Origin of the sequence: Pedobacter frigoris (assembly GCF_032678645.1) — a bacterium.
Taxonomy (GTDB): domain Bacteria; phylum Bacteroidota; class Bacteroidia; order Sphingobacteriales; family Sphingobacteriaceae; genus Pedobacter; species Pedobacter frigoris_A.
In genome coordinates, this window is sequence record NZ_JAVTSP010000007.1 from 173,014 (window position 1) to 230,684 (window position 57,671).

Below are 57,671 nucleotides of genomic sequence, written 5' to 3' on the forward strand. Positions count from 1 at the left end.
AGCTTACGGTACGGTAAAGAAGTCTACACTAACAGATGCCATTACGACGATCGATAGCAAGAAATTAGAAAACCGGCCTTTGAGAACTATGGCTGATGGTTTGATCGGGTTGGCCCCGGGGCTTAATATCCGAATTCCAAGTGGTGCTCCAGAATCTGTTCCAAGTTTGAATATCCGTGGATTTACAGGCTTTGGGACTTCAGGCTCGCCATTGGTACTTGTTGATGGTGTGGAAAGGCCAATTCAGGATGTGAATCCCAATGATGTGGAGACAATCTCACTATTGAAAGATGGAGCTGCTTCTGTAATTTACGGATCCAGAGCACCTTATGGCGTTTTATTGATTACTACTAAAAGTGGTAAAGCAGGTACGTTGGCTGTAAATTACACCTCTAATTACAGGTATGCAAGCATTGCCAGATTACCGCAACAAAACCATTCTTATGATTGGGCCGGTTATATCAACCAGTTGTTGATGTCAAATCCTGACGGTACAGGAACAGCGGTATTTACCGATCTGACAATTCAGCGCATGCGGGCCTGGTCTGCAGGTGATTTTGATAATCCTGTATTCGCAGGAATAGACAGGAAATATGTACTCAATGGTCAGTTTCCTGATCCAACTTCAAGCTATGGCTATAATTTCTTTGGAAGTTTTGCTGATGAAAATTACATCAAAGCTTATTTCAGGGATAATGTACCGAGCAACCAGCAAAACATAAGTTTTTCCGGTGGGTCAGAGAATATAAAGTATTATGGAAGTTTAGGCTACAGTCATGTTAACGGAGGCTTAAAAGGGTTTGATAACTACGACAAACGCTATAATGCGCTTAGCAAAGTAGATATTAAGGCCACAGACTGGTTGTCATTCAATGCCAGCATGAATTATGTGAAGCAAGGTTTCCAGGGAACTAATTACAGAGGATCAGGCATCGACTACAATACACTCTTTAGTGTGGTAGGGAGAGAATATTTTAACGTTCCTGTAAGAAATCCCGACAATCCTGATTATTACACTTCCGTGGTAAGTGTGGGAACTGCACAAGGAGCAGGAGGTTTGAGAACAGTTTCCGGTAATGACCTGACCTTTACCGGAGGTTTTAAACTTAATCCGATAAAGGGATTAGATGTAGAAGGAAGTTACAGTTGGAGAGCAGTTAATAATCAGGATGAAACTACTCAGAAATTAATTCTGGCTTATTTCCCAAATGGAACAACAAAAGTTGGCGAACGTACAGCGAACAGTAGTTCAGTAGGTAAAACATACGATGCACTCGAATATCAGTTTTATAAGCTATCTGCCGGATATACGAAGTCAATTGCTGATAAGCATAATTTTTATGCCCAGATAGGCGTTCAGGGAGAAGAAAATCTTTTCCGCAACTTATCAGGAAGTGGGCAGGATATATTTTCTCCAAATACCGTTACTACGATTTCCACTACTGCAGGAAACTACAGAGCAGGAGACAGGGTATATGACTGGGCAACCCTGGGCTTTTACGGGGTATTCACATATGACTACGATCAAAAATACATGGTTAAGTTCGCCGCAAGAAGAGATGCAAGTTCAAGATTTGCAGAAGGTGCACGATGGGGATTTTTTCCATCGGTATCGGCAGGATGGAACGTGGCGAGGGAGAATTTCTGGCCTGTAAAAGACCTGGTTTCAACGTTTAAACTTACAGGCTCTTACTCAAAATCCGGCGATCTTGCTTCGGCAGGCAGTACGAATTACTACACATCATATCCAACACTCGCATCGGGAACAAGTGCGCAGACCATTCTGGGTGGAGTATTTACTACTTTTGTGAATCCTCCCGGACTGGTGAGCAGTACACTTACCTGGGCAAAACCTACGATGCTCAATTTGGGACTGGAATTAGATGCACTTAAAAACCGACTTAACTTCAAGTTCGAATGGTATCAAAGAACCGTCTATGATCAGGCTGGACCGCCGGAGCCGGTTGCGCAGGCATTGGGTACAGCTGCGCCAAGTACCAATAATTCAGTTTCCGAGACACGCGGATGGGAATTATCTTTAAGCTGGAATGACAGATTTAACTTTGCAGGTAAGCCAGTTCAGTATGGGGCATCATTCAATATGGCCGATTACGTTGGTTACGTAGTATCTTATAAAGACAATGGAACAGGAACGCGGGACAATCAATGGACGCCTGGACAGGTTTTTGGAGCAAACTATATGTACGAAGGTAATGGTACAATCCAAAATACAGGAGATCTATATAATAGAGTGCTGACCGGCAGTTACAACTACCCTGGATACTTTAGTTATAAAGATCTGAATGGTGATGGAATCATTAATAGCGGTGGCGGTGGTGGTTGGTATTCATTGGGAGATACCAAACTTAATGGTTATAACTACCCAAGAAAAACGTATTCAATCACGCCAAACATCTCCTGGAACGGCATTCACCTGAGTACTATTTTCGATGGAGTAATGCAGTGGACGGTATTCAGTAATAGCCCTTATACATTCGGGACTGATGGTTCACAATGGTTTGCACCATTTTATAAACAAACTACTGATCTTGGATACTGGAACACCAATAACAGGGATGCATTCTTCCCTGCCGTAAATCAGGGAAGAACCGCCAATGACAAATATGCGCTCAATCTGTCTCATCTGCGGGTACGCAGTGTTACTTTAGGTTATGATTTGCCAAAGCAATGGCTAAGTAAAGTAAAACTGCAAAAGGTTCATGTTTACCTAAGCGGAGAAAATATGGGCTTTGTATATTCAAAGTCTTATTTGAAATATGATCCGGAATTACTCAATGTAAGTGGCAATGGATACCCTCCGATGAAATTTTATTCACTGGGCTTGAACATCGGTCTTTAATTACAATTTAACCTGAAAATCAAGATGAAAACAATTTTTAATAAGATATGGAGAAAGGGAATGTATGTTTTCCTGCTCACAACGATATTCATTACATCCTGCAAGAAACTGGATAAACAGCCGCTGGATGCGTTGACTTCCTCGACATTTTTCAATACCGCTGCAGATTTGCGAACCTATGTGAACAGTATGTACAATAACAGGCTTCCTGTTTATCAGTATACAGCAGGTACAGGTAATAGTAATGCACTGCTGGATAACGGATCTGATTTCATGATCTTTTCGGCAGATATTACTGGTGGTTTAAACCAGGTAGGTGCTACGGGTACTGCCGGGACGGAAAATGGCACCTGGAGTACAGGATATACACGTATCAGACAGGATAACTATTTTCTGAAATATGCTCTTGAAAAAGCAGAAAAAACACCCAATGCGGATCATTATATCGGTGAGGGATATTTTTTCAGGGCCATGGATTATTTTGCGTTACTGAATAGTTTTGGAGATGTGCCGATTATCCTTGAGCCATTGACGGAAGCGGATGTAGAAAAAATGTATGTTCCCCGTTCGTCGAGAAATGAAGTAGCCAAACAGATCCTTAAAGATTTGGACCTTGCCATCCAAAAGCTATACTGGAAAGGAACGGGTGAGGCTGTTGCAGGAAGAGTAAACAAAGAGGCAGCGATTGTGCTGAAAGCCCGTGTGGCCTTGTTTGAGGGCACCTGGGAATATTACCACAGTAGAAGAAGCACACAGTTCGCGGTGGCAGGTAAAGATGGAAGAGAATTCCTGGAAATGATAGAGCCTGCAATGAACGAACTGATCAGCCGTCAGGGTACAAGAATATTCAAAACAGGTGATGAGCCCTATAACCAGCTGTTCGCACAAAAAGATGCGTCATCCGTAGACGGAGTATTTTTATACCGTGTTTATGACGGTGTGAAATTGAATGTCAGCCATAATTTCTTTTCTAAAATCACCGATTTCGGCCCATCGATTACCGATCATCTGGTAGACATTTATTTAAACAAAGATGGTAGTCCACAAAATATCAGCGATCCCTACACTACCTTAAATACCCTTTCCCAAAATCTGGATCCAAGATTCAGACAAACGATATGGACTCCAGACCGCGGCCCGTTAGGTAAGTTAAAAGGCCGGGAATTAAACGCGAATCTACGCTATCCGATTGTGGCTCCGATTTTATCTACCGGCGGAGGATTTACCTCCACAGGATACAGAACATTTAAGGGCGCAGTTTTGGAAGCATCTGAGTTTAACAAAGGAGAAACAGATGATATACTGATCAGGTACGAAGAAGGTTTGCTTGCTTTAGCTGAGGCAAAAGCTATACTGGGAACCATAACACAGGCTGATCTGGATAAAACGGTAAATGTATTGAGAGGCAGAGTAGGGATGGCCAATATGACCCTGAGTGCTGTCAACGGTTTTCCGATATCAATTTATAAAGAAGAGAATGGCTTTGATCTAACAGAATCCAGGATTGTAAATGAAATCAGAAGAGAGCGCGGAGTAGAACTGGCACTGGAAGGTTTCCGTTCAGGAGATATCAGACGCTGGGCGATTTTTGAGAAGGTAATCAACGGTTATAAGCCAAAAGGAGCACAGTTGCAGGAGTTCCTGGATTATTATAACGATCCGGCTAAACTAACAGCAGATGGGTTTAACGTAGCAGGTCTGAGTTTCCCACTTTTGAGAAATACAGGATCTACAGGTAATGTTTCAGCCTTTCCCGACGGCAGGATAAACCCTTATTTTAAATCTCCCCAGTTTCAAACAGCGGGGCAAGGATTTTTTATCAACAGAGATAGGGATTATCTGACTTTTGTGCCGCTTAGTCAGATACAGCTGTATAAAGTAAAGGGTACTACATTGACACAAAATCCCGGATGGAATTAATTATAAAAAGCTTAAGTATATGATCATGAAAAATAGAATGATAAAATCAATAAGTTTAGTAGGTCTGATACTGGTGTTTTACTCCTGTACAAAACCACGTATAGAACGAGATGATGCCAGGTATGGCGACAGAGCGGTAATTACCGGAATAAATATTGTCCGCTATAATGAAGTAAGTAACCAACTTAATTATGATGAGATTGTAACCGGTGCGCAAACGGTTGGAGTGATTAATAAGGTGACGATTGACAATACAAATAAAAAAGCAGATGTCATCGTAAATAAAGGGACTGACCTCACTAAGGTTGCGATACAAATTACCAATCAGGCAGTCAGAGTTGAGGCTCAGAATGGTGCCCCGACGCCTGGTTATATCAGGGACTTCTCGAAGGGCCCTTACGTTTACAGGCTGTTTTCATCAGATGGAACCGTTAGGGACTGGACGATATCCATTTCCATTTTACCTTAAATAAACGATTTTAATTACGCATCTTAGAACACAGCGAGCTACTTAAGTTTGCTGTGTTTTTATTAACCACACACACACAATGAAAAAATTAAGTATCCTATTATTTACACTGGCAACCTTCGGTGCGGTAGCCCAGAATAAAATTCCTCTGCTGAAGACCAGCAATACGATTCCGGTTTTTGCAGGAGATACCCGGGAAATGATTGTGAATAAGGCAGCACATGTTGTGCCCACAAAAAATCAACATGAAGCATTAAAAAATGAATTCATCGCCTTTATCCATATTGGACCAAATACGTTTACGAGGATGGAGTGGGGTAATGGAAAAGAAGATCCTAAAATTTTTGATTTAAAAGAATTGCATACCGACCAGTGGTGCCAGGCAATGAAATCTGCGGGAATGAAGATGGTGATCATTACTGTAAAACACCATGATGGCTTCGTACTTTGGCAGAGCCGGTATACCAAGCATGGTATCATGTCAACAGGTTTCCAGAACGGGAAGGGGGACATTTTAAAAGAACTATCCGCATCCTGCAAAAAGTACGGTTTGAAGCTAGGCATTTACTTGTCTCCGGCAGACTTATTTCAGATTGAAAGTCCTACAGGTTTATACGGCAATTTGAGTAAAGTTAATAAGCGTACGGTCCCACGTCAGGTTTCGGGGAGGCCTTTCATTAATAAAACAAAATTTGAATTTGAGATTGATGATTATAACGAATATTTTTTGAATCAGTTATTTGAGCTTTTGACAGAATATGGTCAGGTTGATGAAGTTTGGTTTGATGGAGCGCACCCTAAAACTAAGGGCGGTCAGAAATACAATTATGCTGCATGGAAAAAACTGATCCATACATTAGCACCAAAGGCTGTTATTTTCGGCAGAGAAGACATCCGCTGGTGTGGTAATGAGGCCGGTAAAACCAGAGATACAGAATGGAATGTGATTCCCTATAGTGAAAATCCAAATGAAGCGACCAATTTTCCCGATATGACCCGCGAGTTATTGGGAGACAGGGAAGATTTATATAAGGCGAAATTCCTGCACTATCAACAGGCAGAAACCAATACTTCCATCAGGGAAGGCTGGTTCTACAGAGACGACAATAAACAGAAAGTAAGAAGTGCAGACGATGTATTTGACATTTATGAACGTTCAACAGGTGGCAACTCTACATTTTTATTGAACATTCCGCCTAACCGAGACGGAAAATTTTCGCCAACAGATGTACAGGTACTGAATGAAGTAGGCAAGAGAATAAAAGACACTTATGGTAAAAATCTTTTCAGCAGGGCGTCGGGTCCAAAAGAAGTTTTAGATCAAAGCACCAGCACATATGTTCTAAATAACCAGCAAATTTTGCTGTCAACAGCTTCTGCCGTTACGATCAACCGTTTGGTCTTACAGGAAGCGATAGCAACACATGGTGAACGTGTAGAACAACATGCTTTGGATGCCTGGATAGACAATCAATGGAAAGAGATTGCAAGAGCGACAAACATTGGGTATAAAAGAATCCTGCGTTTTCCGGAAATTACCTCAAGCAAATTTAGGGTACGTATACTAAAATCACGCGCGATACCTGCAATCAGCAATATCACTGCACATTATTATACCAGCAGGCCACCGCAAATCCAGTTCTCCAGAGATCCCGATGGACTGGTTAAACTTACTCCCTTTGAACAAGAGTTCAATTGGAAACCACATGGAGAACACGCAGCGCAAAACCTGAATACCGATGTCGAGATTTATTATACTACTGATGGAACTGAACCCACCAATTCCAGTTTGAAGTATACTAAACCTTTTTTAATGAACAGTGGCGAAGTTAAGGCCCTGAGTTATTCCAAAAACATCAAAGGGTCAGTAAATACAAATGTGTTTGGAATGCTAAAAAGCAACTGGAAGGTTTTGGAAGGGAGCAGTGAAAAGCAAAGTCGCAATAGCACCATCAGGGCATTTGATGAAAATGATCGTACTTACTGGCAATCCAAAGAAGGAATGATAGATCCCATTGCCCTGGATCTTGGTAAGCAAATAAAATTAAAAGGATTTGCTTATACCCCACCAAAAGAAAACAGCGATGGAATGATACAAAAGGGGATCATACAAACGAGTACAGATGGAAATACCTGGGCTGATACCGAGGGTTTTGAGTTTGGCAATTTGATAAATGATCCGGTTAGGAGAATTCATTACTTTAAGGCGCCAATCTATAGCCGGTTTATTCGTTTAGTTCCCAAAGAAATTGCAGGCAATGGCAAGACCGTAGCCATAGCAGAACTTGACTTTATTGAAAATTAAATTAGCTAACGTTTGATAACTTATGAACTTTAACCGATTATTCGTTGTTGCGATATTATTTTTTGTTACAAACAATGCAGCTGCCCAACAAAAGAGTTTAACCTGGGAAGAGCTGCGCAAAGATTATCAGTTTCCCAAGTGGTATACTGAGGCGCGCTTTGGTATTTGGGTACACTGGGGTGCCCAAACCCAGCCTGAAAAGGGAGGCGGCTGGTATGCGAAGCACATGTATATGCAAAATGTAGGCAAAGAAACCTGGGGTGCAAATGCTTATCCTTATCACCTGGAAACTTATGGCCACCCCTCAGAAAAAGGCTTTAAGGATGTGATACATGAATGGAAAGCAGATAAACTCAATACTGATGACCTGCTCCGTTATTTTAAAAGCATAGGTGCAAAATATTTTGTAGCACTGGCAAACCACCATCATCATTTCGATAATTTTGCCTCTACCTACCAACCCTGGAATTCAGTAAACGTCGGGCCCAGAAAAGATCTGATTGGCATGTTCAAAAAGTCGGCGGTAAAGTATGAAATTCCTTTCGGAGTAAGTTCCCATGATGACAGATATCTTGAATGGTGGAAATCTGCATTTGGCGCTGATACTTCTGGTGCTAAAAAAGGAGTGAAATACGATGGATGGATGACCAAGGCCGATGGTAAAGGTAAGTGGTGGGAAGGCCTTGATCCGGCGGATCTGTATGGTTTGCCTCCTGAAAAACGTACCCCGGAATGGATAAAAAGTGTAAAGGAGAATTATGTAAGACGAACCGAAGAGCTGGTTAGCAAATATGATGTCGATATGCTGTGGTTTGACGGCTATGGTTTTCCGTATGGCGATTATGGAAAAGAAGTCTGCACTTATTACTTCAATAAAAGTTTGCAAAAACAAGGAAAAGTTACGGCCGTAGTTGCAGGTAAGTTTAGCAATGAACCATCTACCGTAAAAGATATTGAGCGGGGAGGCGCAGCTGAAATTTTACCGTATCCATGGCAGGGTACATTGACATTCGGTAGCTGGTTTTATAAAAATGAACGGCCTATCCGACATAATTCCAGAACGATAATAGAATCATTGACAGATATGATCAGCAAGAACGGAAACTTATTGCTGAATGTGGAGCTTTTACCTGATGGGACTATTCCGACCGACCATAAACTGATATTGGATACAATTGGCAGGTGGATCAATACCAACAGTGAAGCGATCCACGCAAGCAAGCCGTGGAAAATTTATGGTGATAACTTAAACGGAGGGCCTGAAAAGAAAAATATCAGTGAAGCCGATCTGGAAGCGAATAAAAAGCAGAAAAGCCATGATTTTAATGAACGTACCATTGCCAGCCCTGCTTATGCTCATAATGAAGTTCGTTTTACTACCAAAGGAAACGCGCTATACGTTTTTGTACTTAATCCGGTAAAAGGCAAAATTGAAATACCGGCATTGGGCTGGGAGTCTGGCCAGAATACTAAAAAAATAACTGCAGTTAAGCTGCTTGGGGGGACCGAAAAAACGGAGTTTGAGCAGATGAAAGATAAGCTGGTCATTTCCGTAGATGTAGCTCCTAAATTTAACTATACGAATGTGTATAAGGTAATGGGTGTAATGTGACGGATTAAGAAATGGCTATTCCGCTTCCGCCTACTACTTTGATCCCATCACTGAATTTTTTCCAAAATCTGATATAGCGAAAGTTAGCTTCAAACGGTACGTCATTAAACTTTCCGTTCAATTTGATTGTCAATGTGATGACAGCTATATCATCAATAATGGTCAGGTGTTCAACTTGGGGAAGAAGTTCGTGAACCTTCAATGCTCCATTGCGGTAAGTATCCAGATCGATCTGTTTGGTTATTGTTTCCCCGCTTGGGATAATGAACAAAAGGTCATCATGTAACATCTGGTCAAGCGCGGTGATATTGCCATCTTTGATTGCGCGGTAAAGTTTGTTTTCCTGTTCCAGGATGCTGTTTTCTGTTAGTTTGTTATCCATGATTTATTTGTTTATACTGCTGTGGATCTCCATAGCGTGACAAATTTATTCTATTTATTTGCATATAGAATTGGGGAGGCGTGGAGAAACAGAAACATTGATCTTCCATTGGTATGGTATTTAAGGAGATTGAAAGTATCAAAAAGATCAATCTCCTTTTATTTACTGGGTTTCTGTGAATCAGACAGATTTGTTGAGTTGTTCTGCCAAACCGATTAGTAGTCCGTCTTTTGCACGGATGTAGCAGAGCCGGTACGAGTTCTCATACTGAACCATTTCGCCAACGAGCCGGGCGCCATGATTGATGAGCCGTGATACCATTTCGTCAACATTTTCAACGGTGAACATCACGCGCAGATACCCAAGGGCATTCACAGGAGCAGTCCTGTGGTCTTCGATCACAGCCGGGGTGATAAAACGAGAAAGTTCCAGACGACTGTGGCCGTCGGGGGTGATCATCATGGCAATCTCTACATGCTGATTGCCCAGTCCGGTGACACGACCGGCCCATTCACCCTCAATGGTGGCCCTGCCTTCCAGCTTCAGACCTATCTCTGTGAAAAAAGCGATAGCCTCATCGAGGGATTCTACAACGATGCCGACATTGTCCATTCGCAGTAATTTATTATTTGCCATAATTTTTTCTCCTTAAATTTAAGATGTGTGTTTACTACTGCTGTTCAGGCATGCCGCTAGGATCCATCCAGGCAAATTCCCAATGGTGGCCATCCAGATCCTCAAAGCTATGCTGATACATAAAGCCGTAATCGGTGGCCGGATTAGGTACCGTGGCACCTGCTGCTTGTGCTTTCTCTACCATTTCGTTAACGGCATCTTTGCTGTCGGCAGATAAGCAAATAGAGCATTCTACTGCCTTGTGCGCATCAACAATTTCTTTTTTAGTAAAGGTCTGAAAGAAAGGTTCAGTCAGCAGCATGATGTAAATGGTATCGCTGATGATCATGCAGGTCGCTTTCTCGTTGGTAAATTTCGGGTTGAAAGTATAACCAAGTTTAGTGAAAAATTCTACAGATCTGTTGAGGTCTTTAATGGGTAGGTTAACAAAAATTTGAGTTGCCATATTGTCTTTCGGTTTTGATTGTACTCAAAGGTACATTAATGCTACATGGGTTCAAACGTGCAAGAACGACAAGTTAAGGGGGTAAATGCGACTATTTATGGTATTCCTCGTCAGTTACTGCTTCCAGCCATACCGTTTCCCCTTTTTCCCTTCCGGTTATCGCCAGCTGTACAAAAGCAGTGTCAGCGCTGGCTCCATGCCAATGAGGAACATCTGGCGGACATTTTATCGCATCACCCTTGCGGAGTATTTTCTTAGGCTGTCCTTTCTCCTGATAGTAACCAACACCATCGGTTACCAATAATATTTGTCCGGCCGGATGCGTATGCCATTTGCTCCTTGCTCCCGGTTCAAAAGTTACATTTCCAACCGAGATGGAATTGAGACTGTCTGCATCCATCAGCATTTGGAGATAGGCAGTTCCCGTAAAATTGTCATTTGTGATTTTTTTACCTTGCGGAAAAACAAGTTCGTTTTGTTGTTTTGGATCTTCCATTTTTTGATTGTTGCTGCAGGCCGTAAAGAGGGCAATTGCAATGGGCAGGATATATTTAAGATTCTTCATTATTCGTTATTTTAGAGGTTTGCCTTGTAAAATTCAAGCAATTTATTAACGGCTTGAGCTACGTATTCAGGCTTGTAGTAAGTTTGAATGTGTGTTGCACCTTCGATCAGGAACAGCTCTTTACTTTTTGCATTGATTGCTTTCGGGAACGCCTCATCTGTCATGTATTTTGTATCGGCTTTGCTTCCTGCTATCATTAGTAAAGGTTGGTCGATCAATTCAATCTGATCGGTAGCATCCCAGGTCATCAGTTCCATCAGACTGCTGGTTGTGTATAAAAAGGTTGAATTTGGATGTGCATGCGTTCTGTAATAGTACTCGTATCCTTCACGGTACAGGTCAGTTGAAGTTTTAGCAATTTCTTCATCTGTGATGCTTGCCACACCTGAAAACTTCACTTCAGTACCTGCGGCTTCACGGTCGCGGGCATCCGAAGCCTGTTTTAAACGTTCCTGTATGGTGGCCAACTGTGAATTCTGAAAGCCATTACGTCTAACCTCGCCTGAATTGAACATGCTCAAAGTAGCTACAGCTTTAAAGCGTTTGTCTGATTGCGCCGCTTTTAATGTATAGCCTCCGCCACCGCAGATACCTAAGGCAGCTAAGCGGTTGGCATCGACACCTGGATACCTGGTGATAAAGTCGGCCATGCCATGAATGTCTTCTACACGGAAGAAAGGTTTATCCGTATGACGTGGCATTCCTCCGCTTGCACCCTGGTAGGCCGCATCGGCAGCAATGGTGATGTAGCCAGCCTCTGCCAGGCGTTGCGCGTATAATCCGGCGGTCTGTTCTTTAATACCTCCATTGGGATGAGCAACTGCTACTGCAGGGTATTTTTTGGTGGCATCGTAATTTGCCGGTGTATAAACATTAGCAGCGATCTCAATACCGTTCAGTTTATATTTCACCGGATGAATATTTACTTTTCCTTCTTCATTTTTGGTAATTGCGCCATCGTATACCAGTGTATAAGGATTTTGTTGTTTTGTTTTTTGAGCAGATTGTGCATTTACCTCATCGGTAGCTGCTATGGTCATTGCTAATGCAATTATTGACGTTAGCTTCTTCATCTCTTTAATATTTAAAAGTTTACTTATTTTTTATTACTTCATCCAGCACGGACTGTGCTGATTTTGCTTCTCTTTTACCGATAACTGATTTTATGACGCCTACAAACTGTTGCAGTTGAGCAGGAGATAGTCCTATATTCAGGCAGATGGTCAAATGTGACTTCAGCATAGGTTCTACACCTCCTATACTGCTCAGCACGGAGACCGTTACCAATTCTCTTTCAGCATAGGTGAGTACATCCCGCTCAAAAATATCGGCAAACAGGTGTTCTTTTAGAAATACCTCTATTTCCGGAGCAAATGCGGCATATCCTGTTTTTGTTCCGGTTTCCGGTACACCGGTTAATTTTGCCAATATGGCCTTACCTCTTTCGTATTTGCTGCGTTGATCGTTAACAGGGGAGGCTTCCCGGCCTTTCTGATCGGTGATACCTCTGGCTTTGCGTTCATCTATAACGGACATTAAGGTCTGTAATCCCCTAAGACTGCGTGGGAAACCGGCGTAGGCATATAAATGAACGATAGTTTCCTTGATTTGGTTGATGGTTAAGCCAGCCTCGAGGCCAGTGTTTATCTCGTTTTTAAGTCTGGCCAGATCACCTTTAGCAGCCACAGCTGCGATAGAGATCATACTTTGTTCTTTTGGAGTCAATGTTTCTCTCATAACACTTTTTTGTTGTGCAACTGCCCGATTGGTAACGACAGTAAGTAATAAAATTGCAACTACCAGTATGCCATATCTTGCTGATCTTTTCATGTGTTCCTTATTTAGTTTAACAAAGTTCAGGAGAACAAAAGGACTTTATAGTAGATGGATTACGGGTATTGCTACCAATATTACCGATCCAGTCCTTTTTCCTTTAACCATTTCGAGAGCTGGTCAGCTACCTGGATGTTATTGAGGTCAGAAAATGGGAAATGAGTATTGCCTTTGATACCAACTTCCGGCAAGTGAATTACCGTTGCATCACCTCCTTGTTTGTTGATCGTGGCTGTCCAGATCTTCGCCATTTCCAATCCGGAACGCCAGTGATCCATATTCCAAACGTTTGTTGGCTTATCTGCTATATTGTCTCCGTAATAAACAACAATGGGTATTTTGGTCAGCTTCATGAAATCTGCTAAGGGGATTTCTGCACCCTTTAGTTCGCCGAAAAGACCGGTTGATTTTATAGGCTGAGGCAACTCACCGGGAGGAAAAACGAAACCGCTATAAGGTTCGTAAGCTACAATGGCTTTAACTTTGTTGTTTTTTATGGCTGTAGACCAACCGGGGCCACCGCCCTGAGAATGTGTAATCAGGACTCCTTCACCAATTTTGTTAAACAATTGAGAGATGGCGTCAGAGATCACATTTGCGTCAAAGGCACCAGTGTTTGGGGTCATTTGCCTGTAAAACTGCTCTAATGAAGCCGCGTCTTTAGGGAACTGTACACCCGGAAAATACTCTGGATAGTTACCTATGCGGAATTGGGTAAACCAGAACTGCTCGTCGGCAGTTGGTTTTATTTCTGCTGCAACCGAACTTTTCCCGGCGGCACCACGTCTTGGCTGGTCGATTAGGTAGACAGGAAATTTTCTGCGAAGAAAAATATTTTGAAATCCTTCCCTGCCATCAGGGGTTGTTTCCCATGTTTTTTTGGACTGGCCAGCGCCATGCAGGAATACCAGAGGGTACTTGCTGGCTTTAGCCGGAATTTGATAAAATGCATAAGCATGATCGCCGTGGAAGGTCTGTCCCTGCGGTTTCAAAGCACTATCCAGCTTAAAGCTACCTTGCTCCGTAGCTTTAGTTCCTCCTACAGCAAAGCTGCCCTGTTCGATAATAACTAATGGTTTCATTTTGTTTTGGGCGTTCAGTGATATTGAAATAGTCAAGGCTACTGTTAATGCGGTAATGTATCTCGTGTTCCTGTTCATCTCAAATGATTTTTATTTTCCTACTCTGTTTTGTAAAGCCTCGGGATATCTTGCTCCCCGTATGGATATTTTTGATGCAGCATCATTGATTTGCGCTACATCTTCAGCAGATAGTGAAATGGCTGCGGCTTCGACATTTTCTTGAAGACGATGTAATTTGGTCGTTCCCGGGATGGGTACAATCCATGGCTTTTGAGCCAACAGCCATGCTAATGCGATTTGTGCAGGTGAAGCTTCTTTCTGTGTAGCTATACCTTTCAATAAATCTACCAGGACCTGGTTTGCTTTTCTATTTTCTTCCGAGAAGCGAGGTACAATGTTTCTGAAGTCTGTAGAATCAAATTTTGTGGTTTCGTCCATAGCTCCTGTTAGAAAGCCTTTCCCTAGAGGACTGAACGGTACGAAGCCTATTCCCAGTTCTTCTAATAGCGGTATGATTTCCTTTTCTGTTTCACGGAAGAATAAAGAATATTCACTTTGTAATGCAGCAAGCGGCTGCACCGCATGTGCCCTGCGAATGGTTTCTACACCTGCTTCCGATAGACCCCAGTGTCTGATTTTGCCTTCTGTTATTAAATCCTGAATAGTCCCCGCAACGTCTTCAATAGGTATGTTGGGATCAACACGGTGCTGGTAAAATAAATCAATGTAGTCAGTTTTAAGTCTTTTCAGGGAAGCGTCTGCAACCGATCTGATTCTTGCAGGACTGCTGTCCAGCCCTTTTTTGGAATCACCGTCTTCAAAGCCGAATTTGGTAGCGATAACTACTTTTTCCCGAATACGTGCGAGTGCTTCACCTAACAATTCTTCATTGGTAAAGGGACCGTAACATTCAGCGGTGTCAAAAAAAGTGACACCTGAATCAAATGCAGTTCTTATTAATTTTATGGCTTCCTGTTTTTCTGTTGCCGGACCGTATCCAAAACTTAGTCCCATACAACCTAATCCAAGGGCTGATACTTCCAATCCGCTGTCTCCTAATATTCTTGTTTTCATCCTTAACTGAATTTGATAATTACCTGTACAACAATTCTAATAGTACAAAGTTCAGCGTTGTCATGGTGCAAATTGGTATATCGATTACGGATATTACTACCAATATTACTGATTGGGAAAGGTTAAGTGATGATTTTATTGAATGAGATGTGAGAAAATTGATCGGAATTCTAAAAAAACCACACAAAATTATCATTTGCTGAATTCTGATTCAAAATACTGATATACAGATATTTAAATAGATATTTATCTTTGTTTCTGTATCGTTTTCACAAGAAAAGTACATAGCTTCGCAAACGATAATGAGTTTAATAATATGATAATGAAGGAAAATATGAAGAATACGATAAAATTAATGCTGCTGAAATAAAACACATTGAAGTATGAAACATTACAAAGTGTTAAAAACTGAAGAAGAATACAAACAAACTCTTGACAGGACAATTCAAATTTTTCATGCTGAACCGGGCACAAGAGAATTTGAAGAGCTGGAATTACTGTTGGTGTTAGTAAAAGATTATGAGGACAAACATATTATTCTTCCTGCACTGGACCCGATCGATGTAATTAAGTTAAAAATGGAAGAACGGGGACTAAAGGCGAAGGATCTGGAAACCATTATTGGATCTAAAAGTCATGTTTATTTAGTGTTATCTGGAAAAAGAGAAGTTACTCTAAAAATGGCCAGAGCTTTGAGAATATTTTTAGGTATTCCACCAGAAGTATTTTTACCAAAGGTGATTTGAATTCCAAATAGTAGCGGTTAAGCTTTAAAAGAGCAAGTTCAGCGTTGTCATGGTGCAAATTGGTATACCGATTACGGATATTGCTACCAATATTACTGATTTGACCAAGCTTGCAATTATTCTTATAGCAGAATGGTTATTATTGTGTTAACAAAAAGTAACAGCTATGGAAAAGGCCTATAATTTTGATACTGTAAGCCAGTACAATGAGTTTAACAATCATGAAACTTTACATCCGCTGGTGAGTATAATTGATTTTTCAAAAGCGAAGGAAAGGACAGGTTCACGGATGACTTTCGGACTTTATTGCATTTTTCTGAAAGAGGTGCATTGTGGCGATTTAAAGTATGGCTGTAACTATTACGACTATGACAAAGGGACATTGGTGTTTGTTTCTCCCGGACAGGTTATCGACGTAGAGAACAAAATAGACTTTTATCAGCCTATGGGACATGGACTCGTTTTTCATCCGGATCTTATAGTCGGTACACCGCTGGCTAAAACCCTGGATGAGTATAGCTTTTTTAGTTATAACACCAGTGAAGCATTGCATTTATCGGAAAAAGAGCGGAAAATTGTCTTCGACTGCTTTGCTAAAATTGAATATGAATTGAGCCAGTCGGTCGATAAGCATAGCAAAAGGTTAATCGCCTCCAATATTGAGCTGTTTCTGAACTATTGTGAAAGGTTTTATGACCGGCAGTTCATCACCAGAGAGAGCGTCAATAAAGGAGTACTGCAAAAGTTTGAAGAATTGCTGAATAGCTATTTTGCATCTGAAAAGCCATATACTATAGGTCTGCCTTCTGTCGGTTACTTTGCGGATGAAATCCATTTATCAGCAAATTATTTTGGTGACCTGGTGAAAAAAGAAACCGGAAAATCTGCGCAGGAGTATATTCAGAATAAGATCATTGAAATTGCAAAAAATAAGATCTTTGATGGCAACAGAACCATTAATGAAATCGCATTTGAGTTGGGTTTTAAGTACCCGCAACATTTTAGCCGATTATTTAAAAACCGTGTAGGGTATACACCTAATGAATTCAGGAATTTGAATTGAAAGAATAATCTAAATTAACAGCAATATGAAAAAAGTAATCGTTGCCCTATTAATCCTCTTTGCGGGTGTTCAAACCTCGTTTGCACAAACATCAAATTCATCAGCATCTGCCCCGACAAAGGGAGAACAGGAAATCCTTGATCTCTCCAGAAAAAAATGGATGTGGATGGCTGATAAAAATGTAGATTCCCTCAGTAATTTATTTGATGTGAAAGCAATGTTTGTCCACATGGGTGGCAGCTGGGGTACAGATAGGGAGATCAATGTCATCAAATCCGGAAGTATTCATTACAAGAAAGCCGAGATCTATTCGGCTTCAGTTAAGATGTTTGGAAATACGGCCATCCTGTTAAATGATATTGATTTAGTAGCCGTAGTCGGTGGCAATGAAGTCGCGAATCCATTTATGGTGACTGAGGTTTACGTGAAACAAGATGGGAAATGGAAAATGGGCTCACTCACTTTCTCCAAACTTTCAAGACCAGTTAAACTGAAATAATATGATGAAAAAATTATTACTATCAGGTGTCCTGATGTTCGCAGGTTCAGCCTTATTTGCCCAACACAGCCTGGAGAAAATCTGGGAATCGGATTCCGTTACTATTAAATCACCCGAATCGGTGCTCTATGATAGCAAGTCGAATTCACTATATGTATCCAGTATGGGTTCAGGAACCGTAGTCCGTTTGGATTTGGAAGGGAAGGTGCTAAAAAGCGACTGGGTAACCGGCCTTAAATCCAATATGGGGTCAGGTTTGTTCAACGACATGTTTTATACCTCAGAAGGGTCAGGAGTAGCCGTTATTGATGTCACTAAAGCAACTGTCATCAAGCGGATTCCTGTAGAAGGAGCTGGTATGCTGAACGACTTGGCTGTAGATTCAAAAGGGATTATTTATGTAAGTGATACTCGTGCGGGTAAAGTATACAGGATCGATGGTGATAAATCATCCCTATATTTGGAAAATATGCCGGGTGCAAATGGATTGCTAACCGTGGGGACAGATCTTTACGTAGTAACCTCATCAGCGGTACAAAAAGTTAACGCTAATAAAGAGGTCACAAAAATTGCAGAAGGCTTTGAGAACGGACTAGACGGAATTGTAATGGTTGCGCCGAATGAATTTGTGATCAGTAATTATCGGGGGCTGCTTTATTACCTTAATGCAGACGGAACAAAACAATTATTATTGGATAGCCGTTCCAGGCGGATCATGGCTAACGACATCAGTTATAACTCTAAAACAAAAACGGTCTATGTTCCTTCATTTGGGACAAATCGTATTATCGCATATCAATTAAAATAATCAATCAGATGAATATCTTAAAATTTACTCCGATAGCAGCAGCCTTAATTGGTTTGATCACGCTGGGAAACAGTAATCCTATAAAATCAACTTCATCGCCTGCGATTACCGGTGCCAGTGACTCACTGCCGCTAGACAAAATCAAAATGCCGGCCGGTTTTTCCATTAGCGTATATGCTGAGGTAGAAGGGGCCCGTTCGATGGCTATGTCGCCATCGGGAACATTGTTTGTAGGCACACAAAAGGCAGGTTTTGTTTATGCTGTAAAAGATACAGACGGTGATCATAAAGCGGATAAGAAATGGGTTGTAGCATCGGGGATGAACAATCCGAATGGTGTAGCCGTTAAAAATGGAAGTCTGTATGTTGCGGAGATCAGCAAAGTAACCAGGTTCTCTGATATTGAAAATAAGCTGGAAAGTCCGGGCAAAGGCGAGGTGATCTTTGATAAGTTTCCTACGGAATGGCCACATGGCTGGAAATACATCGCTTTCGGGCCTGATGGCAAATTGTATGTACCTGTGGGTGCCCCTTTTAATATAGGTATGCCGGATGACCGTCACGCAGCGATATTTAGAATCAATGATGATGGTACGGGTTATGAAACGTTTGCAAGTGGTGTGCGTAATACCGTAGGTTTTACATGGCATCCAACTACTAAGGAATTGTGGTTTACCGACAATGGCAGGGATGGAATGGGAGATGATGTGCCTTTTTGCGAGTTGAACAATGCGCCTAAGCAGGGTATGCATTTTGGCTATCCGTATTTTCATAACGGGACGGTTAAAGATCCAAAGTTTGGTGAGGGTCACCAGCCTTCAGAGTTTACAGCGCCGGCACAGAACCTGGGAGCTCACGTTGCGCCGCTTGGTCTTAAGTTTTACACCGGAAAAATGTTTCCGGCTGAATTCAAGGATCAGATTTTCATTGCAGAGCATGGCTCCTGGAACCGTAGCAAGAAAAGCGGTTACAGAATAAGTCTTGTGAATACTGAAAAAGGAAAAGCTACCGGATATAAAACATTTGCAACCGGATGGCTGGACGAAACCAGTCAGGAATTCTGGGGACGCCCTGTAGATGTACTTGTAATGGATGACGGATCAATGCTGGTTTCAGATGATTTTGCGGGAGTTATTTACCGGATTTCCTATAAGAAGTAGTTTATTTGGGATTTAAATGGTTTATTTGCTGATATCATTCAACACAAATGAAAATCAACTTTATTTTAATCGTATTTGCCTTTTTAGGACAAGTATCGTTTGCGCAAAATAGCCAGGACTTTGTGGTGCCTGCAAACAAAGCCTATGTAGAACCTTTCACTGCACAGCGGCCAGGGGTAAGGGTGCCAGTGGGCTGGGTGGAAACAAGGGATGTAGTATCCGGCTGGAGAGACCAAACCAAAAGTGTGGTATGGATAGTTTATCAGAAACCAGGTGATTACGATTTGTTGTTCGATAATACAGTTACTGCGGATAAAAACCTTGAATTTGAACTGAAGGTTAGCGCTACTTATCAGGATTCTGGTTTTAAGCCGTTTAGCAAAAAAATAACATTTAAAGGTGACGGTAAGGCTGATTCTTTGTTCGCAACAAAAGTACATGTGCCGAAAACCGGCTATTTCAGGTATGAGCTTAAACCAATTTCTGATCCCCAATCTGCTATTACCATTAAATCTCTGATCTTCCGTTCATCAACTGCGGGAGCTCATGTGAACCATATCGATTATCAATCTACACCATCAGTGCATTTGGCTTTTAGTTCTACAGCGCCAAACAGCAAAACCTACAATTGGATGTACCAGGAAATTGTGGTGCCAAAAGGAGGCGATGCATTGGCTACTTATTATATGAGTCTGGGCTTCTTTCGTGGGTATATGGGGATACAAACCAACTCAGCAACTGAGCGCAGGGTATTGTTCTCTGTGTGGGATAGTAAAGATGCTGAGCATGATACTACGATTACCAAACATGATTATGTTTCTTTGGTAGACAAAGGTGAATTAACCACTGTTAATAATTTTGGCGGAGAAGGCACCGGTGGTCAGTCTTACGTAAAAACTGCCAACTGGAAAACCGGCGAACCTGTCAAGTTTTTGATGAATATTGTTAAATCCGATAACAATTCGGTGGTACTTTCGGCCTGGTACAAAGTAGAAGGTCAGGACTGGACTTACGTAGCCAGCTGGCGGGCACCTAAGGAGCAGCGCCTGTTTGATGGGTTTTACTCTTTCTTAGAGAATTTTGGCTATACCAACGGACAGTTGCGCAGGGAAGCTTATTATTATAATGCCTACGGTAAAGATGCTAAAACCGGACAATGGATTAACTTCAACAAAGTCAGGTTTTCCAATACCGATGGACGTGTAGGGCAGCGGGATGATTTTGAACAGGGTGTTTCCCCAAAATATCCTGATCGTTTTTATATGTCTGCGGGCGGTTATACACCTACACTTAAAACAGCAAATGAAATGCCCTTGGCTACAAAGCCATTTGTGTTTGATTTAAAGCCCTTTGAACAACGCGTAGAACTGGCTTTGAAAAATGAATTGAAAAACAGCGCGAATAAAAAATAAAGTCAGTAACGACTTTATTTTTTATTGCTGACTCTGTTCGTAGGTAGGTCCGTACATGCCAGGTACTTTATTTCCTGTTGCGCGCAGGTATACGATCATCTCACCGCGATGGTGGTAAATGTGGTTAAAAAGAAATCCGCGCGACACGGTACCTCTTGGCATTGGTCCCAGAACGACCTGATCGCCTACTTTCATTGTCCAGTCATCCAGCAATTTTTGTTCAGTAAGCGAGTCTAAGGCAGCCCGTGCTTTTTCGACATTACTTTCAAAGAGGGCTAGAGTAGCTTTGATGTCATTTGGTTTACCTCTTTCCAGTTGGTCGGCCGTCATATCGTATACATCCTGTGTGAGCGTGCCAACATACCAGTAGTAAATGGTAGCAATGTGCTGGGCGAGTTCCCCCATGGTCCAGGATATTTCGGATGGCTTATAATCAATGTCTTTTTCCGGAACTGCATTCAGTAATTTGCGGGTGCTCGTTACTTCGTGTTCGAATTCTCCTTTAAGTTGTTGCAGTATCATATGCTGAAGGTTTATAGTCGGTTACATATAATGATATAACAATGGATATTTATTTTGGTTTTTGCAGAAGTTTATCCCCGTTGTCTCATGTCATCCAATCCCCAGATGGCCATAGCATTCAGGACAGGCTGCAATTTAGCTCCTGCAGGTGTTAAGGAATAAGTCACAAATGGAGGTACAACAGGCTCGGCAGTTCTGAGAACCAGGTCATCTTCCTGCAATTGTTTTAAGTGCTGAATCAACATTTTTTCCGTAATTTCAGGTATTGCACGCTTTAATTCGCTGTAGCGTTTTGGACTGTTGGAAAGGTGATACAGGATAATCGGTTTCCAATGGCCTCCGATCTTGTTCATTACATAGGTAACGGGACAAGAAACGGCAGAAAGCTGTTTGTTGAAATTGCGGGTTGAGTTTTCTTTAATGGCAGTCATAGTTACATACTTTGGGGTAAGTACTTGTATAAAAGTAAGTACAAATATACCTTTGTAATCAACATTTTAAAATATATTATTATGAATATTACAATCACAGGATCACTCGGAAATATCAGTAAACCATTGGCAGAAACTTTAATCGCTGCCGGACATCAGGTTACCATCATCAGCAGCAATGCAGCTAAAGCCCAGGAAATTGAAGCACTTGGTGCTACGGCAGCGATTGGTTCAGTGGAAGATGTCGCATTTTTAACCAGCGCTTTTTCAGGCAAAGATGCGATCTATACGATGGTGCCGCCGAATTTCGGAGCCTCAAATATCAGGGAGTTTATTTCTTCCGTAGGTGAAAAATATGCGGCCGCTATTGAGGCTTCAGGTGTAAAAAGGGTAGTAAACCTGAGCAGTATTGGTGCGCACCTGGACGGAGGTACAGGGCCGATTTCAGGTCTGCATGATGTGGAGCAAACGTATAGCAAACTGGATGGTGTGGCTGTTAAGCACTTGCGTCCTGCATTTTTCTACACCAATTTCTACGGAAATGCGGACATGATCAAACACGCCGGTATTCTGGGTTCAAATTATGGTGCGGAAACACCACTTGTGCTGGTGCACCCTAATGATATCGCAGCTGCAGCTGCGGAAGAACTGCAACAGGATTTTACAGGAAAAGAGGTAAGGTATGTTGCCAGTGATGAAAGTACCGCTGCGGGAGTAGCCAGTGCTCTTGGTGCTGCTATAGGAAAACCAGAACTGCCATGGGTAGAGTTTAATGATGAAGATGCTTTAGGTGGTATGCTGCAGGCGGGATTGCCTGAGGTAATGGCTAAAAGTTATGTAGAGATGGGTGATGCGACCAGGAGCGGCAAATTGTATGCGCATTATTTTGCCAACAAGCCTTCATCGTTTGGGAAAGTAAAGCTGGAAGATTTTGCAGCGGAGTTTGCAAAGGCGTTTTAAACTTAATCAAAAGGGATTGCTCATAAAGAGCAATCCTTTAAACTTCGACTAGATCGGCTTTCATTTCTAATACCAGCTGGTCAATCTGTTCTCTTTGGATATTGGGCATACAGATGATGTGCGATGTGGCATTTTCTGAAGCAAGCTGCCATTTTTGTCTGATGGCTAAACCCGGAGCGGGGAAGTTGACCGTTATCGTATTTGGATTTCTCCAGGCTGCTATGCCAATCTCTTTCAATTTATCTTCAGCATATTGTGCAATAGAAAGACTATGTTGTGCACGTTTCTTTAAGCCTTCTATGCCATATTTTTTCAGGGTGTACCATAAAAACAGGGGACTGTGTCCATTTCTTGATCCTGTAATGGTTGTATCTACACTGCCAATATAAGCTACCGACCTGGCGATGCGGTCGCGGTTTGATTTTTTGACAACCACAACCCCACAAGGCATCGGAGAGCCGAAAAATTTATGGCCGCTAATCGCAATACTGTCGGCACCATCGGCAAAGTCAAAAGCTGGTCTGGGTTCGATGAATGCGCTATAACTACCTGAAAGGGCGCCATCTGCATGAATGTAATAATTTTTGATGGCCATCTTTTTCAGGATCAGTTTGATTTTGCTGATGTCGTCACGTGCTTCAGTCATGGTTGTCCCGATATTGGCCATGATGATCACAGGCATATGCCGGTTCATCCTGATGGTATCTTCCAGATCTTCATAATTGATTTCGCCATTTTCCTGCGCACTGATTACAATATTTGTCATGTTTAACAGATGGATGTTCTTTTGTACACTGTAATGGGTCGACTCAGAACAATAGACCATCCCTTTAGGATGGAGTTCGCGAGCAAGATATAGGCCATATAGGTTTCCCTCAGAACCGCCATTGGTTACATAACCCCACCAATTGTCTTTCTCTGCCCTGAATAAAGTTGCGAAAAACTGGATCACTTCTTTTTCCATCTCCCTGGAATCTACACCATAGGTAGAGTTTACAAAAGGATCACCCAGGTTATTCATTGGGTAATTCAGGAAGGGGATGAGTTCGGAGAAATCAAAGTCCTTGGAGACAGGATATCCCATGAAATTATCGGTGTTCAACTGGATCTTTTCAAGTAATTCAGTAAGCGTATTCTGGTCTTGAAGAGATAAGGTATCTTTTTGCATAAAGTGTTTTCTGGTCGCCGCAAAACTATGTAATTCAAAACAAAAAATAAGTATTTTAACTAATTTTAGAATATAATGTTTTATTATGGTATAATATTGAAATATAGTGTTGTTTTGTCTGTTCTTTATCCAGGTTTATAAAATTATATTGCATGAATTTTATAAATTTGACCATTATGAATGTCCTCCAGTTCACGATACCCGTTCCCGCAAATAAGAATATTATTCTAAAGGAAGAGAATGAGCCTTTTTTTTATCCGCATTTGCACAGGCATACTGAAATGCAGCTGACCTGGATAGAGAAAGGAGAGGGGACGCTGGTGGTCAATAATCAGATGTATCCTTTTTCATCCGGTGATATTTTTTGCATAGGTGCCAACCAGCCCCATGTTTTCAAAAGCAGTCCGGATTATTTCGTGGAGCCCTTTAAAAAGCACATCAAGGCATTGACCATTTTTTTTAATCCATCAGGAGATCTCAAAAACCTGTTTGGCTTAACTGAACTGGCGCTTATACAAACACTTTTTAGTAAGTACAGTACCGGGTTTTGCGTTCCAGAATCAGCAAAAAAAGAAGTTGTTTCGAGGTTTAAGCTGCTTTTCAAGAGTGAGGGTACGCTATTGCTCATTGGATTTATCGAACTGCTGAACCACATTGCGCAGATCAGAAATCTGAAACTGCTGTCAGGTAATGGTGATCTGGGACTTGTGAGTGAGCATGAGGGGATGAAGATCAGCCAGATCTACCACTATATCATGACCAACTACAATAAGGAAATCACTTTGGAAGAGATCTCGAAGAAGGCCAATATGACCCCTCCGGCTTTTTGCAGGTATTTTAAGAAGCGGACCCTGCGCACTTTTATTTCATTTTTGAATGAAGTGAGGGTTAATGAAGCTTGTCAGCAACTGATCAGAGCAGGATCAGAAAGCAGTATATCACGGATAGCTTACAACTGTGGCTTTAATAATGTGACCCACTTTAACCGGGTCTTCAGGGCTATGCTGGGCAAATCACCGAGTGAGTACCTGAACGACTACCTCTCTGCTACTTATATTCATTAAACTAATCGTGAAATCACATATTTCAGGATTTTTGGGTTAAAAAATGTAAAGCATTTACTAATCGAGGTTAATTTTTAGTAGCGTTTAGTAAATACTTTTGACTAAACAAAAAGCCATATCGTATGAATAAGATAAATTGGAATGGAGTATTCCCAGCACTTTTGACGCCTTTTACGGCTGAAGATAAAATTGATCTCGAAACTTTTAAAATCAACCTGACTGCCCAACTTGAAGCAGGTGTTGACGGAATAATTTTAGGTGGATCATTAGGCGAGGCAAGTTCCCTTAGCAATGATGAAAAAAAGCAACTATACTTTGCTGCGAGAGAATTCCTCCCAAATGATTTTCCAATTTTGATTAACATCGCCGAGCAAACTACTGAAGCCGCAATTAAACTAGCTACAGAAGCTGAAGCTTACGGTGCTGACGGTTTCATGTTATTGCCTCCAATGAGGTACTATGCGGATAGTGAAGAGACCCTGGAATATTTCAAAGCCGTTGCAAAATCTACGAAGCTACCGATCATGCTGTACAATAACCCCGTGGATTATAAGATTATGATTACGCTGGATATGTTTGAGGAACTATTGCCATTTGAAAATATTGAGGCAGTTAAAGAATCAACCAGGGATATTACGAATATCACCCGAATGATCAACCGTTTTGGAGACCGTTTTAAAATCCTGACAGGTGTAGATCCTCTTGCATTGGAAAGCCTTGTGATGGGAGCCCATGGATGGGTAGCCGGACTGGTAGATGCCTTCCCGGCAGAAACTGTTGCGATCTACAAGTTGGTAAAAGCAGGAGAGATCACAAAAGCGATAGCTATTTACAGGTGGTTTATGCCATTACTTGAACTGGATACAGATCCTAAACTGGTACAGTACATCAAATTGGCAGCAGTGGCTACGGGAATTGGGACAGAAACAGTAAGGAAACCAAGACTACAATTGTCGGGTGAAGAGCGTGAGCGTGTAATTAAAGTTATAGACGATGCATTGGCAGTTCGCCCAGAACTACCTGATTATAAAAATATAAATCTAAAAGAAACAGCAGATGCTTAAAGGCCATAATTTTATTGGTTTTGATAGATCCGGTAAAAGCGAGCAGCGGATAAAGGTTTACAGTACGCTGGAAAAAAGATACCTGGAGGATGATTTTTATCCTGCTACTGATGCCGAAATTGAACTGGCTGTTCAAAAAGCCAAGTCGGCCTTTGTTGCGCTAAAGGAGATCTCCAATGAACAAAGGGCTGTGTTTCTGGAAGCTATAGCTACCGAAATAGAAGCCAATGCCCAGGAGAATATCAGTAAAGCTTTGGTAGAAACAGCTTTACCTAAAGGAAGGCTGGAAGGTGAAACAGGCAGGACTACCGGCCAGTTGAGGTTTTTCGCGAAAATTGTGAGGGAAGGAAGCTACCAAAACAGCATCATCGACCTGGCACAGCCAGAAAGATCGCCTTTGCCAAAGCCTGGCCTGAGGACTATTAATATCCCTTTGGGGCCCGTAGTTGTATTTGCGGCCAGTAATTTTCCTTTTGCGTTTTCAACAGCGGGCGGAGATACCGCATCGGCACTTGCGGCGGGATGTCCCGTTATCGTAAAGGCACATCCGTCTCACTTAGGTACAAATGAACTGATTTCGGAATGTATCCTGCGTGCTGCGAAACAATGTAACATGCCTGATGGTATTTTCTCCAGCCTGAACGGAGAGGGCGCAGAACTGGGAACTAAACTAGCCGCGCATCCGGGTATTAAAGCAATAGGTTTTACCGGCTCAAGAACTGCAGGTCTGGCATTGTGTAAGATCGCATCAGAAAGGGAGGTGCCAATTCCTGTTTACGCGGAAATGAGCAGTGTAAATCCTGTGGTGATTCTTCCAGAGCTGCTGGCCGAAAAAGCGGAAGAAACTGCCGGGAAACTAGCAGCCTCTATCAGTTTAGGAGCAGGACAGTTTTGTACAAATCCAGGTTTGCTATTTGCCTTGAATGATGAAAACCTGGATGTATTTGCTGAAACCTTACAACAGAAGCTTTCGGATACCGCCGGGCAGGTGATGTTAAACAGAGGTATTGCACAGCATTATTATGAATCTAAAGATAAACTTCGTCAATCCAAATCTTCTGAAACCCTTTTGTTTGCAGAAGACGAACAAGCGTCTTTTAAAGCAGCCCCGGCTGTTTTCAAAGTTTCTTTGGCCGAATTTCTAAACCATAAACAATTTCAAAATGAGGTCTTTGGACCTACAAGCATCCTGGTGATCTGCAACAGTAAATCTGAATTGCTGGATGGTCTGGAAAGCCTGGAAGGACAACTGACAGCTACTGTTTTTGGTACTGCGGGTGAACTGCAGAACTACCGCGACCTGATCGCTGTATTGGCAGAAAAGGCCGGCCGTATTGTATTTAATAACGTTCCGACAGGTGTAGAGGTTTCTTATGCGATGGTGCATGGCGGACCGTTTCCTGCTACAAGTGATGGCAGGTCTACTTCAGTTGGCGGAGAGGCGATCAACAGGTTTTTAAGACCGGTATGTTTTCAGGATTTTCCGGATGATATCTTACCAGAGGGATTAAGGAATGAAAATAAGCAGGGTATATTGAGAAAAATTGACGGAATTTATAATACTAAGCCTATTTAAGTTATGAGCCATAAAAAGTTTTTTTGTATTGATGCGCATACTTGTGGTAACCCGGTCAGGGTGGTAGCCGGCGGCGGCCCTCAGTTGGTTGGGAATACCATGATGGACAAAAGACTTCATTTTTTAGCCGAATATGACTGGATTAGAAAGGGGCTTATGTTTGAACCCCGCGGACATGATATGATGAGCGGAAGTATTCTGTATCCGCCGGCTAATCCGGAGAATGACTGTGGTGTGTTGTATATCGAGACCAGCGGCTGCCTGCCTATGTGCGGCCATGGTACTATCGGGACAGTAACTATTGCCATAGAAGAAGGACTTATTATTCCCAAAACAGAAGGCAGACTGAGACTGGAAGCACCTGCCGGGCTAATTTTAATTGATTATACTAAAGTTGGTAAAAAGGTAACCTCTGTAAAACTAACTAATGTAAAGTCCTTTCTTGCAAAGGAAAACATTAAGGTGGTTAGTCCGGATCTGGGAGAACTTACTATCGATGTTGCCTATGGCGGAAATTTTTATGCAATCGTAGATCCGCAGGAAAATTTTAAAGGCGTGGAGCATCATACAGCAGATGAGCTCATTAAATTTAGCAGGACGATCAGGGAACTGATTAATCTTCAGGAAGAATTCATTCATCCAGAAGATGAGAACATCAGGGGCTGCAGTCATTTGCTGTGGGCGGGAAAGACGCTGGATGAATCATCAACAGCCAGGAATGCTGTGTTTTATGGAGATAAGGCAATAGACCGTTCACCTTGTGGTACCGGTACATCGGCAAGAATGGCACAATGGTATGCAAAAGGCAAGCTAAAAAAAGGCGACAAGTTTATCCATGAGAGTTTTATAGGATCGAAGTTTACCGGTACTATAGAAGAAGAAACGACAGTGGGCGGGATACCGGCCATAGTACCCGGCATAGAAGGATGGGCGATGGTGACGGGTTACAATACCATAATTATTGATGATGATGATCCATATGCACATGGGTTTCAGGTTATTTAAAGAAATTATATGAAAGCAGTAGTTATTGGGGGTGGGATAATAGGGCTATTTTCAGCTTATTATTTGAATAAAGAAGGTTATGAGGTGACGATCATAGATAAAGGCGATTTATCTGCCAACAGTTCATTAGGAAACCTGGGTATGGTAGTGCCCAGTCATTTTATTCCGCTGGCATCGCCGGGTATTGTGGCCAAAGGACTAAAATGGCTGACCAATTCAAGAAGCCCTTTTTACATCAGGCCGAGTCTGAGCCTTGATCTCGTGAACTGGGGATTGAAGTTTATAAAGAATGCCAACCAGAAGAAATGCGATGAGGCCGCTCCATACCTCAAAGACTATAACCTGTTCAGCAAGCAGCTGTTTCAGGATTTAGCAAAGGAGCCGGATTTTGATTTTTTCTACCATCAGAAGGGAATTCTGATGTACTACAATACCGAAGAGGGAGAAAAGGAAGAAGTTCATGTGGCGAAAATGGCCCAGGATATGGGACTGGATGTCGGGATATTGAGTCCGTCGGAACTTCAGAAGCTGGAGCCCGATTTGAAGCTGAAGGTTTTAGGCGCGGCCCATTACAGGTGTGATGCGCATTTGAATCCCAATTTACTAAACGGGCAATTGCGCAGTTACCTGGTTGCGAAGGGTGTCAAGATCATTAAAAACAAGAAGATAAATGGTTTTGAATATAAAAATGAGGTGATCAGCAAAGCGATTTGTGATGGTGAGGTATTTGAAGCCGATCAGTTTATCCTTTCGCCGGGGGCCTGGATGAAAGAGGTTTCGGACCTGTTGCACATTAATATTCCAATGATGCCGGGAAAGGGATATACGTTTAATGTGGAGAATAAGCCCGAGATGAAAATTCCGGCGATACTTTGCGAAGCGAGAGTGGCAATAACGCCGATGGGTGAGAAAATCAGGTTTGGCGGAACAATGGAGCTTGGAAAAATGAATGCCAAAGTGAATATGAACCGGGTAGAGGGGATCGTGAATTCTATTCCAAAGTATTTTGAAAATATCGACCTGGCTATGCCTGCTGAGAAAGATGTATGGTATGGATTCCGGCCTTGTTCCCCTGATGGTTTACCTTATCTGGGTCGCGCCGATCAGTATAAAAATTTAATCGTTGCCGGAGGACATTCCATGATGGGATTGAGCCTGGCCCCTGCAACAGGGAAGATGGTAGCTGAGCTGGCTACAGATAAAAAAACCACAATAGATTTAAAATTATTTTCCCCGGACAGATACAACTAAGATTGAAATGGTAAATGTAAATATGAAATTCGCAGCTTTATTCATCTTTTGTTTAGGTTCAATCCTAAGCGTAAACGGACAAAATTCCAGGGTTGCCTATAGCCCCGCACCAGCGGAGTTACTCGCTAATTACAAAAGAGCATTGATGCTGGATACGGCGGTTTCGAAAAATATATACAATACCAGTTTGACTCCCCACTGGAAATCTGACGGCAAAAGTTTTTGGTACGTAAAATCGTCGGCAGATCAAAAGGAAGAGATTTTTGAGGTTAATGTTGCTACAGGTGTGAAAAGTAAAATTTCTGAACGGCCCCCATTGACGAATGCGGCGAACCGGCAGAGGAACAGGTCTTTTTCCAGGAGATCAGATTCTGTTTCCTATCGATCTCCGGACAGTAAATGGTTTATTTCTGTAAGAAATAACAATGTGTTTTTGATTGACAATGTAAATCAGTCATCCAGACAACTGACAACAGACGGAGATAAAGGACTGCCTTATGGAGCAGTAACCTGGTCGCCGGACAGCAAGTATTTTGTTTTTTACAAAACAAAAATAGTTGTACCGAAAAGTGTGTATAAAGTAAGCTCTTCAGTTTCAAACACTACACGCGGGGAACTGACTACTTTGCCTTATTTACAACCAGGAGATGAAAATAGCAGTTATGAGATGTATATCGGTAATCCCTATGTTCAGACTAAAAATGCTGTAAAGGTAGATTTGCCTAAAATAGATTTCAATGGTGTTCCTGAATTACACTTTAATAAAGATAATCAGACGTTTCTGTTCAACAGGCCGGACCGTGGCGTACAGCGCTATCAGATCATAGAGGTCAATGCCGAAAAGGGAACCTCAAGAAGTGTGATCGATGAAAAAACAGATACGTTTATATTCTTATGGAGGGTGTTTACCAATTACCTTCCTGGTAGCAACGAGGTGATCTATTCTTCAGAGAGAAGTGGTTATCGTCATCTTTACCTGATCAATACCAAAACCAATCAGATCAAGCCTGTTACTAAAGGCAATTGGGTAGTAAAGGGGATAGATAGTATTGACATTGTTAAACGTGAGATCTGGTTTAATGCCTGTGGTGTGAATGCGGGTGAGGATCCTTATAATGTGCATTATTACCGTATTGGATTTGATGGTAAAAAGCTGGTTTCGCTGACGCCTGAAATCGGAAATCATAAGGTGACGTATTCCCCGGATTACAAGTATTTCACTGACAGTTACTCGCAGGTCAATATTCCACCCGTTCATGAACTTCGCCGCTCTTCAGATGGAAAGAAGATTTCGGATCTGGAGCGGGCAGATGTTGGCTTTTTATCTAAAAATAATGTAAAGAATGCAGAACCTTTTGTTGCCAAAGGGAGAGATGGAAAAACGGACATCTACGGCATTGTATGTTTGCCCTCAAATCTGGACAGTACGAAGAACTATCCTATAGTAGAGTATATATATGCAGGGCCGCATGATTCCTTTGTTCCCAAAAATTTTGTGGCCTATGGTGAAATGCAAAGTCTGGCCAATCTGGGTTTTGTGGTGGTTCAAATGGATGGTATGGGCACGGCCAACCGGTCTAAAGCATTTCATGATGTGTGCTGGAAAAACCTTGCTGATTCCGGATTTCCTGACCGCATCCTGTGGATTAAAGCGATGGCGAAAAAGTATGCTTTTGCAGATACTTCCCGGGTGGGGATATTTGGCACTTCAGCCGGCGGACAAAGTGCGCTAGGTGCGTTGTTATTTCATCCAGACTTTTATAATGCTGCTGTATCAGCCTGCGGCTGTCATGATAACCGCGTGGACAAACAGATCTGGAATGAGCAATGGATGGGGTATCCCGTAGGGCCGCATTATGAGCAGCAGTCCAACGTTACCAATGCACATAAACTACAAGGGGCGTTGCTGCTGGTAGTAGGAGAACTGGATTCAAATGTGCCGCCGGAATCTACCTATCGGGTAGCTGATCAATTGATCAAAGCAAAAAAGACATTTGATCTGCTGACCATACCAGGAGCCGGACATACCGACGGAGGAGTGTACGGGCATCGAAAATCGAGAGATTTTTTTATAAGCCATCTTTTAAAGGTATCACCACCGGATTGGAATAACCTTTAATTTTTTTTGGCATTTAAAATTGCCCAAGTGATTAACATATAGAATAGTATCTTAGCTCTATGAATAAAATCGTTGCGCTGATACTACTGTTGTCTATTAATGGACATTTATTTGCCCAGTCTAAGGGATCTGTAAAGAAACCAAATATCATTTACATTTATGCAGATGATATGGGCTATGGAGAGACCGGACCGTATGGACAAAAGCTCATAAAAACCCCCAACCTGGATAAAATGGCGAAAGAGGGTATGAAATTTACCCAGCATTATACTTCTACTCCCGTTTGCGCACCAGCGCGCTGTATGCTCATGACGGGCAAACACGGAGGACATTCTTACATCAGGGGCAATTACGAAATGGGTGGCTTTAGCGATGAGATGGAGGGAGGACAAATGCCTTTACCAGAAGGGACTTTTACGGTACCACTCATGCTGAAAAGTGTGGGGTATACTACCGGGATGAGTGGTAAATGGGGTTTGGGGATGCATAATTCTACAGGTTCGCCAAATAAACAGGGATTTGATTATGCTTATGGATTGTTAGATCAGAAGCAGGCCCATAATTTTTACCCGACACATTTATGGGAGAACGGTAAATGGGATACACTGGCCAATCAATATTTTTATTCCCATAAACTACTGGATTCAGCTAAAGCAACAGATGCAGATTTTGCGTCGTTTATTGGCAAAGACTATGCGGCTACAAAGATGACCGAGAAAGCATTAAAGTTTATTGAATACAATAAACAAAAACCTTTCTTTTTGTATTTGCCCTATACCATACCACACGTGGGGCTGCAGGTACCTGCTGAGGAGTTGACACAATATATCGGTAAATTCCCGGGTGAAAAACCATATTACGGACAAAACGGTTATAATCCTTCCAAATATCCGCTCTCTACCTATGCTGCCATGATTACTTATCTGGATAAGCAGATTGGGCTGGTTATGGAAAAAGTAAAGGCGTTGGGGCTTGATGACAATACCATCATCATGTTTAGCAGCGATAATGGTGCGACATTCAATGGCGGTGTGCAGGCTAAATATTTTAATAGTGTGTCGGGGCTGAGAGGGCTGAAGATGGATTTGTTTGAGGGAGGTATCAGGGAGCCATTTATTGCAAGGTGGCCCGGAAAAATTCCTGCGAATACAACGAGTGATTTGATCTCTGCCCAGTTTGACATGATGGCAACTTTTGCGGCAATTTCGGGCGCTAAAGCCAACAATACAGATGGGATATCACTATTGCCGACATTGCTGGGTAAGCCAAAAATGCAGCAGCAACGTGAATACCTGTATTTTGAATATCCGGAAAAAGGAGGTCAGGTAGCGATACGGATGGGTGACTGGAAAGGGGTACGCATTAACGTACGTAAAGATATTAATGCACCCTGGATGATCTTTAACCTAAAGACAGATATGGGAGAGACCACTGACTTAGCTGCACAGCATCCAGAACTGATCACTAAATTCAACGCGATCATGAAGAAAGAACATCAGATCTCACACATCAATGAATGGGAGTTCTTAGAAAGTAAGATGCCGAAAAAAGGTGCCGGTGCAGACGTAAATTAAGTTACTTCTGAATTCTTTTTCGCGTTAAATATTTGCGGACAGGAATATCATAAAATACCATAACCAGGTAAGCAAAACCTAACAACAGGATTGTGCCTATTCCCATGACAAGGGCTAATTCTGTTGTTCCCGGTTTGTGAGCGATATTGTAATTCATGAACATCCAGATTACCATATAGTGCGTCATGTATAGCGGGTAAGAGATGTTACCTGAAAATACACATAGCTTTTTAATGCCTTCACTAAGCATGGTTCCGGCACCTAACGAGATCAGCAGCGGGAAGTAAAACAACACTACGGCAGGTTCAGTAAGCCAGTTCCATTTGCCATAAGGGAGGATGAATGCAAGTAGCAGTAATGCAGCAAGTCCTATAAAGCCAAGCTTATTTTTAATGATCAGGTTATAGCGGTAGATGATCATACCCGCAAGAAAGGAGTAAGAGATTCTTGCGCAGCCATCCCAGAAGCTTTTTCCGTCCCATCCGCCCAGGAGAGATCCACCGGCATGCTGACTTGCGTAAAATAATGTGCAGGCAGAAATGGCGCACAATACAACCAGATACCTTCGGTTAAGTTTGGAAAGTATCAGTGCATACACAATGTTGGCGATGTATTCCCAGAACAATGACCAGGCCGGTGCATTTAAGCCGAAGTTGTTAAACGAGCGTTCTGTGATGACCGGGAAAGGAATGATCAGGATTGAGCAAAGGAAAATGAGAGCGATTTTTCCGGCACTGTAAGCACCCGGATCACCACCGAAAGGATCAAATAAAAAGGCAAGTAAGCCGATTACAGAACCAAAGACCACCAGGGGATGCAGCCTGATCAATCTGGATTTAAAGAATTCCATGACGCCCATTTTTCCGATACGGTCGTCATAAGCATAAGCAATTACAAATCCTGAAAGACAGAAAAAGAAATCAACGGCAAGGAAGCCATGTGCGATAAAGTTTTTGTCGGGCAAGTACACCATTTCCATAAAGTGGAAAACTACAATAGCCAAAGCCGCCACACCTCTTAATCCGTCAAGAATTTGAAAATGTTGTTTAGTCTTTAAAATTTCGGGGCTTACAGTGGTTGCATTCATTTGGTGTCTTGATTATTCGGTAAAAGTTAACAGGAATAGTTTCGCAGGATTTTACCTGCGGCGCCAAGATTACCAAATATTTGTGATTCTATCAAGATTACCATCATAGTGTTACAGAATAGGATGGAAATAAAAAAAAGCATCCTTTTGAGATGCTTTTCTTAAGAATGTCCTTAAACGACTCTTACTTGTGTCGCGTTAAGGCCTTTTTTACCATTTTCTACTTCGTAAGTAACCTGATCTTTTTCTCTGATTTTATCGATAAGACCGGTTACGTGAACAAAGATTTCCGGATCTCCGTTGTCCGGTACGATAAAGCCAAAACCTTTTGATTCATTGAAAAATTTTACTGTTCCTTGTGGCATTGCATTTAAATTATATTGACTACTGATTAATTCTTGTATAATATTTTAAAGAAACAAAATTTCGGGGAGAAAGTTTATATACAAAGTCATCAAATTTTAAAAAAAATATTTGAGGGGGTCAGCAATTGTTAAAATCGTTTATCAATATGCTATAATCACTGAACTTTAGTTTGATGCCTTTAACTATCATTGAATAATTTTGTTAATTAAACCAGCCTTTTTTCGAGATGAAATTATTCAGCAGCCAATTTTCAATACTATTTATCCTATTACTTTTCCGCGTAAGTTCCATTGCACAGGTAAAAACAACCAAAATACAGGATGACTTGAAACTTTGGGACAATAAACCGGCAAAAGACTGGATGACCGAAGCCTATCCAATTGGAAATGGCAGGATAGGAGGCATGGTATTCGGTGGTATTGATAAAGAACAGATACAATTTAACGAAATCAGCCTGTGGACCGGAGATGAGGTCAATACAGGAGCTTATCAGGCTTTTGGAAACATTTTTATTGATTTTAAAGACACAGGCAATACCGCTGTTCCTGCTGATTATAAAAGAGTAACAGACCTTAACAGGGCTGTCCATACCATATCTTATACCAATGGAGGGGTTGCTTATAAACGTGAATATTTTTGCAGTTTTCCGGACCAGGTGATGGTATTACGCTATACTGCGGATAAAAAATCGGCTTATTCGGCCACAATTCAAATCAAAGATGCGCATGATGTTAAGGAAACAGCTGAAGGATTGACCCTGGTCATCAAGGGTAAGCTGGAAAACGGAATGGCTTATAACGCTACATTGTTATTGAAAACTGAAGGAGGCACCGCGACGACTGAACCTAATGGAAAAGGTGGTTTTCAGCTGACACTTCAAAAGGCAGACTCATTTACCCTATTGCTTGCTGCCGCTACAGATTACAGCAACAAACGGGAGCAAAAGTGGAAAGGTGAATCCCCGGATCATAAAGTAAATCTCATCCTTGCTTTGGCAGGTGCTAAAAGCTATACAACACTTTTAAGCGATCACGTTAAAGACTACCGAAGCCTTTTCGGCAGGGTGTCATTGAATGTTGGGAATACTGATGAATCCACATTGGCCTTACCTACCTATAAGAGACTTTTGAATTATAAAAAAGCTGCGGACCCTCAGCTGGAGGCATTGATTTTTCAGTATGGCAGGTACCTGCTGATCAGTTCATCACGTAAAGGAGGTTTGCCAGCCAATTTGCAGGGCTTGTGGAATAACAGTAACAATCCGCCATGGAGATCTGATTACCACTCAAATATCAATATTCAGATGAACTATTGGCTGGCCGAGCCGACCAACCTTTCCGAATCCCATATCCCTTACCTGGATTATATCAATAGCATGAGGTCGGTGAAGAAGGAGAATAGCAAAAAAGAATATCCGGGTGTAAGAGGCTGGACCGTAAAAACAGAGAATAATATTTTTGGAGGTGAAAGTTTTCTGTGGAATACTCCCGGCAGCGCCTGGTATGTACAGTCTATATGGGAGCACTATGCATTTACAAAGGATAAGGAATATCTAAAGAACTTTGGTTATCCGATCATAAAAGAGATCACTGAATTTTGGGATGATTACCTGAAGCGGAGAGAAGATGGCACACTTGTGGCCCCGAAGGGCTGGTCGCCAGAGCACGGACCCAGAGAAGACGGTGTCTCACATGATCAGCAAATAGTGTATGACCTATTTACCAATTACATAGAAGCAGCAGATGCTTTAGGTGTAGATAAAACTTACAGAGATAGGGTAATGGATATGCGTGAGCATTTGCTGAAACCAAAGATCGGCAAATGGGGCCAATTACAGGAATGGGAAACAGATCGTGATGATCCTAAAGATAACCACCGACATGTTTCACATTTATTTGGTTTGCATCCGGGCAGACAATTTAGTGTAGTTGAGACACCCGAACTTGCAAAGGCGGCAAAAGTAAGTCTGCTGGCAAGGGGAGATGCTTCTACAGGTTGGTCCATGGCCTGGAAAATGAATTTCTGGGCGCGTTTTCATGATGGAGACCATGCTTATGTCATGATCAAAAATTTCATTACCCCGGTAGGCGGATCTGGTGTAGATTATAACAATGGCGGTGGTATTTACTCCAATCTGTTTTGTGCTCATCCACCGTTTCAGATCGATGGTAATTTCGGATATACTGCGGGTGTGGCGGAGATGTTGCTTCAAAGTCAGACCCCAACCATAGAATTACTTCCTGCTTTGCCTAAAGAATGGGCGAACGGGAATGTTCAGGGGCTGCGTGCGAGGGGTAATTTTGAAATCAGCAATATGGAGTGGAAGAATGGGAAAATTGTGAAACTGACCATTAAATCCTTATCAGGTTCAGATTGTACTATATCAGTGTCAAATGCCTTAAAGTCCAACCTTGCGCTTAAACAAGGTAAAAATGTAAACGGGTATACCTACAGTTTTAAGACCCAGGCGGGGAAAAGCTACAATTTTAACGGCATTTAAAATAAACAGCTGCCGCGGGGGAAATAGAAAGAAAAAGATTCTGTTTAAACATTGTTAAAATTGCTTAAACTAAAACATTATTCATGTATGCCTGTTAATCTCTTAGTTTACAGTACATCACATGGAAAAAAATCAGGAAACAGAACCATTTAATATTAGAATTGGTTACGGAGAAAAAGAGGTCACGCTAACCATATTGCCGACAAATGAGGGCTATTATAAAGTAATATACTTCGGCGGCATATTAGGCGCAGTTTGTTTTGATGGAGACGACTGGGACCTGGTAGAAGCCAGTGAAGTTGTGGCTGGAGATCTTCCCCTGTATGAGCCTGAATTGAAAGGAGACAGGCTTGAGATCGTACTTAATGAGCTTACGGTTGACCGGATAGGAAGAGAAATAGACTTATATAACGATGAAGACGATGATGTATATTGAGTTTCTGCAATAATATTTCTACTTTCATTAAATAAAAAAATAACACATGAAATTTAGAAATCTAATTGCACTTGGATTTATGGGAATGGCATTTTGTGCTTCAGCTCAAAACGCCTCTAAAAAAAATGCTCCTGTAAAACCAAATGTGATCTTCATCTGTGCTGATGACCTGGGCTATGGTGACTTAAGCTGCTATGGTGCAACAAAAATAAAAACCCCCAATCTTGATCAACTCGCTGCATCGGGCATCCGGTTTACCGACGGACATTGTACCTCTGCAACCTGCACACCATCCAGGTATGCGCTAATGACCGGGGAATACCCATGGCGAAAAAAAGGAACCGGCATTTTACCCGGTGATGCTGCATTGATAGTTCCTACAGATAAGACCACACTTCCGAATTTGTTTCAGAAAGCGGGATATCAAACAGGGATAGTTGGGAAATGGCATCTTGGATTAGGAACGGCGGTGGCTAAGGACTGGAACGGAGAAGTGAAACCAGGGCCTAATGAAGTTGGTTTCGGCTATTCATTTATTTTTCCCGCTACTGCGGACAGGGTTCCGACTGTTTTTCTTGATGGCCATACCGTGGTTGCTTTGGACCCTAAAGATCCGATTACTGTAGATTATAAAAATAAAGTAGGAGATGATCCGACAGGGAAAGAACACCCCGAATTGCTGAAATTGCAATCTTCGCCCGGACAGGGACACAACAATACAATTGTTAACGGTATTGGCAGGATCGGATATATGAGCGGAGGAAAACTGGCCCGCTGGGTGGATGAAGAAGTGTCCTCTACCTTTTTGGCAAAAGCCCATGGCTTTATTGAGAAACATCAAAAACAACCATTTTTCTTATATTTTGCATTGACTGAACCACACGTGCCAAGAATGCCTGCGACGATGTTCAGGGGTAAAAGCGGACTGGGTTTAAGAGGAGATGCGATCCTTCAATTGGATTATACTGTAGGCGAAATCATGAAACAGCTGAAGGCGCTGGGGATAGACAAGAATACGGTGATCGTATTCAGCAGTGATAATGGCCCTGTGCTTGACGATGGTTACCAGGATGAAGCAGTAACCAAACTGAATGGACATACCCCTGCAGGTAAGCTAAGGGGAGGAAAATACAGCTCATTAGAAGCTGGAACCAGGGTGCCTTTTATCATCAGCTGGCCTGGTACCATTAAACCTAAGGTCTCAGCAGCAGTGGTGAGCCAGCTGGATTTTCTTGCTTCTTTTTCAAAACTTATAGGTCAGCCAATTCCTGCGGGAGACGGGCCGGACAGTGAAAATACATTAGCTGCTTTTCTTGGTAAATCTGATAAAGGGAGGTCGGTTTTGATTGAACATGCATCATCACTTTCAATTGTAAAAGATGGATGGAAATACATTAGTCCAAACAATGGAGCTGCTTACGATAAACTGGTTGGTATAGAGACCGGGAATCTGGCGGAAGCACAGTTGTTCAATCTGAAAGAAGATATAAGTGAACAACATAACCTGGCTTCTAAAAATCCTGCGAAGGTAAAGGAACTGCAAGAATTGCTAACTTCAATAAGAGAAAAGAAGTTGTGAGACAGCACATTTATAAGTAAATAAAAATATGATCAGATTAAATAGCGATACCCCATCGGATGTGTTGCAGGATGTAAAAGAAGGTAATATGGTGACTGATACTTTCAGTAAAACCGGGCTGGTGGAAAGCATTGAAGTTAGTGATGATGGCCTCTACAGGGTATATACTTTTCATTTGGTTACCGGAAGAAGTATTGTGGTAAGAAAATAAGATTGAGCGTGGGCGGATGTAACCCTAAAAACATCCGCCCGTTCCAGCTCAACGAATAATTATGCGCCACACATAGTTATTAGCGTATAAAACCTTAAAAAATCCCCCTCAAATCCCTAAACAATTTGCTTAGGCCCCTAAAACTAATACCAGCTGCAAAGCATTCTGAACTGACTTACAATCAGTGTCATGATCATATTTGCAAACCTGTTGCCATAGCGAAAAATGGCTTCTAATGCCTTTAGAAGCAATATAGCTGTAAAGTTGTTATGGTGATATTTCATCACAATGAGGTGGGATGTTCCCTTGTTTGGAAAAGAGATTCTATATTTGGGATTTAAAAATAAAGCATATAATTATGAGTGCAGCAGATGTTTCCTTAATCAGGCAGGCGAGATTAGATTCTAATGCCTGTATTGCTAAAAAAGACGTTGATGGGGTCGCTAAGCATTGGATGAAGGATTTTGTGCAGATTGCAGGAGATGGGAGTCAAAGTATTGGAAAAAAGAATATTGCGGCAGACTGGAAATATATGTTTTCTAAGAGCAGTCCTGTATTTGAGCGTTTGCCCAATGAAATTGTGATTGCCGATGGCGGAGATCTGGCTTGGGAAAAGGGTATATGGAGTTATCAAAATGATCAGTATCATGGGAATTACGCCGCAATGTGGCGCAAAATAAAGGGGAAGTGGTTTACACAAAGCGAGCTTTATGTGTCGCTGAACTAAGGTAATATTTATTCTTGTTTTTTACGGTTGCAGAAAAATAATTAAAGTAAAAGTTCCTGTTTTGCGGGAGATGATCGTTTACCTTTTAATTCTTCCCTGAATTTTTTGATGTTACTTAACTTTTATGATGGTTGTAAGTTGGTTTATGACGATCGTAAAGGTTAGGGGCGTCAGAGTACGTTAAATAAAGTTAAAAGGGGATGTTCCTGGAAATTTGATTCTTATCTTGCAGGAGATGAACTTAAAATGCGGCTCACTTCTTTTTGTCTTTCTATTGACCAGCTATGTTCAGGTTTTTGCTCAAAGTGCTAAACTCCTAAAGGGAGCTGTTTTTCAACAGGGAACTAATGCGCGGATTGAGCACGTTTTGGTGTTTAATCAAAATACGGGAAAACGTACACTAACCGATGGCCTTGGAATTTTTGAAATGATGTGTAGTGTAGGAGACACACTAAAATTGAGCCTTATTGGTTATATGGACCAGCAGATTGGGATTGGCAGGGTCGAGAATATTAAGATTCAATTGCGGCCCAACAACCAACTGGCTGAAGTGAAAATCATAAGTAAGACAGCTTCTAAGCATTTTGCTGAGATCAGTGCGGCTTATAGTAAAGAAAAAGGGATTTTTTATGGAGGTAAGCCACCGATTGGCTTACTTTCACCTTTTGGAGGAAGTCCCCTTACTTTTTTTCACGAGCTTTTGGGTAAAGATGGAAAGAGGGTGAGGCGATTGAACCAGCTGGCAAAAGAAGCTGAACTGGCAGAGGAGATAGAAAGACGTTTCAGTGACCTTAAGATATTAGGCTCAGTGCCGATTAGCAAAGAACAGCTGGCGGCGTTTAAAATATTATATACACCGAAACTTGCTGAACTGAGAAAATGGTCTGATTATCAGTTGGTAAGTTATATTAAGGCGTCCTATGAGGAATTTATGAAAAAATAAATGCTATTTTGAATCTTATGCCTTAAGATTTAATAACTCATCAATCGCTTTTGCAAGGCTTCTGTCTTTTTCAGTTACAATATCACCAGCATCGTGGGTGCTCAGCCAGATTTCTACTTTGTTGTATTCATTGGTCCATTTGGGATGATGGTTGTTCTTCTCAGCCACAAATGCTACTCTTACCATGAAAGCGAAGGCTTCCTGGAAATCTTTAAAAAGCAATACTTTATATAACTTTTTATCTACCTCTTCCCACTGTTTTTGAACTACATTTTCCATCTTCTATTGTATTAGTCTGTCGATATAAGCTCAACAAACCAGCTGTAATAAAGTTTAGCAGTTTTTTTATTTGTGGCTAATGGTTTTCTAATATAGCTGTTGCAGGCTTTAATACTATTTCCTGTAACTCTTCTGCTTTTATTCTTCTTTGCGGCCGGTATCCAATCAAAGCCAGGTTTATTTCGTCCTGACTATTTGGATTGATCAGTTGCGAGCAATATCCTTCACCAGTTTTGTAACAGAAGCTGATGACTACACGTTCACTAGGATGGTCAATGTCGGGAAGTGTTTCTAAAACACTGAGGAGATTTTTGAAGACGGCTGTTATGTTTTCTTCATCAGGAAGTACAAACAATATTTCCTCTTTCGGAACCTCAAAAAATGTAATTGTACGCCAGCTCGGATCATCATAATGCGACTTCAGGTTTAGCAGAAGCTGGGATTTGTACGGATGTTTCATTGATTAGTTTGGTTGGTCTTGCTAATATAAGGTTTTAGGTTCATTTAATATTACATCCGGTGGAATAAAGAAGGTATTGGGCAACTGATATTCCTTTCAGATTCCTGAAAGAGAATTGATGTCTTTTACTTCCAGTATTTGTTTTGAATAACCTTTTAATACACTATTGATCATTGCCAGACCCACCTGGTGCATGGTACTTACGCTGTCGGGGAAAATGGTGCGGAGTAAAGGGTACAAACTGCTGATCATCTTATATAATGTTTTGATATTTTTTTGGCCTTCGCTGGGTTTCATAAATCCTGGTCTGAAATTATATACTTGTCTGAAGGGTAATTTCATTAGTGCATTTTCTGTTTTCCCTTTTACACGTGCCCACATGATCTTTCCTTTTTCAGAACTATCACTATGGCTTCCGGAGATATGGCTGAAAACCATGCTGGGATTAAGTCTTACCAGCTTTTGCGCAAAAAACAGGGTGGTCTTATAAGTGATGAGGCTGTATTCTTCCTCATTTAATCCTCTGGAAGTTATTCCTGCGCAGTAGAAACAGGCATCATAGCCGATTAATTTATCTTCGATCTTGTCCAGATTGAAAAAGTCGGGAACAATACATTCTTTTAATTTAGGGTGTTTTATTCTTGATGGTCTTCTGCTTACTGACAACACCTGTTTTACTTCCGGGTGCTGCAGACACTCCATTAATACACCTTCACCAACCATGCCGGTAGCACCTGTAATTATTAATTTAATTTCCATAGTTGACTACAAAATCGGGATAATATTTATCAATTCATCAGGGTTTTGTATCTTATTTTGTGCAAAAGCGCGCAGGATGAAAGAAAAATGCAGGTAAAGAAGATGATTGTTGAAATAGTAAAACCGCACATCCATGCGGTTTTACTATTAGGGGGATAATCATTCGAATTGAAATATAATCATATATGACTAATTGCATTTCAAAAAATTAGTATAAAAAAACTATACAGTCATAACGGATAATGAGACAGCAACAGGAAGAAAAATCTGTCAATTTTGAAAGAAATTTATTGATCGGCTAGTCAACAAATTCCCAAGCACTTTTGTAACCTTCTTTTTCGTCGGAATAGTTGATGAAATCTGAATAGAAAGGCAGGCGAGATAGTGTGGCACTATCACCAATTACAACCAGTTTTTGTTTAGCCCTGGTCATGGCTACATTCATTCTCCGGATATCATTTAAGAAACCTATGTTTCTCTCTGCATTGCTTCTGGTTAACCCGAGGTAGATGATGTCCCGTTCCTGGCCCTGAAAACTATCCACTGTATTGATGGTGATGTGACCCGCATATTTATGCAATTCAGGCGTATTTTCAAATAAATCCTTTAAAGTTTTAATTTGCTGTTGGTATGGAGAGATGATTCCTATAGAGGGAAAATTTTCTATGCTATAATGGGAGTCGAGTTCTGTGATATAAGCTGTCAGGTGTTTTAAGAGAAATGAGGCTTCTTCCGGATTGGTTAAACTTGTGCCTTCAGTCTTTTCGTCAAAAGCGCAACCTGCAGTATCAATAAATGATAGGGGACTATCATCTTTAAACAGTACTTTTCGCTTTACCTGCTCATTTGCCTTTAACTGGTTATCATAGAAGATTTTAGATGAATATCCCATTATGCTTTCATGCATACGGTATTGTTCCTGTAACAGAACGACACTTTCCGGATGTTTTATCACACATTTTTCCAATAGTGTATGATTCAATCCATCTTTAGCAGCTTCAGCAGATTTTATAGTAGGAGGCAACTGACAATGGTCGCCGGCAAGAACAACTTTATTTGCCTTTAGTATGGGAATCCAGCAAGCCGGCTCTAACGCTTGTCCTGCTTCATCTATGATTACGGTATCGAATTTTAGATCTCGAATGGTATAGTGATTCGCTCCGATAAGGGTAGCGGTGATTACCTGGGCTTTGGCGATGATCTGATCAGTAATGTATTGTTCAGTTTTGCCTATTTCTTTCATGATTTTATGGGCTTCATTGAACAACGCCTTACGTTGTTCCTGTTCAGCCCGGCCAAAATTGCGCTTATATTTGTGGGCCATATTTTTATATTCGGCGGCCTGTTTCCTCAAGCTTTTTATATCCTTCATCTGTTCATGCTCCGCCATTTTACTGTCGAGCGTTAAAGAAAGCATCGTTTCCGAAACCCTGGCGGGGTTGCCAATTCTCAAGACATTCAGACCCTCTTTTGCCAGCTTTTTACTTAAGAGGTCCACTGCCGTATTACTGGGTGCTACAACCAGAATCTGCTGATTGTTTTGCTTGCTCATGGCTTTTATAGCTTGTACCAGCGTAGTTGTTTTTCCAGTTCCGGGAGGACCATGTATAATCGCCAGCTCATTTGCGGACAATATCTTGTTTACCGCCTGTTGTTGAGCCTCGTTTAGATCAGCGATGATATGTTTCAATCCTTCGGATTGAAAATCAGGAGATTGATCCCCTGTAAGTATTTTAATCAGGCTTGAAGCCCCTGATTTTTTATCTTCTGTGGTAACAGATGCCAGCTTGAGTGCATTTTGCATCTCGTCGTAACTGTTATTGTCAAAAAGAAGATCAATGCCCAGTTTGCCATCTCTTGACCATTCCGGCAATTCATCTGTCCGCAATGTGATCTTTAATTTGTTGGCATTTATATGAGTTACAGTTCCTTCAATCCTGTTGTTGTTGGGGTCATGATTGGAAAATAAGTTGACTGACGAACCAAAGCGAAACTGATGGCTGACTTCCTGATGTGTAGTGCGTTCCAATTCGACAGTCAGATAATCACCACGACTCATTTCTGAGCCTCTGATTGCTATTGGGTACCAGGAAAGTCCATTGGATCTGCGTTCTGTAACAGAAGCAGATTCTGTTTGGTTTTGGTAAGACCTTAAGTCCTCTTCCCGTTCTATTTTCAGCAGGTCAAGTAATTTCTTGAAATATTCCATCGCCGCAAAGATACTATAATATAAAAATGTGATATACTTGTAATAACTAAATGTTAAGTTGATTTATGAAACGTCTCTTATTTGTTGTTTTTCTGCTGTTAATACATCCTCAGGTAAAGGCGCAACAGGTTTTTACAATTGGCGGTGTTGTGAAAGATGCGACTGGTAAGCCACTTGCTTTGGCCACTGTTTTTATTGATGGATCCAAGCGTGTAACAGCAACTAATGATCAAGGTGAATATAAGTTTGCGGGTTTAGAGCCAGGAACTTACCAGCTTGTGGTTAACATGATAGGTTTTTATTCCGTAAAACAAACTGTAAACGTAAAAAATCAACCTGTCGTACTTAATCTTTCACTGAAAGAAAAAGACGAGCAATTAAAGGAAGTAATGATTTCTTTTGACCCTCACCGGGCCGCTTATCTGGCATTATTTATTAAGAACTTTCTGGGAACAACAGAAAATGCTGCGGGTTGTGAGATCTTAAATACAGAGATTTTAAAGTTTAAGGAGAACAAGAAAGCCAATACACTAGATGCTACTTCTGATGACTTTTTAATCATCATTAATCAGAAATTGGGTTATAAGATCAAATATCTGCTCAGAAAATTTAGTTATAACCGTATGTCGACAGTAGCCAGCTATGATGGTGAGCTGATCTTTGAAAATATAGACGGATCTGATCAAGAGCAAAGTGAGTGGGTGGCGAATAGGAAGAAGGCTTATAAAGGTTCTCTAATGCAGTATATGCGGGCTCTTTTTGTCAACAAAACAGTAGATAAGAACTTCGCTACCTATGAGCTTCGTGGCACACAGCCGGTATTGGTTGATGTAAATACTTTTATCAAGCAAATTGACAGTAATTTCATCTCTTTTGCTTTTAAAAACCCATTGTATATCCGTTATGATACGCTTGCTCATCAATTATATCAGCAGCAAGATTTCCGGTTTACCCAAAAAATGGGAAATGATGGAACATTGCTCAGATTGTATTTGAAAAGAGCCACGATAGACAAAAAAGGAAGTTATGTAGACTTCAGAAGTTTTCTTGTTAAAGGTTATTGGGGAGGAAAGCGAATTGGTGATCATCTTCCGTTTGAATATCAGGAATAAGATAAGATCGCTTATCTTTTGCTTACTCTTCCCGAACCCAGCAATACAGTCTCGTTAATCTCTGGATTCCCACTATAATATACATGTCCTGACCCGCTGATAACCGCCTTTATATTCCCATCGGTATTGACGTTGATATTGCCTGAGCCGCTGACACGTGCTGAAAGATTATTTACTGCAAGAGTCTTGCTTCCGAAGCTGCCAGATCCGCTGAGTGTTACACTTGCATCATCTGCCTTGCCATTTAAAACTACACTTCCAGAACCACTAATTACGCCTGTGATTTTATCTGCGTCTACATTAGCTTTTATAGATCCTGATCCGCTCAAAGTAACGGCAAATTCGGAGGCTATTGCAGTACCTGAAACGGTGATCGTTCCATTTCCGCTCATCGCCAGGCTGGTGATCTGTTTTGCAGTAACATAAGCGGTGATCTTTTTGTTTTCATATTTCTTTGCCCAGCTTTTCCAGCTGTTTTGCGGCCTGATGATCAGTATATTGCCTTTTACTTCACTAATTAATGTGGTGATAGCTTCTTCATCTCCTTCAAAAGTCAAACCTTCTTTATCTCCAATTTTAACTATGATATCAATTGGGCCTCCGGCAACTATTCCGTTAAAATTCCTGACGTTGCGCTCATCTTTGACTACGTGGGAAGTATTAATGTTAATTGACTGATCGGCAAAGGTACTTGTATAAGTTGTGGCCAGCGTAGCCACCAGTATGATGGAGAATAATCGTTTCATGTTAATTAATGATATGTTGTGATATTACTGTTGATGTGTATAAGACGTTTATTTAATAGAATTGTTGCATGAGGGGAGTAATAAAGCCAACACAAGGTATATTGAGGCATACAACTGTCTGCATTAAAAAGGATGAAATACCTATATTTGAAAGGATATGTATATGGCTAATGACCAGTTTTACAGTGACCTGCCTGCAAATCAAATTGCTTTGGGAGATCTTTTGGTTAAAAAAGAACTGTTTAATCAGGTACCTGCCGACTGGCATGTGGTGATGACCGATATCAGGAGTTCAACTGCGGCAGTGCTGGCCGGGGCACATCAGAACGTAAACCTGATTGCCACAGGAAGTATTGTCTGTGTACTTAATATTGCTTTTGCCAGGCAGCTGGTAGTGCCCTTTTTCTTTGGTGGAGATGGCGCAACTTTTATTGTCCCTCCGTCAATTATTGAGAAAGTGATGCTGGCCCTTGCCAGTTACAGTGCCAATATCCTGGCAAATTTTAACCTGGAATTGCGTACCGGTGTTGTTCCGGTTGATGAGCTCTATAAACAGGATCAGGAACTTCTGATTGCCAAATTCAGGAGCTCAACCTCTTTTTCTATTCCTGTGGTGTTGGGCAACGGGCTCAATTATGCCGAGCAGTTGATCAAAGGCAAAGATGCCCTGTTAACCCCAACAGTCGATCACGATACGGAAACTGACCTTACGGGAATGCAGTGCCGATGGGATAAGATTGCACCACCTCTGGGGCATGAAGAGATTGTAAGTTTACTGGTTGTTGCCCGTGACAACCGGCAGCAGGCTGAGGTTTTTGCCGGTGCCATCAACAGGATAGATGAGCTTTACGGATCTCCGCAACAACGCCAGCCGATATCTGTAGCCAAACTGAAACTGAATACCACTTTCAATAATCTCGGTATGGAGATGCGTGCCCGTCTGGGTAAGATTCGCTGGCTGGAATTGGTACAGACCTGGTTTGTTAATTTATACGGATATATTTATTTCCGCACGGAAAGCGGGAAAGCCTATTTAAGAAGTCTGGTAGAGATGTCTGATACCCTGGTGATTGATGGAAAGATCAATACGGTAATTTCGGGAAGACCGGCGCAGCGGGCAGATCTATTAAAATACCTGGATCGCCAGGAAGCTGCCGGAAAGCTCATTTATGGACTGCATGTGAGTGGTACTTCGATAATGTCCTGCTATGTGCGGGACCTTAAAGACGACCATGTTCATTTTGTAGATGGGGCAGAAGGTGGTTATACGCGGGCAGCGAGAATGCTTAAAGAAAAGTTGAAGGAAAATCCTAAAAATGGAGATACCTACCTTTTTATGTAATGATTTTGAACGCAAAAACAACTGGAAACCTAATACTGTAAAATAATCAGAGGCAAAAGATTACCTTAATCCGATTTGCTTGTCTACGCGAAACTTCCAGAGTTTCCCCAGTGCTTAGGTTAAGTTTTAGTCGGCCTCCAACTCCTACCGGGCAGTGTGTCTTTGTTAAGTAGTATGTAGGATCAAAGGAGATGAAATACCGCATCCATGGGTCTTTTAATGTACTGGTGATACGTGTAACAACTTCATCAATAGTTTTTCCGCCCAGTTCTGAGCTTGGTTTAGCACTAACTTCAGTTCTTACCAGGCTATCTATTTTTTTATCATAGCTAGCAGAAGAAAGGTTTTTATATTGGTTTATTGCAGCAAAGATTTTGGTATTGGTTTCTGCCGATTTCATAATGGTTTCATCTGAAATGCCCATAAGCCTAGCCACATCTTTATTTTGTTGAACCATCAATTGTGCTATTGGTATTGCTGGACCAGCTGCCAGTACTATAAATTTAACAGATTTATTCCTGCTGGCAACCATCGGTGCAATCATTCCGCCTTCACTATGACCAATTAGTCCGATAGACATTTCTTTTAAGTCTGGCCGTGAAGCAATATAATTTACTGCCACCTCTGCATCATTGGCAAAATCAGCTGTCGTAGCATTACTGAAATCTCCGGTAGATTTACCAACACCCCGGTCATCATAACGCAGCACAGCAATCCCGTTACGAGTCAACCAGTCGCTAAGAACCAGGAAAGGACGATGGTTCATTAATTCTTCGTTCCTGTTTTGGGGACCAGAACCGCTAATCAATATCACAATTTTTGACGCTTTTCCATCAGCGGGTAAGGTTAATGTCCCCGCAAGTGTGGCGCCCCTCTGACTATTACTAAATGAAACTTCCTCCTGTTTATATGGAAAGTCCTTAGGGTCTTGAGGCCTGCCTGGAACTTTGATGATGGTAGATTTTTCTGGCTTTGAACTAAATGTGAGCGGCAGTGGTGAAGATAGCTACAGCCCTTCTAATCCCTTTTAGCAATAAAAACTACGAATTTATTTTTCTTTTAGTTGGTTTATGTGCAATAACTTATATAATATTTGTATGAGAAATTGCTTAACTTTAAGATAACGGGGGTAATACATCATGGCTGCTTATAGCACATATACCGATCAGGAACTGACTGCTTTACTAAGGGAAGGCGATATTGCGGCCTTTACTGAGGTTTATAATCGTTTTTTCAAGGTGTTGTTTTTGCATGCTGTAAAAAGGCTGCATGATGAAGACGATGCGAGGGACCTAGTGCAGGAACTGTTTTCTGTATTGTGGGTAAAGCGGGAAACAGCCGTAGTTACAACCAATCTTTCTAATTATTTATATACAGCTACGCGCAATGGGGTGTTTAATTTTATAGCCCGGCAGAAAGTAGGGGCTAAGTATTTGAACAGCCTTCCTTCTGAAATTGATGAGGCCACTTGTATTACTGATCACTTAACTAGGGAGCGGCAACTGACTATTATCATAGAAAGGGAAATCGCTGCTTTGCCGGAAAAAATGAGGATTGTATTTGAACTGAGCCGTAAAGAAGGATTGAGCCATAAACAGATTGCGGAGCGGCTGGGTATATCAGAAGAAACAGTAAAATCACAGATTAAGAATGCGCTTAAACAATTGAGGGTAAAGTTGGGATTGATGGTTTACCTGATTTATATTTATTTTTGATAGCTGATACCAATTTATGCAGGACAATAACGAAGTACAATTTTCTGATATTATATTTTATAGCTCTCCGGAAGGGAATGTAAAAGTAGAAGTGATTTTTAATGATGAGACCTTTTGGATGAGCCAAAAAAGAATGGCGGAGTTGTTTGGGGTTGATATTAGAACGGTTAATGAACATTTGCAAAATGTTTTTAGTACTTCTGAGCTAGATAAAAGTGCAACTATCCGGAAAATCCGGATAGTTCAAAAAGAAGGTAACCGTGAGGTATCGCGTGAAGTTGAATTTTACAATCTCGATGCCATCATCGCTGTTGGTTACAGGGTAAATTCAAAACAAGCTACTCAATTTCGTATATGGGCGACTAAACTACTCCGTGAGTTTATCATTAAAGGTTTTGTGCTAGATGACGAACGTTTAAAACAAGGACAGAAATTTGGGAAGGATTACTTTGATGAGCTTTTACAGCGGATTCGGGAGATTCGTGCCAGTGAACGCAGATTCTACTTGAAGATCACAGATATTTATGAGCAGTGCAGCATTGACTATGATAAGGGAGCGGAGATTACACAGACATTTTTTAAGACTGTACAAAATAAGCTGCATTATGCCATATCAGGTAAAACTGCTGCGCAGTTGATCGCAGAGAGAGCAGATGCAGAAAAGCCATTTATGGGATTGCAAGCCTTTAAAAATGCGCCCCATGGCAAAGTGCTTAAAGGAGATATAGGCATCGCTAAAAACTACTTAATAGAGAAAGAGATTAAAGAGTTGGAGCGGATCGTAAGTATGTATCTGGATTATGCAGAAAACCAAGCCGAACGAAATGTGGTTATGAAAATGGCGGATTGGGTAAAAAAATTAGACGGTTTTCTGCAATTTAATGAATACGAAGTTTTGAAAGATGCGGGCAAGGTGAGTCATGAAGTAGCGATGAAACTCGCAGAAAGTGAATATGAAAAATTCCGAGTAGCTCAGGATCAGGTCTTTATAAGTGATTTTGAAAAGGAAGTGAAGCGATTGAGCAGCAAATAAACAAAAAGCCAATATTCTATTTCAAATATTGGCTTTTTGCCGATTGGGAGACACCCAGATCCATTACAAATGTACATAAAATAAAAAACTAAAAAACTTTGATCTGATCTCACCCCTGGGGTATGGCTTCCTTGTCTATGTATTATAGGGCAATAAGAAACCATTACTATGCAACAAGTAAACATAAAGGAGCTGGCGGATAAATTTAGTGCGGGAAACTGTACTGAAGAAGAACTGGCAATTCTCGAAAACTGGTACCTGCAATGGAAACCGGAGGATTATGAGATGGATAGTGATAGATTGGATGCTTTAATGAAAAGTGTATGGGAGGAGATGCCTGTTCATACGAAAGATAAAACTATTAAACTTTGGCCAAGGGTTGCGGCGGTAGCAGCGGCGGTGGCTATGGTTGTGTTTGGGGTTTGGTTTTTTAACTATAGAGGTGAGATCCTTCGCGATGCTCTGGATGACAAAAGCGTGGTGCAGAATGATGTGGCTCCGGGTAAAAACGGTGCAACTATAACACTTGGTAATGGCAAGGTGATAGAATTGAGCGATGCGAAGAGTGGGGTTGTGATAGGGGAAGATAAGTTAGCTTATAATGATGGAACTGAGATTGACAACTCCTCTCTGTCGCGAAGCGACATTTTGCTGCGCAGAGCTCGCGAAGGGCTCGGTTCTCCTCGGGGAGGAGAGAGTAGCGCGGGGGCAAAAGACATGACGGCCAGTACGACAAAAGGCCAGACTTATATATTCACATTGCCGGATGGCACCAAGGTATGGCTTAATGCCGCCAGCACATTAACAATCCCTTCCGACTTTTCGGGGACAGAGTCCCGGAAAGTTGAGCTGACCGGCGAAGCCTACTTTGAGGTAGCTAAGAATAAGAAACGGCCGTTTATAGTGGAGAGTAATGGGCACGAGGTGACGGTACTGGGTACGCATTTTAATATTAGTGCGTACGCTGATGAGGGGAGTATAAAGACGACTTTGTTAGAGGGGAGTGTTTCCGTTCGTCATGCTGAATTTATTTCAGCATCCCGGAATAGAAAGTCGGCTTTGCAGGGCCGGGATCCTGACCTGCGTCAGGATGACGATAGCTTTAAACTGGGCGAAGCCGTCATCCTCAAACCCAACCAACAGTCGGTTGTATCCGGTTCTAACCGGATATCGGTAACTAATGTTGATGCCGGAGCTTTTGTAGATTGGAAGAATGGGGAATTTATATTTGAAGGAGAAACTCTTGAAAGTATTATGCGAAAGGTAGCCAGATGGTATGACATTGAAGTTACCTATGCAGCAAATGCTCCCAAAGAATTCGCTCTTAGTGGAGTAGTATCCCGTACAAGAAATATCTCCGCTGTGTTGGAGCGTATGGAAAGTACGGGTAAAGTAAATTTTAAAATTGAAGGTAAGAAAGTAACTGTGATGGGGGTAAGGAAATAAAAATTTGAATCATGTCGTGAACTAAATATATCAACAAACCACTAAACCAACTTAGAAAATGAGAAATTTTTACAGAAATGATCCTTAGGTGGGTGTAAAAGAAAACAACCAGAAGTACATGTAATACTCCTGGTCATTGTTTGATTCTGCCTATAATAAATTATTGACTGTTTTATTGCGGTTGTCCGTGCCTTCGAAAACATAAGACAACAGCTTAACCAAACTTAACGTAAATGTATACATTTTATACGAACAACAGAGGTATACCTATTAGGTATCTCTATAAAATATGGCTTGTTATGCGATTAACCACCGTGATATTAATAGCTACTTTGATGCAGGTCAGCGCATCGACTTTTGGTCAGCGTGTAACGCTGAAGGAGAATGAAACGCCCCTTAAGCAAGTACTTCAAAAAGTAAGAACCCAAACTGGTTATGATTTCTTATATGATACCAAGCTAATTAAAAATGCAAAAAAAGTAAGTTTAAACCTGAATAATGTTAGTCTTGATCAAGCTTTAAATAGTCTATTTGAAAGTAGGGATCTAACATATACCATAAAAGACAAATTTATTGTAATAAAGGAGAAAGAGAAAACGCCCAGTTTTCTGGATTTACCTAAGCCTGCTTTTGTTAATGTTGATGCTCGCGGGAAGATTTTGGATGAGGGGGGGAAGCCGTTGGAGGGGGCGACGGTGGTGTTGAAGGGGTCTAATAGGACGGTGAAGACGGATGTGAAGGGGGAGTTTGTGATGGCGAATGTACCGGATGATGGGGTGTTGGTGGTTAGGTATATTGGTTATAAGCAGCTGGAGATTAGCTTGAAGGATGCGGTGATGCCGTTGGAGATTAAGTTGAATGTGGCGACTGGAGAATTGGAAGAGGTGAAGGTGAGTTATTCTACTGGATACCAGGACATACCAAAAGAAAGGGCAACTGGAAGTTTTGTACAGATTGATAATAAGTTATTTAACAGGGCTGTAGGCACAAATGTATTAGAGAGAATATTAAATATAACTAGCGGATTGAGAGTTGAAAAGGGAATTGGATCTGAAACAGATATTACGATTCGAGGATATAGCACCATTAATGCAAATAAGCAGCCTTTGATTGTTGTGGATGGTTTCCCGTATGAAGAAACAGTAACTTTTGGTCATGATAGAAATTTAATTAACAATCCTTTATTTAATATTAATCCCAACGACGTAGAATCTATTACCATTTTACGAGATGCAGCCGCTGCAAGTATTTGGGGTGCTAGATCGGGAAATGGTGTAATTGTAATCACTACCAAAAGAGGTAAATATAATCAACCAGTCAATGTCAGTTTCAATAGTAGTGTAAATCTAATTGAAAAGCCGAGGTTAAACAAAATGCACGTGATTAATCCAATGGATGCAGTAGAAATTGAGAAACAACAATTTACAACTGGATTATATGATATCTATGATGATGTGTATCCAGTTTATGATTTCTTTCCTGTACAATCGCCTGCAGTAGAGATCATGCTCGCTGCCAGAAGAAAGAACAGCGGACTGCCTGGCTACAATGCCACTACTGATCCTGAGGTGCTAGCACAATTGGCTATACTGGGAAGTCACGATGTGAGAGATGATGTAAGTAAGTACTTAATACAAACTTCCATAAATCAACAATATGCCTTAAATTTAAATGGAGGAACAGATAAGGTGAAATTTTATAGTTCAATGGGGTTCGACAATAACCTACCTGTAGAAAGGGGAAACAGAGATAACCGGCTGACTCTGAATTTCAATAATACTTATAGGCCAATAAAAAACCTGGAGCTTAACACTTACTTGATGTATACTAAAAGCAAAAACATTAATAATGGTATCGGGTACAATACTTTCCTACCCGGGGCATTTGGATCTCTAATCGCTCCATATACCCGATTAGCTGATGATGATGGAAATGCTTTGCATGTATCCAGAAGGACTTCTAATGCATATAGGACAACATATATAGATACGGCCTCCTATCCTCAGTTATTAGATTGGCATTATCGTCCACTTCATGAATTAGAAAATAATGACGATGTATCAAATTTGTATAGTACTCGTTTTGGCGGAGGAATAAAATATGAGTTGATCCCAGGCTTAAGCATAAATTTAAGTTCGCAATACCAAAAACTGCTGTCAAATAATAACAATTATCAAAACCTTAGTAGTTATTCTACCCGTGATTTAATCAATAAGTTTATACAGTTGGAACCAAGTGGGACCATTGGATATCCTGTACCCTTAGGTGGCATACTTAATTATAACAATGTGGAACAAACTAGTTGGAATGTCAGAGGACAACTGAATTTCACAAAGTTATGGAACAAACACCAAGTGGCAGTTATAGGAGGTGCAGAAGCTAGCGAAACGATGGTAAATGGAAGTTCTGGACGTAATTATGGTTATGATCAAAATACCTCATTGTTTTTTGCTAATATGGATTATAAAACCACATTTCCTGTGCGTGCTTCAGGCGGTAGTGCTGAAACAGTGAGTTCTTCGTCTTCAAAATTCGGAAATTTGAACCGTTTTACAAGTTATTTTGCGAACGGGGCATATACTTTTGATAACAAATATACCTTGACAGGAAGTGGCCGTTTTGATGCAAGTAATTTCTTTGGTTCAAAAGCCAATCAACGAATTACACCACTTTGGTCCTCTGGTCTATCCTGGGATATTAGTAGAGAAAATTTTTATAGGCTGACATGGTTGCCGTATTTAAAACTAAAAGCAACTTATGGCTACAATGCCAATTTAAACAATAAAGCTACAGCTTTACCTACTGCAAGATATACTTCTGCAACGGTAGGATTCCATAACGAAAACTATCTGACTTTGTTAACCCCACCCAATCCAGGACTAACCTGGGAAAAGAGCCGAATGGTTAATTTCACTCTAGAATATGGAATTTTTGGCCAACGAATTAATGGATCTTTTGAATACTATACAAGAAAAGGCATCAATTTGATAGGCATTAAACAGATTGATCCAACTGTTGGATTCAACGAATACACCGGAAATTATGCTAACATGGCTTCAAAAGGGTTTGACTTTATTTTAAATACACTCAATTTAAAGGGCGGACTAAAATGGAATTCAAATCTAAATATCAGTTACAATATCAACAAAATAACAGCCTATGAGATTTCAGAATTCAATTTGAATTTTATGTCAAATTATTTTGGGGGAAATAGCCCAGTTTTAAATCTTCCACTTTACAAGATCTATAGCTACCCTTCTGCCGGCTTAGATCCTGAAAATGGTAGCCCAAGGGGTTATGTAGACGGAGAGGTGAAAAGCTTTCAAGACGTAACCTTGCAAGCTAAGCCTTCCGACCTAGTTTATCATGGATCTGCTACACCGAAAGTATTTGGTTCTTTGATGAATACTTTTGATTATAAGAATATTTCACTCTCCGTTAATATCAGCTTTAAAATGGGTTATTATTTAAGGAGACAATCGATACGATATAGCGATTTATTTAACAACTGGGGCAATGCTCACGCTGATTATTATCAAAGGTGGCAAAAGCCGGGCGATGAAATGCAAACCCAGGTGCCCTCCCAGCCACTTAATTACGATGGTCGTGATGGATTTTATCAACTTTCAGATGCATTGGTTATCAAAGGAGATCATGTACGACTGAATGATGTACGTATCTCTTATAATTTAAATAAGTCAGAGTTTAGGGGCATACCCTTTGCCAATGCCACATTTTATATTTATACCAATAATCTGGGGGTTTTATGGAGGGAAAATAAGGAAGGAATTGACCCAGAATACGCTAATAATGCCATGCCTCCGATTCAAAAAAGTCTCGCCCTTGGTTTAACTGTTAATTTTTAAGCATATGAAAGCAAATTATCAAACGTTCGTCAAATACATAATCTGTTTTTGCAGTGTAATACTTCTCTTCACTAGCTGTAAGAAAGGATGGCTAGAAGAAAAATCCGATAAAACATTAACTGTTCCCCTAACGTTAACCGAGTTCCAGGGTTTATTGGATAATGTCATTGAGATGAATTACCGTGGTCTCTCATTAGGTGAGGTGGCCTCAGATGGTCATTATATCACGGAAGTCTATTATCAAAGTATTGACCCAGCTCAACAACAAGCAGAAAAAGACGCCTATATTTGGTCCAAAATAGGAAGGCATCTCAGTAATAATTCTCAATGGGATGCTAATTATAAAAAAATCCTAACCGACAATGTGATTTTGGATGGATTGAAGAAAATCAGTCCAGGTCCCTTAGAGGTACAGCAGTGGAAGGACATAAAGGGGCAAGCGTTATTGAATCGGGCTAGTGTTTTTTTTAATCTTGCGCAGGTGTATGCCCCACCCTTTGATCTCACAGGTAACAATAATGATTTAGGTATTGTATTAAGGACTTCTTCAGATATTACGATACCATCAAAACGAAGTACTGTAAAAGAAACTTATGAGCAGATTTTGGGCGACTTGAATGAAGCGAAAAATTTGCTGCCGATACGCCCAAAAATTTTGACTAGAGGTTCTGCCAGTGCTGTAAATGCATTGATGGCCAGGGTATATCTAAGTATGGGCGATTATGCGAATGCTTTTATAGCAGCAGACAATAGCTTAAAGCAATATGCCGAATTATTGGACTACAATGATCTTTCCGCAAGTGCAAGCTTCATCGGTCGCTATAATAAGGAAGTGATCTGGCACACTTGCTTTGTTCCTAGTTTTCCTTTGAGCACATGGTTTATAGATGCTGATTGGTTTGGGATGTATAGCGCAAATGATTTGCGCAGAACCAGATTTTTTAGAACGAATACGAACCAGAGTATTTCCTTTAAGGGAAGTTACGAAAATACGTCTGCCGGCTCTCTTTTTACTGGTCTGGCTACGGATGAGGTATATCTGACCAGGGCAGAATGTTATGCTCGTGATGGTAAAGTTGCTGAGGCTCTAAATGATCTGAACATATTAATGAGAAAGCGCTGGGATAATAAAGTGCCTTTCGTTCCTTTTGTAGCAGCTAATGCAGAGGAAGCACTGCAACTTGTACTGACCGAAAGAAAAAAAGAATTGTTGTTCAGGGGAATTCGTTGGATGGATCTGCGCAGATTGA

52 protein-coding genes (2 of these 52 only partly in view) are annotated in these 57,671 nt (G+C 41.2%); 32 read left to right on the forward strand and 20 right to left on the reverse strand.

Annotated features, from left to right (window positions below; translation table 11 throughout):
• The 5 genes from R2Q78_RS19450 to R2Q78_RS19470 all read left to right on the forward strand — a co-directional run.
• Positions 1-2,860, forward strand: partial view of a SusC/RagA family TonB-linked outer membrane protein gene (locus tag R2Q78_RS19450; RefSeq protein ID WP_316794220.1) — the 3' portion only. 587 nt of this gene lie to the left of the window's left edge; only the last 2,860 of its 3,447 coding nucleotides appear in the window; the start codon falls outside the window, past its left edge; its stop codon occupies positions 2,858-2,860.
• A gap of 24 nt (positions 2,861-2,884) precedes the next feature.
• Complete coding sequence (locus R2Q78_RS19455) at positions 2,885-4,780, forward strand: RagB/SusD family nutrient uptake outer membrane protein (RefSeq protein ID WP_316794221.1); 1,896 nt, start codon at positions 2,885-2,887, stop codon at positions 4,778-4,780.
• 25 nt (positions 4,781-4,805) lie between these two features.
• Positions 4,806-5,249 carry a DUF5018-related domain-containing protein gene (locus R2Q78_RS19460; RefSeq protein WP_316794222.1) on the forward strand — a complete coding sequence of 148 codons (444 nt, stop codon included), beginning with the start codon at positions 4,806-4,808 and terminating at the stop codon, positions 5,247-5,249.
• A 79-nt stretch (positions 5,250-5,328) separates the two neighbouring features.
• Complete coding sequence (locus R2Q78_RS19465) at positions 5,329-7,554, forward strand: alpha-L-fucosidase (RefSeq protein WP_316794223.1); 2,226 nt, start codon at positions 5,329-5,331, stop codon at positions 7,552-7,554.
• A gap of 22 nt (positions 7,555-7,576) precedes the next feature.
• A complete protein-coding gene (locus R2Q78_RS19470; protein WP_316794224.1) occupies positions 7,577-9,166 on the forward strand; it encodes an alpha-L-fucosidase in 1,590 nt (529 codons plus the stop codon).
• Between the two features lie 4 nt (positions 9,167-9,170).
• Here the strand turns inward: R2Q78_RS19470 and R2Q78_RS19475 are convergent, their stop codons facing one another.
• The 8 genes from R2Q78_RS19475 to R2Q78_RS19510 form a co-directional block, all read right to left on the reverse strand.
• Positions 9,171-9,548 (reverse strand): nuclear transport factor 2 family protein, encoded by a 378-nt coding sequence (locus R2Q78_RS19475; protein WP_316794225.1) that lies wholly within the window; start codon positions 9,546-9,548, stop codon positions 9,171-9,173.
• Between the two features lie 180 nt (positions 9,549-9,728).
• Positions 9,729-10,184 (reverse strand): VOC family protein, encoded by a 456-nt coding sequence (locus R2Q78_RS19480; protein ID WP_316794226.1) that lies wholly within the window; start codon positions 10,182-10,184, stop codon positions 9,729-9,731.
• A gap of 34 nt (positions 10,185-10,218) precedes the next feature.
• Positions 10,219-10,629, reverse strand: a complete 411-nt coding sequence (locus tag R2Q78_RS19485) for a VOC family protein (protein ID WP_316794227.1) — start codon at positions 10,627-10,629, stop codon at positions 10,219-10,221.
• A 91-nt stretch (positions 10,630-10,720) separates the two neighbouring features.
• The gene (locus R2Q78_RS19490; RefSeq protein WP_316794228.1) at positions 10,721-11,194 is read right to left on the reverse strand and encodes a cupin domain-containing protein; all 474 of its coding nucleotides are present in this window, start codon (positions 11,192-11,194) and stop codon (positions 10,721-10,723) included.
• Between the two features lie 11 nt (positions 11,195-11,205).
• The gene (locus R2Q78_RS19495; protein WP_316794229.1) at positions 11,206-12,267 is read right to left on the reverse strand and encodes an alpha/beta hydrolase; all 1,062 of its coding nucleotides are present in this window, start codon (positions 12,265-12,267) and stop codon (positions 11,206-11,208) included.
• A gap of 19 nt (positions 12,268-12,286) precedes the next feature.
• Positions 12,287-13,024, reverse strand: coding sequence for a carboxymuconolactone decarboxylase family protein (locus R2Q78_RS19500; RefSeq protein ID WP_316794230.1), 738 nt, complete (start codon positions 13,022-13,024; stop codon positions 12,287-12,289).
• 80 nt (positions 13,025-13,104) lie between these two features.
• Positions 13,105-14,187, reverse strand: coding sequence for an alpha/beta fold hydrolase (locus tag R2Q78_RS19505; protein WP_316794231.1), 1,083 nt, complete (start codon positions 14,185-14,187; stop codon positions 13,105-13,107).
• Positions 14,188-14,199: 12 nt separating this feature from the next.
• Positions 14,200-15,183: an aldo/keto reductase gene (locus tag R2Q78_RS19510; RefSeq protein WP_316794232.1), complete on the reverse strand. Its 984-nt coding sequence runs from the start codon at positions 15,181-15,183 to the stop codon at positions 14,200-14,202.
• 383 nt (positions 15,184-15,566) lie between these two features.
• On the opposite strand from R2Q78_RS19510, the gene R2Q78_RS19515 reads away from it, so the two are divergent.
• From R2Q78_RS19515 to R2Q78_RS19540, 6 genes are all read left to right on the forward strand, one after another.
• Positions 15,567-15,929, forward strand: coding sequence for a type II toxin-antitoxin system HigA family antitoxin (locus R2Q78_RS19515; RefSeq protein WP_316794233.1), 363 nt, complete (start codon positions 15,567-15,569; stop codon positions 15,927-15,929).
• A 166-nt stretch (positions 15,930-16,095) separates the two neighbouring features.
• Positions 16,096-16,992, forward strand: coding sequence for a helix-turn-helix transcriptional regulator (locus R2Q78_RS19520; RefSeq protein ID WP_316794234.1), 897 nt, complete (start codon positions 16,096-16,098; stop codon positions 16,990-16,992).
• 25 nt (positions 16,993-17,017) lie between these two features.
• On the forward strand, positions 17,018-17,491 hold the full coding sequence (locus R2Q78_RS19525; protein WP_316794235.1) for a nuclear transport factor 2 family protein: 474 nt from the start codon (positions 17,018-17,020) through the stop codon (positions 17,489-17,491).
• 1 nt (position 17,492) lies between these two features.
• Positions 17,493-18,299: an ATP-binding protein gene (locus tag R2Q78_RS19530; RefSeq protein ID WP_316794236.1), complete on the forward strand. Its 807-nt coding sequence runs from the start codon at positions 17,493-17,495 to the stop codon at positions 18,297-18,299.
• An 8-nt stretch (positions 18,300-18,307) separates the two neighbouring features.
• Positions 18,308-19,459: a sorbosone dehydrogenase family protein gene (locus R2Q78_RS19535; protein WP_316794237.1), complete on the forward strand. Its 1,152-nt coding sequence runs from the start codon at positions 18,308-18,310 to the stop codon at positions 19,457-19,459.
• A 47-nt stretch (positions 19,460-19,506) separates the two neighbouring features.
• A complete protein-coding gene (locus tag R2Q78_RS19540) occupies positions 19,507-20,871 on the forward strand; it encodes a DUF3472 domain-containing protein (protein WP_316794238.1) in 1,365 nt (454 codons plus the stop codon).
• Positions 20,872-20,892: 21 nt separating this feature from the next.
• Here the strand turns inward: R2Q78_RS19540 and R2Q78_RS19545 are convergent, their stop codons facing one another.
• Positions 20,893-21,393 carry a DinB family protein gene (locus R2Q78_RS19545; protein ID WP_316794239.1) on the reverse strand — a complete coding sequence of 167 codons (501 nt, stop codon included), beginning with the start codon at positions 21,391-21,393 and terminating at the stop codon, positions 20,893-20,895.
• Positions 21,394-21,464: 71 nt separating this feature from the next.
• Entirely contained in the window at positions 21,465-21,824 is a 360-nt protein-coding gene (locus R2Q78_RS19550) for a helix-turn-helix domain-containing protein (protein WP_316794240.1), read from the reverse strand.
• An 81-nt stretch (positions 21,825-21,905) separates the two neighbouring features.
• Between R2Q78_RS19550 and R2Q78_RS19555 the strand changes: the two genes are divergently transcribed.
• Positions 21,906-22,784 (forward strand): NAD(P)H-binding protein, encoded by an 879-nt coding sequence (locus R2Q78_RS19555; RefSeq protein WP_316794241.1) that lies wholly within the window; start codon positions 21,906-21,908, stop codon positions 22,782-22,784.
• 37 nt (positions 22,785-22,821) lie between these two features.
• On the opposite strand, the gene R2Q78_RS19560 is transcribed toward R2Q78_RS19555, so the two are convergent.
• On the reverse strand, positions 22,822-23,952 hold the full coding sequence (locus R2Q78_RS19560; protein WP_316794242.1) for a histidine decarboxylase: 1,131 nt from the start codon (positions 23,950-23,952) through the stop codon (positions 22,822-22,824).
• Between the two features lie 152 nt (positions 23,953-24,104).
• Between R2Q78_RS19560 and R2Q78_RS19565 the strand changes: the two genes are divergently transcribed.
• From R2Q78_RS19565 to R2Q78_RS19595, 7 genes are all read left to right on the forward strand, one after another.
• Positions 24,105-25,016 (forward strand): AraC family transcriptional regulator, encoded by a 912-nt coding sequence (locus tag R2Q78_RS19565; protein WP_316794243.1) that lies wholly within the window; start codon positions 24,105-24,107, stop codon positions 25,014-25,016.
• A 122-nt stretch (positions 25,017-25,138) separates the two neighbouring features.
• Positions 25,139-26,080 (forward strand): dihydrodipicolinate synthase family protein, encoded by a 942-nt coding sequence (locus R2Q78_RS19570; protein ID WP_316794244.1) that lies wholly within the window; start codon positions 25,139-25,141, stop codon positions 26,078-26,080.
• Positions 26,073-27,656, forward strand: a complete 1,584-nt coding sequence (locus R2Q78_RS19575) for an aldehyde dehydrogenase (NADP(+)) (protein WP_316794245.1) — start codon at positions 26,073-26,075, stop codon at positions 27,654-27,656. Before R2Q78_RS19570 ends, R2Q78_RS19575 begins: the two co-directional genes overlap by 8 nt.
• Positions 27,657-27,659: 3 nt before the next feature.
• Positions 27,660-28,661 carry a 4-hydroxyproline epimerase gene (locus R2Q78_RS19580; RefSeq protein ID WP_316794246.1) on the forward strand — a complete coding sequence of 334 codons (1,002 nt, stop codon included), beginning with the start codon at positions 27,660-27,662 and terminating at the stop codon, positions 28,659-28,661.
• 9 nt (positions 28,662-28,670) lie between these two features.
• Positions 28,671-29,912, forward strand: a complete 1,242-nt coding sequence (locus R2Q78_RS19585; protein WP_316794247.1) for an NAD(P)/FAD-dependent oxidoreductase — start codon at positions 28,671-28,673, stop codon at positions 29,910-29,912.
• Positions 29,913-29,934: 22 nt separating this feature from the next.
• The gene (locus R2Q78_RS19590; RefSeq protein WP_316794248.1) at positions 29,935-32,031 is read left to right on the forward strand and encodes a prolyl oligopeptidase family serine peptidase; all 2,097 of its coding nucleotides are present in this window, start codon (positions 29,935-29,937) and stop codon (positions 32,029-32,031) included.
• A gap of 59 nt (positions 32,032-32,090) precedes the next feature.
• On the forward strand, positions 32,091-33,605 hold the full coding sequence (locus R2Q78_RS19595) for an arylsulfatase (protein ID WP_316794249.1): 1,515 nt from the start codon (positions 32,091-32,093) through the stop codon (positions 33,603-33,605).
• A gap of 1 nt (position 33,606) precedes the next feature.
• Here the strand turns inward: R2Q78_RS19595 and R2Q78_RS19600 are convergent, their stop codons facing one another.
• Both R2Q78_RS19600 and R2Q78_RS19605 read right to left on the reverse strand, forming a co-directional pair.
• Positions 33,607-34,692, reverse strand: coding sequence for an acyltransferase (locus R2Q78_RS19600; RefSeq protein ID WP_316794250.1), 1,086 nt, complete (start codon positions 34,690-34,692; stop codon positions 33,607-33,609).
• Positions 34,693-34,865: 173 nt separating this feature from the next.
• On the reverse strand, positions 34,866-35,057 hold the full coding sequence (locus R2Q78_RS19605) for a cold shock domain-containing protein (protein WP_316794251.1): 192 nt from the start codon (positions 35,055-35,057) through the stop codon (positions 34,866-34,868).
• A gap of 227 nt (positions 35,058-35,284) precedes the next feature.
• Here R2Q78_RS19605 and R2Q78_RS19610 point away from each other — a divergent pair, with 227 nt between their 5' ends.
• The 4 genes from R2Q78_RS19610 (at position 35,285) to R2Q78_RS19625 (ending at position 39,784) form a co-directional block, all read left to right on the forward strand.
• Positions 35,285-37,558, forward strand: a complete 2,274-nt coding sequence (locus R2Q78_RS19610) for a glycosyl hydrolase family 95 catalytic domain-containing protein (RefSeq protein ID WP_316794252.1) — start codon at positions 35,285-35,287, stop codon at positions 37,556-37,558.
• Positions 37,559-37,679: 121 nt separating this feature from the next.
• Entirely contained in the window at positions 37,680-37,994 is a 315-nt protein-coding gene (locus tag R2Q78_RS19615; RefSeq protein WP_316794253.1) for a hypothetical protein, read from the forward strand.
• Positions 37,995-38,040: 46 nt separating this feature from the next.
• Positions 38,041-39,573 carry an arylsulfatase gene (locus R2Q78_RS19620; protein WP_316794254.1) on the forward strand — a complete coding sequence of 511 codons (1,533 nt, stop codon included), beginning with the start codon at positions 38,041-38,043 and terminating at the stop codon, positions 39,571-39,573.
• A gap of 28 nt (positions 39,574-39,601) precedes the next feature.
• Positions 39,602-39,784 carry a hypothetical protein gene (locus tag R2Q78_RS19625; protein ID WP_316794255.1) on the forward strand — a complete coding sequence of 61 codons (183 nt, stop codon included), beginning with the start codon at positions 39,602-39,604 and terminating at the stop codon, positions 39,782-39,784.
• Positions 39,785-39,927: 143 nt separating this feature from the next.
• Here the strand turns inward: R2Q78_RS19625 and R2Q78_RS19630 are convergent, their stop codons facing one another.
• Positions 39,928-40,068, reverse strand: a complete 141-nt coding sequence (locus R2Q78_RS19630; protein WP_316794256.1) for a hypothetical protein — start codon at positions 40,066-40,068, stop codon at positions 39,928-39,930.
• A 74-nt stretch (positions 40,069-40,142) separates the two neighbouring features.
• Here R2Q78_RS19630 and R2Q78_RS19635 point away from each other — a divergent pair, with 74 nt between their 5' ends.
• Entirely contained in the window at positions 40,143-40,511 is a 369-nt protein-coding gene (locus R2Q78_RS19635) for a YybH family protein (protein ID WP_316794257.1), read from the forward strand.
• 235 nt (positions 40,512-40,746) lie between these two features.
• Positions 40,747-41,454, forward strand: a complete 708-nt coding sequence (locus R2Q78_RS19640) for a carboxypeptidase-like regulatory domain-containing protein (RefSeq protein WP_316794258.1) — start codon at positions 40,747-40,749, stop codon at positions 41,452-41,454.
• Between the two features lie 15 nt (positions 41,455-41,469).
• On the opposite strand, the gene R2Q78_RS19645 is transcribed toward R2Q78_RS19640, so the two are convergent.
• From R2Q78_RS19645 to R2Q78_RS19660, 4 genes are all read right to left on the reverse strand, one after another.
• Entirely contained in the window at positions 41,470-41,733 is a 264-nt protein-coding gene (locus R2Q78_RS19645) for a 4a-hydroxytetrahydrobiopterin dehydratase (RefSeq protein WP_316794259.1), read from the reverse strand.
• Positions 41,734-41,809: 76 nt separating this feature from the next.
• On the reverse strand, positions 41,810-42,193 hold the full coding sequence (locus tag R2Q78_RS19650; RefSeq protein WP_316794260.1) for a hypothetical protein: 384 nt from the start codon (positions 42,191-42,193) through the stop codon (positions 41,810-41,812).
• Between the two features lie 96 nt (positions 42,194-42,289).
• Positions 42,290-42,952, reverse strand: a complete 663-nt coding sequence (locus R2Q78_RS19655) for an NAD-dependent epimerase/dehydratase family protein (protein WP_316794261.1) — start codon at positions 42,950-42,952, stop codon at positions 42,290-42,292.
• Positions 42,953-43,250: 298 nt separating this feature from the next.
• Complete coding sequence (locus tag R2Q78_RS19660) at positions 43,251-45,161, reverse strand: AAA domain-containing protein (RefSeq protein ID WP_316794262.1); 1,911 nt, start codon at positions 45,159-45,161, stop codon at positions 43,251-43,253.
• A 65-nt stretch (positions 45,162-45,226) separates the two neighbouring features.
• On the opposite strand from R2Q78_RS19660, the gene R2Q78_RS19665 reads away from it, so the two are divergent.
• Positions 45,227-46,273 carry a carboxypeptidase-like regulatory domain-containing protein gene (locus R2Q78_RS19665; RefSeq protein ID WP_316794263.1) on the forward strand — a complete coding sequence of 349 codons (1,047 nt, stop codon included), beginning with the start codon at positions 45,227-45,229 and terminating at the stop codon, positions 46,271-46,273.
• Positions 46,274-46,284: 11 nt separating this feature from the next.
• Here R2Q78_RS19665 and R2Q78_RS19670 read toward each other — a convergent pair whose 3' ends face one another.
• Positions 46,285-47,019: a head GIN domain-containing protein gene (locus R2Q78_RS19670; protein WP_316794264.1), complete on the reverse strand. Its 735-nt coding sequence runs from the start codon at positions 47,017-47,019 to the stop codon at positions 46,285-46,287.
• A gap of 157 nt (positions 47,020-47,176) precedes the next feature.
• Here R2Q78_RS19670 and R2Q78_RS19675 point away from each other — a divergent pair, with 157 nt between their 5' ends.
• Positions 47,177-48,361, forward strand: coding sequence for a DUF3095 domain-containing protein (locus R2Q78_RS19675; RefSeq protein WP_316794265.1), 1,185 nt, complete (start codon positions 47,177-47,179; stop codon positions 48,359-48,361).
• A 46-nt stretch (positions 48,362-48,407) separates the two neighbouring features.
• Here the strand turns inward: R2Q78_RS19675 and R2Q78_RS19680 are convergent, their stop codons facing one another.
• Complete coding sequence (locus R2Q78_RS19680) at positions 48,408-49,175, reverse strand: alpha/beta hydrolase family protein (RefSeq protein ID WP_316794266.1); 768 nt, start codon at positions 49,173-49,175, stop codon at positions 48,408-48,410.
• Between the two features lie 325 nt (positions 49,176-49,500).
• Between R2Q78_RS19680 and R2Q78_RS19685 the strand changes: the two genes are divergently transcribed.
• The 5 genes from R2Q78_RS19685 to R2Q78_RS19705 all read left to right on the forward strand — a co-directional run.
• Positions 49,501-50,076 carry an RNA polymerase sigma-70 factor gene (locus R2Q78_RS19685; protein ID WP_316794267.1) on the forward strand — a complete coding sequence of 192 codons (576 nt, stop codon included), beginning with the start codon at positions 49,501-49,503 and terminating at the stop codon, positions 50,074-50,076.
• 16 nt (positions 50,077-50,092) lie between these two features.
• Entirely contained in the window at positions 50,093-51,109 is a 1,017-nt protein-coding gene (locus R2Q78_RS19690) for a virulence RhuM family protein (RefSeq protein WP_316794268.1), read from the forward strand.
• Between the two features lie 168 nt (positions 51,110-51,277).
• Positions 51,278-52,555 carry a FecR family protein gene (locus R2Q78_RS19695; protein WP_316794269.1) on the forward strand — a complete coding sequence of 426 codons (1,278 nt, stop codon included), beginning with the start codon at positions 51,278-51,280 and terminating at the stop codon, positions 52,553-52,555.
• Positions 52,556-52,854: 299 nt separating this feature from the next.
• Complete coding sequence (locus R2Q78_RS19700; RefSeq protein ID WP_316794270.1) at positions 52,855-56,421, forward strand: SusC/RagA family TonB-linked outer membrane protein; 3,567 nt, start codon at positions 52,855-52,857, stop codon at positions 56,419-56,421.
• Positions 56,422-56,425: 4 nt separating this feature from the next.
• Positions 56,426-57,671, forward strand: the 5' portion of a protein-coding gene (locus R2Q78_RS19705; RefSeq protein ID WP_316794271.1) for a RagB/SusD family nutrient uptake outer membrane protein. It continues 146 nt past the right edge of the window; only the first 1,246 of its 1,392 coding nucleotides appear in the window; the start codon lies at positions 56,426-56,428; its stop codon lies off the right edge, out of view.

Coding starts and splice junctions, on each gene's coding strand:
- R2Q78_RS19455 (WP_316794221.1), top strand. CDS start 2,885: ATGAAAACAATTTTTAATAAGATATGGAGAAAGGGAATGTATGTTTTC.
- R2Q78_RS19460 (WP_316794222.1), top strand. CDS start 4,806: ATGAAAAATAGAATGATAAAATCAATAAGTTTAGTAGGTCTGATACTG.
- R2Q78_RS19465 (WP_316794223.1), top strand. CDS start 5,329: ATGAAAAAATTAAGTATCCTATTATTTACACTGGCAACCTTCGGTGCG.
- R2Q78_RS19470 (WP_316794224.1), top strand. CDS start 7,577: ATGAACTTTAACCGATTATTCGTTGTTGCGATATTATTTTTTGTTACA.
- R2Q78_RS19475 (WP_316794225.1), bottom strand. CDS start 9,548: ATGGATAACAAACTAACAGAAAACAGCATCCTGGAACAGGAAAACAAA.
- R2Q78_RS19480 (WP_316794226.1), bottom strand. CDS start 10,184: ATGGCAAATAATAAATTACTGCGAATGGACAATGTCGGCATCGTTGTA.
- R2Q78_RS19485 (WP_316794227.1), bottom strand. CDS start 10,629: ATGGCAACTCAAATTTTTGTTAACCTACCCATTAAAGACCTCAACAGA.
- R2Q78_RS19490 (WP_316794228.1), bottom strand. CDS start 11,194: ATGAAGAATCTTAAATATATCCTGCCCATTGCAATTGCCCTCTTTACG.
- R2Q78_RS19495 (WP_316794229.1), bottom strand. CDS start 12,267: ATGAAGAAGCTAACGTCAATAATTGCATTAGCAATGACCATAGCAGCT.
- R2Q78_RS19500 (WP_316794230.1), bottom strand. CDS start 13,024: ATGAAAAGATCAGCAAGATATGGCATACTGGTAGTTGCAATTTTATTA.
- R2Q78_RS19505 (WP_316794231.1), bottom strand. CDS start 14,187: ATGAACAGGAACACGAGATACATTACCGCATTAACAGTAGCCTTGACT.
- R2Q78_RS19510 (WP_316794232.1), bottom strand. CDS start 15,183: ATGAAAACAAGAATATTAGGAGACAGCGGATTGGAAGTATCAGCCCTT.
- R2Q78_RS19515 (WP_316794233.1), top strand. CDS start 15,567: ATGAAACATTACAAAGTGTTAAAAACTGAAGAAGAATACAAACAAACT.
- R2Q78_RS19520 (WP_316794234.1), top strand. CDS start 16,096: ATGGAAAAGGCCTATAATTTTGATACTGTAAGCCAGTACAATGAGTTT.
- R2Q78_RS19525 (WP_316794235.1), top strand. CDS start 17,018: ATGAAAAAAGTAATCGTTGCCCTATTAATCCTCTTTGCGGGTGTTCAA.
- R2Q78_RS19530 (WP_316794236.1), top strand. CDS start 17,493: ATGATGAAAAAATTATTACTATCAGGTGTCCTGATGTTCGCAGGTTCA.
- R2Q78_RS19535 (WP_316794237.1), top strand. CDS start 18,308: ATGAATATCTTAAAATTTACTCCGATAGCAGCAGCCTTAATTGGTTTG.
- R2Q78_RS19540 (WP_316794238.1), top strand. CDS start 19,507: ATGAAAATCAACTTTATTTTAATCGTATTTGCCTTTTTAGGACAAGTA.
- R2Q78_RS19545 (WP_316794239.1), bottom strand. CDS start 21,393: ATGATACTGCAACAACTTAAAGGAGAATTCGAACACGAAGTAACGAGC.
- R2Q78_RS19550 (WP_316794240.1), bottom strand. CDS start 21,824: ATGACTGCCATTAAAGAAAACTCAACCCGCAATTTCAACAAACAGCTT.
- R2Q78_RS19555 (WP_316794241.1), top strand. CDS start 21,906: ATGAATATTACAATCACAGGATCACTCGGAAATATCAGTAAACCATTG.
- R2Q78_RS19560 (WP_316794242.1), bottom strand. CDS start 23,952: ATGCAAAAAGATACCTTATCTCTTCAAGACCAGAATACGCTTACTGAA.
- R2Q78_RS19565 (WP_316794243.1), top strand. CDS start 24,105: ATGAATTTTATAAATTTGACCATTATGAATGTCCTCCAGTTCACGATA.
- R2Q78_RS19570 (WP_316794244.1), top strand. CDS start 25,139: ATGAATAAGATAAATTGGAATGGAGTATTCCCAGCACTTTTGACGCCT.
- R2Q78_RS19575 (WP_316794245.1), top strand. CDS start 26,073: ATGCTTAAAGGCCATAATTTTATTGGTTTTGATAGATCCGGTAAAAGC.
- R2Q78_RS19580 (WP_316794246.1), top strand. CDS start 27,660: ATGAGCCATAAAAAGTTTTTTTGTATTGATGCGCATACTTGTGGTAAC.
- R2Q78_RS19585 (WP_316794247.1), top strand. CDS start 28,671: ATGAAAGCAGTAGTTATTGGGGGTGGGATAATAGGGCTATTTTCAGCT.
- R2Q78_RS19590 (WP_316794248.1), top strand. CDS start 29,935: ATGAAATTCGCAGCTTTATTCATCTTTTGTTTAGGTTCAATCCTAAGC.
- R2Q78_RS19595 (WP_316794249.1), top strand. CDS start 32,091: ATGAATAAAATCGTTGCGCTGATACTACTGTTGTCTATTAATGGACAT.
- R2Q78_RS19600 (WP_316794250.1), bottom strand. CDS start 34,692: ATGAATGCAACCACTGTAAGCCCCGAAATTTTAAAGACTAAACAACAT.
- R2Q78_RS19605 (WP_316794251.1), bottom strand. CDS start 35,057: ATGCCACAAGGAACAGTAAAATTTTTCAATGAATCAAAAGGTTTTGGC.
- R2Q78_RS19610 (WP_316794252.1), top strand. CDS start 35,285: ATGAAATTATTCAGCAGCCAATTTTCAATACTATTTATCCTATTACTT.
- R2Q78_RS19615 (WP_316794253.1), top strand. CDS start 37,680: ATGGAAAAAAATCAGGAAACAGAACCATTTAATATTAGAATTGGTTAC.
- R2Q78_RS19620 (WP_316794254.1), top strand. CDS start 38,041: ATGAAATTTAGAAATCTAATTGCACTTGGATTTATGGGAATGGCATTT.
- R2Q78_RS19625 (WP_316794255.1), top strand. CDS start 39,602: ATGATCAGATTAAATAGCGATACCCCATCGGATGTGTTGCAGGATGTA.
- R2Q78_RS19630 (WP_316794256.1), bottom strand. CDS start 40,068: ATGAAATATCACCATAACAACTTTACAGCTATATTGCTTCTAAAGGCA.
- R2Q78_RS19635 (WP_316794257.1), top strand. CDS start 40,143: ATGAGTGCAGCAGATGTTTCCTTAATCAGGCAGGCGAGATTAGATTCT.
- R2Q78_RS19640 (WP_316794258.1), top strand. CDS start 40,747: ATGAACTTAAAATGCGGCTCACTTCTTTTTGTCTTTCTATTGACCAGC.
- R2Q78_RS19645 (WP_316794259.1), bottom strand. CDS start 41,733: ATGGAAAATGTAGTTCAAAAACAGTGGGAAGAGGTAGATAAAAAGTTA.
- R2Q78_RS19650 (WP_316794260.1), bottom strand. CDS start 42,193: ATGAAACATCCGTACAAATCCCAGCTTCTGCTAAACCTGAAGTCGCAT.
- R2Q78_RS19655 (WP_316794261.1), bottom strand. CDS start 42,952: ATGGAAATTAAATTAATAATTACAGGTGCTACCGGCATGGTTGGTGAA.
- R2Q78_RS19660 (WP_316794262.1), bottom strand. CDS start 45,161: ATGGAATATTTCAAGAAATTACTTGACCTGCTGAAAATAGAACGGGAA.
- R2Q78_RS19665 (WP_316794263.1), top strand. CDS start 45,227: ATGAAACGTCTCTTATTTGTTGTTTTTCTGCTGTTAATACATCCTCAG.
- R2Q78_RS19670 (WP_316794264.1), bottom strand. CDS start 47,019: ATGAAACGATTATTCTCCATCATACTGGTGGCTACGCTGGCCACAACT.
- R2Q78_RS19675 (WP_316794265.1), top strand. CDS start 47,177: ATGTATATGGCTAATGACCAGTTTTACAGTGACCTGCCTGCAAATCAA.
- R2Q78_RS19685 (WP_316794267.1), top strand. CDS start 49,501: ATGGCTGCTTATAGCACATATACCGATCAGGAACTGACTGCTTTACTA.
- R2Q78_RS19690 (WP_316794268.1), top strand. CDS start 50,093: ATGCAGGACAATAACGAAGTACAATTTTCTGATATTATATTTTATAGC.
- R2Q78_RS19695 (WP_316794269.1), top strand. CDS start 51,278: ATGCAACAAGTAAACATAAAGGAGCTGGCGGATAAATTTAGTGCGGGA.
- R2Q78_RS19700 (WP_316794270.1), top strand. CDS start 52,855: ATGCGATTAACCACCGTGATATTAATAGCTACTTTGATGCAGGTCAGC.